A 54,160-nucleotide genomic window follows, 5' to 3' on the forward strand; every position below is an offset into this window, starting at 1 on the left:
ACGGGCCGCCCTGGCGCCGTTGAGCGCGGCCCGCACGTTGTCGCGCTTGCCCAGGCTCACCTGCGCGGGCTTGAGGGTTCCGGCGTCCTTGAGCTGGGCCAGGCGCCAGGCCAGCAGCAAGCCCTTGGTGTGGTCGGCGGCCATGCGCACCAGTTTTTCCTGTACCAGCTGGCGGCTGGCGATGGGGGCCCCAAAGGTGCTGCGGCTCCTGGCGAACTCGAGCGCCTCGGTGTACACCGCCTCCAGCGCCCCCAGCGCCCCCCAGGCAATGCCAAAGCGGGCTTGCGTGAGGCAGGAGAGCGGCCCCTTGAGGCCCTTGACCCCCGGCAGCATGGCGCTGGCCGGCACGCGCACGTCCTCCAGCACCAGCTCGCTGGTAACCGAGGCCCTTAGCGAAGCTTTGTGCTGAATCTTGTTGGCCCTGAAGCCCTTGGTATCGGTGGGCACGATAAAGCCGCGCACCACGCCCTCGTCGTCCTTGGCCCAGATGATGGCGATGTGGGCCAGGTTGCCGTTGGTAATCCACATCTTGGAGCCGTTTAGCACGTAATCGCCGCCGTCACGCCGAGCGCGGGTTTTCATGTTGGCGTCGGGGTCGCTGCCGCCGTCGGCCTCGGTCAGGCCAAAGCAGCCCACGTACTCGCCGGTGGCCAGCTTGGGCAGGTATTCGCGCTTCTGCTCCTCGGAGCCATAGGCCCAGATGGGGTACATCACCAGGCTGCTCTGCACGCTGCAAAAGCTGCGCAGGCCGGAGTCGATGCGCTCGAGCTCGTAGCCAATTACCCCGTAGGCAGCGGCGCTGGCCCCCATCCCGCCGTACTCGGTGGGGATGGTGGTGCCCAGAAAGCCCATCTCGCCGAACTTTCGGATCAGGTGCACCGGAAACTCGGCGTTCTCCCACCACTCGGCAATGTGGGGCAGAGCCTCGGCCTCGAGGAACTTTCGGGCGGCTTTTTGAATCTCGCGCTCTTCGGGGGTGAGCAGCTCGGCTACCTGGTAAAAGTCGAACATACGGAGACCTCGAGGGCCAATTCTACCGCAACCACAGCGTGGTATTGTGGGGTGTCTTGATGAAATCTCCAGATTCGCCTGCATCGAGGGAACTGCATGATCAAGTACATCGGCTCAAAACGGGCTTTGCTTCCCTGGATTATCGGCACCATACAGTCCATTCACCACCAGGCGCCCATCCGCACGGTGGTGGATCTGTTTTCGGGTAGCGCTCGAGTAGGCCACGCACTAAAGTCCAAAGGGTTTTATGTGACCAGCAACGACCTGATGAACTATGCCCACGTGCTGGCCCAGGCGCTGGTCGAGGCCGACGCGCGCACCTACAGCCGGGAGCGCGTTCAGCCCATGCTGGACAGGCTGCAATCCCTGCCCCCGCGCCAGGGCTGGTTTACCCAGGACTACTGCGAGAAGGCCCGCTATTTTCAGCCCAAAAACGGCGCGCGCATCGAGGCCATCCGCGAGGGGCTCGAGGCCGAGGCCGGGGGCGACCCCCTGCTGCGGGCCATCCTGCTCACCAGCCTGATGCTGGCCGCCGACAAGGTAGACTCCACCACCGGCATACAGATGGCCTACCTGAAGCGATGGGCCCCCCGCGCCCACAACGACCTGCGCCTGGACTACCCCCCCTTGCTAAACGGCCCCGGTCAGGCCCTGCAGGGGGATGCGCTCGAGGTGGCCGCCCACCTGGAAGCCGACCTCTTCTACCTCGACCCCCCCTACAACCAGCACTCGTACCTGGGCAACTACCACGTGTGGGAGACCCTGGTGCGCTGGGACAAACCCCAGACCTACGGCGTAGCCAACAAGCGCAAAGACGTACAGGAACGCAAAAGCCCCTTCAATTCCAGGCGCGAGGCCCGGGAAGCCATGCAAACCCTGCTAGGGCGCATCCAAGCCCAGCATCTGGTGGTCTCGTTCAACAACGAGGGGTTCTTTGCCGCCGAGGAAATTGAGGAGATGCTCCGGCACTGGGGCTTCGTGCGCCGCCTCACCCGCCCCCACGCCCGCTATGTGGGGGCCCGCATCGGCATCTACAACCCCCAGGGCGAAAAGGTGGGCCAGGTCTCGCACACCGAAAACCACGAGCACCTGTTCGTGGCGACCCACAGCCGGAGGGTGTACAACGCCCTATCCGACCACACCGAGGCCGCCGAGGCCCTTCAGCTATCGCTTTTCTGAGACTGGATTAGAGCCCCAAGATTCAGGGCAGGTACATCTGCCGGAGTTCGATTATCTCCCGCTTGGCCTCGTTGACCCTGATGTAAAACGGGGTGTACTTATCGAACGACCAGCCGAAGTTCCGGCCCCCCAGCCCCTGGATGAGCTGCTGGGGGGTGGCCTGGAAGTACTCCCCTGCGCTTTTGAGCAGGAATATTTTGGTGCTGGGGGTAAAGCGGAAGGTACGGAGGAGGGGGTTCTGGTTGGAAATCTCGAGGCCTGCTGGACAGTCGTCGCGGTTGCAGTCCCTCACCTCGACATAATCGAGCTTAATGATCCAGACCCCCTGCACCTGCCGGAAGTCGGTAATGAGGGCCTCGCGGTTTTGCCACTGGGCCAGGCCCAGGCCAGCCAGCAGCAGTATAGAAAACCAGACTATACGCATATTTTCACCTTTCGCCCATTCGACGATAGCCGAACCATAACGCCAGCACAAGGGGAACCAGGGTCGCGGCTACCACAATCAACAACCACAGGGGGCCTTCCCCACTGGCCAGGTAGTTGGTCTGACCCTGGGTGATGGCCAGGTAGACCGGGCGGCTGGCCAGCAGCACCAGAAACCCGGCGTGCAGGAGCATGAAGCCCATGTACAAAAACCCGCCCATCCCGATGGGCACCTCGGCGGGGTTGGCGGCGTCGAACTTGGGGAAAGCAGCCCCCAGCCCCACCCCCAAAGCCGCCGCCGTCAAGGCCGAGGCCAGGCCCAGCACCACCGATATCTGGGTGAGGTTGTCGTCCAGGCCAATCACCCGCGGCGAGAAGTAGCCCAGGGCCAGGCCCAGCGGCAGCAGGAAGAAGAGGGCCAGCCCAAAGCGGGTGAGCAGGATGGTGTGTTTGGCGACCGGGCCGGTTTGCAGCATCCAGTAGCCGGGGCCCTCGAGGCTCAGGAGCGGGTAGGCCAGCCGCACCCCCACCCCGCCAATCACGAAGCCCTGGAAGGCCAGGTGCATGAAGCCGGCCACCACCTGAAAGCGGGTATCCCCCAGGGGCAGGTACTGCAGGCTGGTGGTATACAGGAGCACCAGCACCCCCACCAGGATGAGCTGGGAGGCCTGGTTGGCATCGCGGAAGAAGAGCCGCAGGTCACGGGCCCACAGCGCACCGGCCAGGCTGGCCATTGTCCAGCGATCCAGCAGGCCGGGGCGCACCAGACCGCGCTCGCGCACCGTGCCCTCCAGGGCACGTACCCAGCCTTGCTGGTAGGCATAGCCCGCGACCAGCCCCGCCAGGAGCAGCAGCCCCCCCGACAGGGCCAGCAACAGCCAGAACTGTGCTTCAATCTCGCCCCGCACCAACCCTTTGAGGGCCTGCTGGGCCAGGGCCGAGGGCAGGAAGGGGGCGGTGGGGTCGCGGAAGGTCTGGAGGAAGCGGTCGAGCTCCTCGGGGTTGGCGAAGTTGGTCTGCAGCAACACCTCGGGGCGCAGAGCCCGCAACAGGAAGATGAGCAGCCCGCCCAGCACCGCACCCAGCGCCGCAGCCCACTCCCGCGCCCGACCTGCCGGGGCGAAGCGCACCAGCGGCAGGGCCAGCCCTACCCCCAGCACCACCGGAAAGGCGAACAGGGCCAGCATCAGCAGTGCAGCTCCAAGGAAGAAGATGGGCGGTGCGCCGTAGTGTGCGCCATAGGCGAAGAGCACCGGCAGCACCAGCAGCATGGGCAAGAGGGCGGTGGTGACGAACACCTCGCCCACCTTGAACAAAAACACCCGGCTGGCTTTTTGCGGCAGGGTGAGGTGCAGGGGCAGGTCTTCCGAGGTGTAGAGGACGGCCACCGCGTTGGGCAGCGCCGAGAGCACCACCGAGCTCGAGAGCACCAGAAGCAGGCTGCCCAGGATGCGATCTACCAATACGTCGCGGGTGAAGGCCGCAGCCAGCCGGTTCACAAAGGTTCCACTGCCAAACAGCTCGTTGGAGATGAAGTTCAGAAACCAGCTCGTGCCCCACCAGGCCCCGTACGCCAGCACAGCCCCCAGCAGCAACCCCACCAGGGCCGAGGCCGGAGCCTGGCGGAAGCCGTTCCACACAAGCCGTATACGCAGGGTCAGCATCCGTCCACAGTGTAGACCACCTGCGCCCAGTGCTTGGTGCGTTTGTACCGAATAGGGCGAACAATCCCCCCCATGACCCCCATCTAAAGCGTTCTGCTCGGTGCTGTAAGGCGTTCATGCTCTGCACAGAGACAAATACCCCTAGCTACCCCGCCTGGCTTTTGCATTAGACTTAGGTAAATGTTGATCAAAGACGTAATGCACAGTCCGGTGCTGACGGTAGACGTTGGGGTAACGCTCGAGGCGGCCTACCACATCATGCTGCAGCGCAACATCCGGCACATTCCCGTAACCCAGGAAGGCCGCCTGGTGGGGATGATCACCGACCGCGATATCCGGCTGGCCACCAGTCCTTTTGCGGTGGGGGGCGCCAAGCCCACCGATACCCCGGTCGGGCAGGTGATGGCCCAGCCGGTGATAACGGGCGACCCCCTCGACCCGGTCGAGGAGGCCGCGCGGGTCATGCGCCAGCGCAAGATTGGGGCCCTGCCCATCCTGGAGGGCGAGGCCCTGGTGGGCATCGTGACCGGAATTGACCTGCTGGATGCGCTCCTGCGGCTGACCGGGGTGGAAAAACCCAGTGGGCGGCTCGAGGTCTGCCTCGACGACCGGCCCGGCGAGCTGGCCCGCCTGAGCGGCGAACTGGCCCAGCAGCATATCAACATCCACTCCCTGCTGACCTACCCCTGCGGCGAGGGCACCGTGACCACCGTGGTGCGGGTGGGCACCCTGGACACCCGCAGGATTGCTCGAGAGTTGCGCCAAAAAGGATTTGTGGTACAGTGGCCCCCCGAAATCCCCAGCAAGCGCTTATGAGTGTTCCGGTCATCTACAGCCCCCAGTACCAGCTCTACAACTTTGGGCCCCAGCACCCCTTCAGTCCGCTGCGCCTGGAGATGCTTCTGGACTTGCTGGAACACCTGGGCCACCCGCTTCAGTTTGTCGAGCCAGCGCAGGCCACCCGCGAGGAGGTGCGCAGCGTGCACCTGGAGTCGTTTGTGCGCCGGGTCGAGGCTGCCGGAAGGGGCGAGTATTCACCGGACTTCGACCACTACGGCCTCGGAACTGCCGATACCCCCATCTTTCCCGGTATGGACGAGGCGGCCCGCTGGCTGGTAGGGGGCACGCTCACCGCGGCCCGGATGGTCTCGAGCGGGGCTGCCAGGGAAGTCTTGCAGCTTGGGGGCGGGCTGCACCATGCGCAAAAGGATCTGGCCTCGGGGTTTTGTGTCTACAACGACCTTTCGGTGGCGATTCGCCACCTGACCGAGCAGGGGCTGCGGGTGGCCTACATTGACATAGACGTACACCACGGCGATGGGGTGCAGTGGATTCACTACGACGAGCCCCATGTGCTCACCTTCTCGATTCACGAGTCGGGGCGCTACCTCTACCCCGGCACCGGCCATACCCACGAGATCGGCAAGGCCCTGGGCACCGGACGCAAGCTGAACATACCCCTGGAGCCCTTTACCGAGGACGATTCTTACCTCGAGGTTCTGCAGATGGGCCTCGAGCCCGCCCTGCACTGGTTCCGCCCGGACGTGCTGGTGGTGCAGTGCGGCGCCGATGCTCATTTTCAGGATCCGCTGGCCGAAATTCTGCTGACCACCCAGGCCTACGCCAAAATTTTCCCCCTGCTGCGACAGTACGCCGCGGCCTTTGCGGGAGGGCGGGCGGTCTACACCCTGGGGGGCGGCTACAGCCTGGATGCAACCAGCCGCATCTGGGCCCTGCTCTACCTCACGTTGCAAGGCCTGCCCCTGCCCGATCACCTCCCCGAACCCTGGCTTCGGCGCTGGGGAACCCAGCTTGGGCACTTCCTGACCCATACCCTCTTCGACCCCGAAGGCGCCTACCCCGAGATTCCCCGCAAAGCCGAGATCGAGCGCCGCAACCGCCAGGTAACCGAGCGGATGCTCGAGTCGGTGCGGCCATACTGGAGCTGATACCAGATTGGGTTAGGTCGCTGCCGCACCCCGACGACCCAACCCGACTAACGGGATCCCTTTTTTCGCCGATCCTAGCGGGGGGAGTGCTCCAGGATTCAACAAGATTGCCTCTTAAGGTTTTTTTTCGCTGATTATCTTTTTTAATCCGCTATGAACCTAGCCCCGCAGCCGCGGTTTGTGCAAAGATGTCTGGGAGATACTTCAGGCCAGTGAGGTGGGAGGATGCATCTGCAACCGGGGCTGTACCAACACTACAAGGGCAAGTACTACTGGGTGCACGGTTTGGCCCGCCACTCCGAAACCGAGGAGTGGTTCGTGGTATACGAAACCCGCTATGGCGTCGAGCCTGAAACCCTGTGGGTGCGCCCGCTGGCGATGTTTTTGGAAGATGTGGAGGTAGACGGTAAGCAGGTGCCCCGCTTCTGCTATGTGGGGGAAAACGAACCTTGACCCTTTACCTTCGGCATCTAAACCGATACCCTTACTCCCGTGCAGCGGATTTTTTGGCTGGCCTGGCGCGACCTGGTGCTGGAGTTTCGGGGGCGTACGGGCCTTTTGTCGGCGGTGTTTTTCCTGGCGGTGATGCTGTTTATTCTGGCCATGGCCTTTGGCCCCAACCCCCAGGATCTGCGAAAAGCGGCCCCAGGGGTGCTGTGGGTGGCCCTGGCTTTTGCGGGCAGCTTGCTGGCGGGGCGGGCTTTTGGCCTCGAGGTCGAGGACGGCACCCTGGACGATTTGCTCCTGACCCCCGGTAGCCGGGAGTGGATCTACTTCGGCAAGCTGCTGTTTCAGTTTGCCCTGCTGATGTTGGTAGGGCTGGTGTTAATGTTCCTGACGGCGGGGCTTTTCTACCTGCCTTTGCAGCACTGGGGCTGGTTCATGGCAGCGTTGCTGCTGGGCTCGCTGGGCTATGCCGCCATCTCCACCTTTTACGCCGGTATGCTGGCCCGCCTGCGGGGGCGCGAGGTGCTTCTGCCGCTGCTGCTCTTCCCCCTGGTGATTCCGGTGGTGCTCGCTGCGGTACGCTTTACCCAGGGGCTGGCCCAGGGTGTTCCGGTGGCCGAGCTTTTGGACTGGCTGCGGTTACTTCTGGTCTTCGATGTGATTTACGTGACGGTGTGTGCGATGGTGTTTCCGTACATGCTCGAGGGCTAGGTTATGACCGCTATTACCGCAAGTAAAATTTGTCCGTTGCCCCACCGGGGTAATCTAGAGGACGCGACTTACGAAGGTTCATGGCCCCTTTAGATGTAACGTGGTTTACGCCAAGTTAATCTATTTCGGGCCAGAATACATACATAAAGGAGAGGACTAGGATGCAGCTCGCTCGCTCCAATCAAACCAACCGCTTGGATGGCTTGACCCTCGGCCTGCTGGCTTTGGGGGGGGTGGGTGCGGTGGTGGGGCTCGTCATGGCCCTGAGCGCACCGCCCGACCAGAGCCAGGGCTTTGTGGCCCGCATTTTCCATGTGCACGTTCCCACAGCCTGGATGGCCTATCTGGCTAGCTTTGGCGCGCTAGGCTACTCGGTGGCCTATCTGGTGCGGCGCAAAGCCCACCACGACCGGGTGGCCGCCGCCGTGGTGGAGGTAGGCCTCATCTTCATGGCCCTGGCGCTGCTTACGGGCATGCTCTGGGCCCGGCCCACCTGGGGGGTGTACTGGGACTGGGAGCCCCGGCTGACCACCACCGCCATCCTGTTTGCCATCTACGTGGGGTACGTGGTGGTGCGAGGTGCCATCGAAGACCCCGAGCTCAGGGCCAAGGCCGCGGCGGGGGTGGCGATACTGGGGGCCATTAATGTGCCCATCAGCTACATGTCGGTCAAGTGGTGGCGCAGCCTGCACCAGACCCAGTCCATTGACCTTACCACCGGAAAAATTAACGTGGACGCGGCCATCCTGATCCCCATGCTGGTCAACCTGGCGGCGTTTACCCTGCTGTTTATTGGGCTGGTGCGGCTCCGCAGCATTATTGCCGCCCGCGAGGCGGCCCGGGAGGAGGCCTGAGATGACCGATAACCCCCTATGGAACCCGGCCAACCCCTTCGTGGTCTGGACTTTCGTAGCGGTGTATGGCCTGGTGTTTGGTTACCTGGGTTACTTGCTCTGGCGTTACCAGAGAAATCGGTAGGGAAGGTGTAGATGAAACCAAAATATATCGTGGGACTGGTGGTGGTGGCCGGTGCCCTGGCCTATCTCATCTTTGGAGGTCTGGGCCAGAACCTGGTCTACTTCATCACCCCCAGCGAATACTTTCAGCAGGTAGAACGCTACCAGAACCGCGCCGTGCGCTTAGGTGGGCTGGTTAAGCCGGGTACGCTCGAGTACAACCCCCAGACCCTCGAGCTGCGCTTTGTGGTTACCGATGGGGTCAAGGAGATTCCCATCCGCTCCTCGGGCACCACCCCCCCGGCCCTCTTTGGCGAGAACCGGGGGGTGGTGGTGGAGGGCCGCTTCGAGGGCGAGACCTTTGTGAGCCAGAACCTGCTGGTCAAGCACTCCGAGACCTACCAGGCCCCCAAGGAGGGCTGGACGCCCGAGCAGGTGCGCAAGCTGATCGAGGAGACCCAGTGATGAAGAGGAGGTTCCCTTGACACCGGGTCTACTGGGTGGGGTCTCCCTTGTCGCCGCCCTGATTCTTTCGGCGCTGGGCCTGGTGCTGGCGGTGCTGGCCTACAGCCTGCGGGATGGGCGCTACCTCGAGGCCGCCAAGCGCCTCTCGCTCCTCACCCTGCTGGCCGCCGCAACCAGTTTTGGGGCGCTCGAGTGGGCCATCCTTACCGACGACTTTAGCGTCTCCTACGTAGCCAACCACAGCTCGGCCAGCAACCCCCTGTGGGTCAAGCTGGTCACGCCCTGGGCGGCGCTGGAAGGTTCCATTCTGCTGTGGGCCCTGCTCCAGACCGCCTACACCTGGCTGGTGGGCCTGCGGGCCGGCCAGAGCCTGGACGTCTGGCGGGCCCCGGTGGCGCTGGGCACGCTCTTTGCTGTGCAGGTGTTCTTCTTCGCGGTGATGGTCTTCGTGGCCCACCCCTTCGACGCCGTGCCCAACCCGCCCCCGGACGGTCTGGGCACCAACCCCCTCCTGCAAAACCACTGGATGATGGCGGTGCACCCGGTCTTGATGTACCTGGGTTTTGTGGGGCTCTCGGTGCCGTTTGCCTATGCGGTGGCGGCCATGGTGGCCCGGCGCTACCAGAGCTGGATTTTCGAGACCCGCTGGTGGACGCTGGTGGCCTGGGGCTTCCTGACCGCGGCCATCTTCACCGGCAAGTGGTGGAGCTACGAAATTCTGGGCTGGGGCGGCTACTGGGCCTGGGATCCGGTCGAGAACGCCTCCATCATCCCCTGGCTGCTGGCCACGGCCTTCCTCCACACCGCCCAGGTGCAGGAGCGCAAAGGGCTCTTCAAGGGCTGGAACTTCGCCTTCATCACCCTGGCTTTCGCGGCGACGGTCTTTGGCACCTTCCTGACCCGCTCGGGGGTGATTCAGTCGGTGCATGCCTTCGCCAGCGGGCCGGTAGGGGCCTGGTTCCTGGTGTTTTTGCTGGGGGTGATGGCGGTGGGGCTGGGGCTTCTGGCCCGGGTTTCCTCCGAAATTCGCGAGGCCGGCGAGGTGCGCTGGAAAAGCCGCGAGGGGGCTTTGCTAGCCGGGGCGCTGTTCTTCGGCACCTTTGCTTTTGTGGTGGTACTGGGTACCCTGTGGCCGCTGGTGGTGGAGGTGGTGAGCGGGGCCAAGGTCTCGGTGGGAGCCCCCTTCTTCAACCAGGTTTCGGTGCCACTAGGCATCTTCATGCTGCTTCTGATGGGCATCGGGCCGGTGCTGCCCTGGCGCAACACCCAGGCCGAGGTGGTGCGCAACCTGGCGGCCATGCTGGTGGCGCTGGGGGTGGGCACCCTGCTGGGCTTGGCGCTGGGCCTGAGCCTGGGGGTCTCGCTGGCGATTGGGCTTTTTGCCTACAACCTGACCGCCATCTGGCTGATGGTGGCCCAGGGGGTGCGGGCGCGCTCGAGGTCGCTGGGCATCCCGGCGGGGCAGGCCCTGTGGGAACTGGCAGCCAGCCACAAGCGCCGTTTTGGCTCGCACATTGTGCACTTTGGGGTGGCGCTGGCCGCCCTGACCATCGCCTTCAGCCAGACCTACCGGGTGACCGAGCAGAAGACCCTCCAGGTAGGGGAGACCTGGCAGACCCGGGGCCTGGAGATTCGCCTGCTTTCCATCGGCGCACGGGAGGAGTCCAACCGCTTTGCAGCCATTGCCCCCATCGAGGTGCGCTCCACCAGCCGCGAGGGCTGGGGGGCCGATGGGCGCTACGAGACCCGGCTCAACTTCTACCCGCAGATGGGCTCGCCGCTGGCCACACCGGTGGTCAGGTACTCGCTGTACAACGACTACTACTTTGTTTTGATGCAGTTCGACCAGGAAAAGGGCCAGTGGGCGACCATCAAGCTAATCGTTACCCCCATGGTCTGGTGGCTGTGGGTGGCTGGTTTAATCATCGTGCTGGGTACGCTCTATATCCTCTGGCCGGCAGGGGCCCGGGTAACCAGCCGGCAGGTGTCCCCGGTGGCGGGGGACTGATATCGTTGCGAGAAGAGGAGGGCTGTGCTTAGATTCTGGCCTGTTTGGGTATTGCTGCTGGGGGGGTTGTTCTACTGGGGCTTGCAACGTCCCAACAAGGACGAACTGCAGTCGGTCTTGGTGGGGAAGCCTGCGCCCAGCTTTAGCCTGCCGCTTTTAGCGCCCTACCGGGCCCAGTACGGGGCCGAGATGGGGATTCAGGAGGGCCTTGGCAAGCCGGTTTTGCTCAACATCTGGGCCAGTTGGTGCATCCCCTGCCGCACCGAGGCCCCGCTTCTGGAGCGCTTTCACCAGCAGTACAAAGACCAGGTGCTCATTCTGGGGGTTAATGTGCAGGACAGCGAGGCCGAGGCCCTGAAGTTCATCCAGCAGTATGGCCTGACCTTCCCCAGCGTGTACGACGGGCGTGGGCGCATTGGCATCGAGTACGGCTATTACGGGGTGCCCGAGACCTTCGTGATTGACCGCAAGGGCACCGTGCTGGCCCGGCATGCCGGCGAGCTGAGCGAGGCGCAGTTGCGGGGCTATATCGAGCAGGTGTTGCGATGAGGCGAGCGAGTACCTGGTGGCTAGGCGGGCTTTTGCTGCTGGCCTTGGCCCTGGCCCAGCCCAGCCCCAACACCCCACCCCCGGATTTTTCGCCGGAGGTGTTCAAAATTGCCGGCCAGTTGCGCTGCCCGGTCTGCCAGGGGGAGTCGGCGGCGGAGTCCAATGCCGGCATTGCCGTGGAGATGCGGCGCATCATCGCCGAGCAACTGGCCCAGGGCAAAAGCGAGGCCGAGATACGGGCCTTTTTTGTGCAGCGCTACGGCGACTGGATTCTCTACGAGCCGCCCGTCCGCGGCCTCACCCTGTGGGTCTGGCTTTCGCCCCTCCTTGGGCTGGGCCTGCTGGGCTTCGGCCTGTGGCGCTACCTGGCCCGGGTGCGGGCTCGAGCCCTGACCACCGCCTCCGACGTCTCCGAGGAAGAAATTGCCCGCCTCGAGACCGAGCTGCAATCCCCCGAGCGACAACCATGATGTTTGCCTACCTGATTCTTGCTTTGTTGTTTGTGCTGGCCCTGGCCTATGCCCTGCGGCCTTTTTTCCGCACCGCGGCTCAGCCTTTTCCCGAGAGCCCCCGGCCCGAGGAGCTGCGGGCCGAGCTCGAGGTGCTCAAATCGCTGGCCCGGGAGGCCGAAGGGGAGGAGCGCAAGCGCCTCCTGGCCCAGGCGGTGCGCCTCGAGCGCCAACTGGCCGAGCTAGGCCACGAAATCCCCACCCCGCGCCGCCTGAGCCCGCTCACGCTGGGGGCGGTGACCCTGGGTCTGGTGGCCCTGGGGGTGGGCCTGTGGGCCTACACGGTGCCGCGCCTGCCGGGCGAGACTATTATCACCAGCCGCAACGAGGCCCGTGAACTGGGCAGCCTGCAACGCCGGGCCGAGCAAAGCGGCCAGGCTGCCGACTGGCTGGCCTACGCCAACAAAGCCTACGAGCTGCAGGACTTCGAGCGGGCCGTGCAGGGCTACCTCAAGGTGATCGAGCTCGAGCCCCGCAACGCCAATGCCGTGCGCCGGATTGGCATCCTGCTCTTCATGAGCGGTCGGCCCGAGGAGGGAGCCCAGGCCCTCGAGCTCGCGGTGCGGGCCGAGCCCAACGTGCCCGAGGGCTGGCTGTTTCTGGGGAACGCCTACTTTCAACTGGGCCGGCCTGCCGAGGCCATCGTGGCCTGGGAGGGCTACCTGAAGGCCGGCGGCGAGGCCCGGGCGCAGGTGCAGAACCTGATTCAAACCGCTAAAAACCAGCTCAACGCCACCTCCCAGGGCCAGCAGGTCTACCTGGCCCGCTGCGCGGCCTGCCACGGGGCCCAGGCCCAGGGTGGTTCGGGCCCACGTTTGCAGGGCAACCCCATCAGCAAGGTGCCGGAGGCGGTGCGGGAGATTGTCCTCAAGGGCCGGGGCCAGATGCCGGCGGTGGCCCTGACCGACGCCGAGATGCAGGCTCTGTTGCAGTACCTGGGGGGGTTGTAGAGGGTCTATGGACAAGCCCAACCCGCAAAACCTGCGCCGCATCAACCGGCGGGATTTGCTCTGGATTGTTCCGAGCGCCATCACCACCGGCTTTTTTGGCTGGCTGGCCTGGCGTACCTACGTCATCCACTTCACCAAAGCCGGTGTGAGCGAACCCATCTGGCGCGAAGGCCCCCGGCGGCCCGCGGCGACCCTGGACGAACTGGCCGCGCACTGGCACTTCAAGTACTTCGATTACGAGTACAGCGGCAGCCCCCTCAAGGCTGTGGTGTTCCGGCTTTCGCAACCGGTGGTGGGGGGTCTCACGGTAGGGGAGGCCCACTTTCTGGCCCTGTCGCGCATCTGCACCCACCAGGGCTGTGTGGTCAACTACGTGGACAACCCCGAGCTGGGCTCCATCGCCTACAACTACCGCACCGACCACCCCTTCCTGGGCTGCCCCTGCCACTTTGGGGCCTACGAGCCTTTGCAAGGGGGCAAGGCGGTCTACGGCCCGCCCCGCTTCCCGTTGCCCCGCCTGCGCCTCGAGGAGCAAAACGGGGTGCTCTATGCCACCGGCTACGAGACCCCGTTCCGCCCGCTCGAGCCGGGTTAGCCCGGCACCACCCGCACAAACTTATCCTTGCCGCGTTGCAGCACCACAGGCCTGTCGAAGGCCACCTCCAGCTTGGGGTCGGTGAGTACCTCGCCATCGAGCCGCAGGCCTTTTTGCTCGATCAGCCGCCGGGCCTCGCCGTTGGAGGCGGTCAGGCCGGCCAGGGTGAACAGCTTTACAACGGCAATTCTGCCCTCGAGCAGCTCGCCGGGGGGCAGGGTCACTTCGGGCATCTGCTCGGGGATGCCCCCGTGGGCGATCTCGTAGTAGCGGGCCTCGGCCTGCTGTACCACCGGCGCGCCGCCCTGGTCGTGCCCGTGGGCTTCCCAGCTATACCCCAGCGACTCGTACAGGGCTTTGTCCAGGCGGGCGGGAATTAGCGGCTGGGCATAGGCCCCGGTGAGCAGCCGGGCCAGCACCCGGTGGGCGCCTACCGGCCCGCCCTGCTCCAGCACCTCTTTAATTTCTTCCGGTGCAAGGTCGGTGCAGAGCTCGAAGTAGGTCTGTAGGTACTGGTCTTCCACCTTCATCAGCTTGCGGAAGATCTCGCTGGGCTCCTCGGTGATGCCGATGTAGTTGTCGTAGCTTTTGGACATCTTCTGTCCGTCGCCCCCCACCAGAAGCGGCATGATGAAGGCCACCTGCTTTTCCAGGCCGTAGGCCGCCTGTACCTCGCGCCCTACCAGCAGGTTGAACTTCTGGTCGGTGCCGCCCATCTCCACATCGCAGGCGATGGGCACCGAGTCGTACCCCTGGGCAAAGGGATACAGGAACTCGTGAATGGAGATGGGAATCCCCTCGGTGTAGCGCTTTTTGAAGTCTTCGCGCTCGAGCATCTGGGCTACGGTTAGAAGCGAGGTGAGCCGGATGACCTCTTTGAAGTTCAGGTTTTCCAGCCACTCCGAGTTGTAGCGCAGCTCGAAGCGCTCCTTATCGCCCGTGAGAAGGATTTTCTCCACCTGCTCCACGTAGCTTTGGGCGTTGGCGCGGGTTTCTTCTAAGGTGAGGGGTGGGCGGGTTTTGCTGCGGCCCGAGGGGTCGCCGATCATGGCGGTAAAGTCGCCGATAATCAGAACCACCTTGTGGCCCAGCTCCTGGAACTGCCGCATCTTGCGCAGCACCACGGCATGGCCGATGTGAATGTCGGGCCGGGTGGGGTCGAGGCCCAGCTTAACCGTCAGCTTTTTCCCCGATTGTAGTTTTTTGAGCAAGTCTTCCTGGGGGATGATCTCCACCGCCCCCGTTCGTAGCAGGCTAAACGCTTCCTCCGCCGTCATGCCCCCAAGTATACCGATTTGAGTGAGCCCCTCCAGCCTTGACTTATACTTGAACTGTGCGAACGCTTCTTATTCTGGCACTCATTGCGGGCGGGGTGTACTTTTACGCAGAGCGGTTCGGCCTTGCGGTGGGCTATGCCCCTTTTACCCCGGTTTTTTACTGGAACTACAGCGGCGAAGTCCGTAACCAGGTTCGGGCCACGGGCATCCGGGCGTTTGTAAAGGTAGTGGTGAGCGGCGACTTGCGGCAAGGGAGTTTTGAGGTGGAAATTCGTCGCTCGGGCCAGAGCCGTCCGGGCCTGGTCAAGCGCTACGAGGGTCGCTTCTCGGATGAAATACGCTACCCGGCGGAGGCCAACCTGTACGATGTTTATTTCCGCATCAAGGATGCACGGGGTCAGGTACGGATGGACTGGGTGGCGGCCCGCAACGAGTTTTAGGGTCTAGGCAGGGGGGCCAGCCTTGTGCTAGACTTGTGAGCGGTTTGCCTCGAGGCTGCCCTTGCGCCGCAGCCCCCAACCGGCAATTTTTGGAGAACTATGGCACAGAAAAAGACAGCACGTAATCCCTCGGCCATGAAACGCCACCGGCAGTCGCTGAAGCGCCGGGCCCGCAACAAGTCCAAGATGTCGGCCATCAAGACCGTCAGCAAGAAAGCGGTGATCCTGGCTAAAGAAGGCAACACCGACGAGGCGGTGCGGGTCATGCGCTATGCCGAAAGCCTGATTGACAAGGCCGCCAAGGGCTCGACCCTGCACAAGAACGCGGCCAGCCGGCGTAAGTCCCGCCTGATGGGCAAAGTAAACCAGCTTTTGAGCGGAGCTAAAGCCTAGGAGCATAGCATGGGCAAAGGTGACCGTCGTACCCGTCGTGGCAAAATTTTCCGGGGTTCTTACGGCAAGTACCGTCCCCGCAAGAAGTAACCCTTAACCTAGAGCCTATCCGGAGGACACACCTCCGGTTTTTTGTTGGGCCTTGATCCAGGCTTGCTGGGCGGCCTCGAGGGCCTCCTGTAGCTGGGCCTCGAGCCGGCGCACATAGGCCGCGGGCAGCCGGCCCCCATCGGCCTGGTAGGCCGATAGGTAGCGCAGGGTGAAGCTCAGGTCGCCCACCTCCCCAAACACCGCCTGCATCTCCTTGGCGGTCTGGCTGTCCTGCTCCAGCCACTCCTGGGCATAGCGCAGGCGGCGCAGGGCCCGGCGCAGGGCGTGCAGGTGCTCGATGCTTCCTTCCTGCTGCCATTCTTCGGCCTTGCGCTCAACCTGGCGGACAAAGCGCTTGAGCCGGGTCTGGGCCGGTGCTTCGTCCAGCGGGGGCAGGTTGGCGAGGGCCTGCAGCAGGCCGGCCAGCCGGGGGCTGTCCAGAAGCGGTACGAAGGCGGCTCGAGCCGCCTTTAGCCTGGATACGGCCCACGTCCGGAAGGCCCTGGGCAGATCGGGGCGCTGTAGCAACACCTCGAGGTCGCGCACCTCACCTGCTGCCCGCACCAGCCAGGCCAGGTCGTCTTCCAGCACCCGCATCCCGGCCAGCCGCAGCCATACCCTGAGCCGCCGTACGGCGACCCGCACCTGATGCACGCCCTCGGGGTCGTGGCCCTGGCGGGCGATGGGCAGGTGTTCCACAAGGTGTTGGAGCCAGCGCTCCAGGCCAATGGCCGGCATGAAACTAGCCTAGCATCGGGCTGGTTTGTCGGGCATGATCTTGCATGACATTTGTGCTCGTGCTTCTTGCAATTCGTGGGAAACGCCCTGGATGGGTCATACGCACTCCGGTCGTATCGATCACTTTTGAAAGGCTAAACGATACTGCCGGAATGCACTCCTACCCCCTTCGGTCGGCTTGAACTCCTCCCCTTTGATTACACCCAAAGGTGAAGGGTTCAAGCGGAACCGGTATCAGTCCTTGAGGTCGTCAAATAGCCTGGACAACTCGGCGCCGAGCTTGGTCTGGGGCTTGGTCTGGTGGCCGCAGTCCACCTCGTTGAGGTTGGCCCCGCAGACCGGGCACAGGCCCTTGCAGTCTTCTTTGCAGAGGGTGGTGAAGGGTAGCTCGAGGGCAAAGGCCTCGCTCAGCAGAGGTTCCAGGTCGAGGTCGGGGTGGCCAAAGAGCAGGATTTCCTCTTGGTCTTCTTCGATGGCCTCGAGGTGCTGCAAGCCCGGCTGGTAGCGAAGCAGGTACTGAAAATGGGCGCGTATGGGTGTTGGGGTAGGGGTCAGGCAGCGGCGGCACTCCATGAGGGCGTTGCCAGCGACTTCACCCGAAAGCCAGAACTCCACGCCCCCCTCGCCCTCCAGGCGGGTGACATTAACCTTCCAGACAGCCTTTCCTTCCAGAGGAATGCGCTCGTTGTGCAGGGCAATGTAGTCCCAGATCTCGTCCCGCGCGCTGGTGCTGCCACCCTCGCGCATGAGCTGTGAGAGATTGATGCTTTGTAAAGGTCGTGGTTTCATTGTTCCCGGTGCTTGCTCAGTAAGCGTAGCTCTTTATGTTAGCGCCGAAACGCCTTCAGGTCAATGGGCGGTAAACTGTACGGGTATGAAGCACATTGGTATCTTAGGCGTTCCGATGGATCTGGGTCAGGGTCGGCGGGGGGTGGATATGGGGCCCAGCGCCATGCGCTATGGGCGCTTGCAGGAGGTGCTCGAGGGCCTGGGCCACCGGGTGCACGACTACGGCGATGTGCGGGTGCCGGTGGTCGAGAGCCTACGCCATGCCCAGCACGAACTTGGTGGAATAGGCTACCTCGAGGCCATTCGCACGGTCTGTTTGGACACCATAGCCGCCATCGATCAGATGCCTGCCGAGGTGTTTCCAATTGTGCTGGGTGGCGACCATTCCATCGCGATGGGTTCGGTCACGGGGGCCAGTCGGGGTGAGCGCGTTGGGGTGATCTGGGTGGATGCCCACGCCGACTTTAATACCCCCGAGACCAGCCCCAGCGGCAACATTCACGGGATGCCCCTGGCCCACCTGTGCGGCCTGGGCGACCCGCGTCTGGTGCACCTGGGCCGCCCTGGGGCCAAAGTACGGCCCGAGGATGTGGTGCTGATTGGTATTCGTAGTCTGGATCCGGGTGAGGTTCAACTGTTACGCGAGCGTGGGGTAACGGTATTCACCATGAAGGAGGTAGACGTACAGGGCATTCCGGCCATTGCCCGGCAGGTGGCGGAAAAATTCGCGAATTTTTCCAAAGTCCATGTCTCGCTAGATGCCGATGTGCTCGATCCAGAAATCGCGCCGGGGGTTGGAACCCCGGTGCCCGGCGGACTGACCTACCGCGAGGCGCATCTGCTGATGGAGCTGCTGGCTGATGCCAAAATTGTCACCAGCCTCGATATGGTCGAGGTGAACCCCATCCTCGATATCGCCAACCGCACCGCCAAGATAATGGTCGAGCTCGCCAGCAGCCTGCTGGGGAAGAAAATTTACTGGTAGCCCTGGTACAATCCCCAAATGTTGGTTATTCCTGCGGTAGATATCCAGTCTGGGCGGGCGGTTCGCTTGTTTGAGGGCGACCCTCGCCAGGAGACCGTTTATTACGAAAACCCAGTGGAAGCCGCCTTGCACTGGCAAAAGCAAGGGGCCCAGATGCTACACCTGGTAGATCTGGATGCGGCTACCGGCCGAGGGGAAAACCGGGCGGTGTTACGTGCAGTGGCCGAATCAATTACCGTCCCGCTTGAAGTTGGGGGCGGTATACGCAGCCTGGGGGCGGCCCGGGAAATCCTGGCTTTGGGGGCCAGCCGGGTGGTGGTGGGTACGGTGGCCGTGAAGGCTCCAGAAGTCCTGGGCCAGATGCTTCGGGAGTTTGGACCTGAGCGGGTGGTGGTAAGCCTGGATGCCCGGGGCCTGGAGGTGGTAGTCTCGGGCTGGGCTGAGGGAACCGCGCTTAGGGTGCAGGATATAAGCCAGCGCATATGGGAGATGGGCGTTCGAACCCTTATCTACACCGATGTACGCCGGGACGGAACCCTGGCCGGACTCGACCTCGAGGTTGTGCGGGAGGTGCGCGCAGCCTGGCCTGGCTTTCTAATTGCCGGGGGTGGTATTGCCTCGGATGCCGACTTGGAGGGCCTGCAAACCCTGGGTGTGGAGGGGGCCATTACCGGGAAAGCGATTTACGAGGGCCGTATCGACCTTAGGAAATGGGTTTAGGGCGTGCTTCGAATGGGCTGTTGGGCTGTCCTAAGAACCCAACAACACTGCTATCTAATGCCTGGGAAGCGTGCGGGGTCTGGGGTAAACTTCTGACATGAAAGTCCTGAGCGCGCTGGCCTTTGTGATTGTGCTGGGGGTGGTTGCCCTGACCTGGGCCCTGTATGTTTTTGAGCCTGGACTCGTGATTGGGACGCCCTGGGGCCTGGTACACCTGAGCGTACTGCTGGCGGTTGCTTTTGGGCTGGGCCTGGGTGTAATGGGCCTGTATGTCCTTACCGGCTGGTTGAACGCCCAGGCTGCCCTGCGCCAACGGAACCGCGAACTGCGCCAGATTAAGAGCGAGCTCGAGGCTCTTAGAAAGCAGCACCCCGAAGAAACCCCGGTCATCCCAGACCGGCAACCCTGAGCGAAACAAGGTCTGCGAATCCCATGGGTAGCCTGATTGGATGCGGAAATAGCCGCTGGGCTCATCTCGACTGCATAAGAGTTGGACAGCTTGGCTGTGTCGGCCTAGATTTCTTTCGGCCTACAATCTTGGACGCGCTGGGCTTGCGAGGGTTGTGATTTAGATGAAGTGGAAATTTAGAGAATGGCCCCATGTCGCCGAACTGCGTCCGTTGGTAGAGCAGTTGGGTATCCCACCCCTGGCGGCTGCGGTGCTCTGGAATCGAGGGTTTCGGCGCAAGGAAGACCTCGAGCCCCCCCTCACGCTCCTCCCCATCGAGGGCCTCAAACCAGCAGCTTTGCGCATCGTTGAGGCCCTGGACAAACGGGAGCGAATCCGGGTTCACGGCGACTACGACGCCGATGGTCTTACCGGCACGGCCATCTTGCTCAATGGCTTGGGAAAGCTGGGGGCCGATATCCACCCGTTTATCCCCCACCGCCTGAGCGAGGGCTACGGGGTGCTGATGGATCGGGTACCGGAGCACCTCGAGGCCTGCGACCTCTTCATCACTGTAGACTGCGGCATTACCAACCATGCCGAGCTAAAAGAGCTGGTCGAGAACGGGGTTTCGGTACTGGTGACCGACCACCACTCGCCGGGGGCAAGCACCCCGCCAGGCCTGATTGTGCACCCGGCCCTCTCACCGGGGCTGCAAGGCCAGCCACACCCCACTGGTTCGGGGGTAGCTTTCTTGTTGCTGTGGCAGGTATACGAGCTTTTGGGTCGAGATCCGCCCCTGGAGTATGCCGACCTCGCGGCCATCGGTACGGTGGCCGACGTGGCTCCCTTGCAGGGTTTCAACCGTGCGCTGGTTAAGGAGGGGCTGCGCCGCCTGCGTGACTCGGCTAACCTGGGCCTGAAGGTGCTGGCCGCCGAGCATTGCAGAGAGTTCAGCGCCAGCGAGATTGCTTTTCGCATTGCCCCGCGCATCAATGCCGCATCCCGCCTGGGTCAGGCCGAAGTGGCCCTGCAACTCCTGACCACCCAGGATCTTCTCCAGGCCCGCCCGCTGGCCGAATACCTCACTCAACTCAACGTCCGGCGACAGCGCATCGAGGAGGAGATGCTGGGGCGCATTTGGCCTACCATTGATCCTACCCATCCGGCGCTGATCATCCACGATACCCAGGGTCATCCAGGGGTGATGGGCATTGTGGCCAGCCGGGTGCTGGAACGCTACTACAAGCCGGTGTTCATCATTGCCGATGGCAAGGGCTCGGTGCGCTCGACACCCGGCATTAGCGCGGTGGGGGCCTTGCAGTCGGCCAGGGCCTACCTCAAACGCTTTGGCGGCCACGCCCAGGCAGCAGGCTTTGCTATTCAAGAAGAGCAGATTCCCGCCTTTACCGAGGCCATCCACCGCTATGCGGCCCAGTTCCCGGTGCCGGAGCCCGAACTGGTTCTGGATGGCTGGCTGGATGGGGAAGATTTAGATGAGTTGCACCGGGCTTTGCAATTGCTAGAACCCCTGGGTGAGGGCAACCCCGAACCGTTGTTTTATACCCAAGGCAGGCCGGAATATGTGCGCACTATGGGCGAGGGCCGACACCTATCGTTTCGCCTGAATGGCGTGCGCGTCGTCAAGTGGCGGGATAATGGCGAGTTTTTACCGGATACCCTCGAGCTGGCTGCGGGGCTGGTGGTAAATGAGTGGAATGGAGAGCGAAGCGTTGAGTTAAGAGCCCAGGCCTATCGCCCAAGTCCCGCAACCCTGCCGATGGGATGGGTTATGCCGGTTCCGTTTTCTGAGGCTGTTCGCCAGGCGGTAGCCCAGGCTGCCAAGGTCTATGTGCACCCCGAGGGGGCTGCCTGGTTTACCGATAGGGGGGCTCAGGTAGTGAAACCCGAGGAGGCCTGTTACTGGTTCAGCCTGCCGCCTGTACCGATCCGTCCTCCCAGAGTAAAGATTGCCCTCTCCGAGAAGGCCCTTCGAGACCTGGAGGCCAGCTCCGATCCCCTGGTGCGCGCCCTGGGCAGACGGGTCGTGGCGGCCTACCGGCTGGGGCTGGCGGTACAGTTAGGAGAGAGCCTCGAGCGTTACTGGCAGGCTTTGCAAGCTTACCCTTCCGAAGTACGCTGAACGAGCGTACGCAGCTCACGCTGTAAGTTTTCGCGGGCGGGCTGCTCGAGCTGGGCAAACCCCGGGGTCTGGTAGATGCGCTCACACGACAGAAACTGTTGGATAACCCAGGCGCGCCGCTCCCGGAACAAGGCCTCTGGCACCCAGGCGTACTCGTGTCGTATAGCCTGGGCATAGGCGGTATAGGTTTTGGGGTTGGCGCCTAGGATGGAACGGTCGGCGTCCAGGAACAAAGCCGCCTCGGGGTCGTCCGACCTGTGGTTTTGCGTGGCCAGGATAATTGCCGTCACCACCTGTGTAAGCAGTGGCTCTACCCCCAGACGCTTAAGGCTTTGTTCTGCCAGCAGTGCGCTCTGGGCCTCGTTGTCGGTGCGGGTGGGGTCGTAGACGGCATCGTGAAACCAGATGGCGAACTCGAGGTGGGGTTGTGCAGGCAGCAGCGTGAACAGGTGCTCGAGGTGGGCGAGGTTGTGATAGTACCGCTGGGGCTCGGCATGACGGGTGAGTAGGTCATCCAGTACGGCAAAATGCTCATTTGGATCAATGCCAAGTGAGATGAGCAAAGCATTCCAGCGGGCAATTAGCCGCTTGCGGCCTCCCTGGGACAACTTGAATTCGTGTCTCATACCGTTTCCGCTTGAATCCTTTACCGTTGGCCGTAGTCAGAGGTGAAGGATTCAAGCCGACCGAAGGGAGTAGAAAAGCATTTCTGTAGTATCGTTCACTTTGACAAGCCTAAACGATACTAATAATATCTTTTTGAATCCGGCGTCACGCTATCCAAAATCTGAGCACCCCGACCCGGGCCAATCACGACTTCAGCGAGACGCCCAGGGCTTTGGCCTCATACATGCGGTTATCCGCTGTAATGAGCAACCTATCGGGGGTCAGGCCGTCTTCGGGATAGGCGGCCAGCCCGATGCGTACCCCCAAGCGGTGCTTGTCAAAGCGTATGGACTCCACAACCTGGGCATAGCGGGTGGCCACTGCGATGGCCTCGGTCTTTTCGGTGTGTGGAAAAATGGCCGCAAACTCGTCGCCCCCCCAGCGGAACAGATGATCCCCCGCACGACGCTCTTTTTCCAGCAACTGAGCGACTTGAGATAAGGCCCTATCCCCGGTGGCGTGACCCAGACTGTCGTTGACGGCCTTAAATCCCTTTAAGTCCATCACCGCCAGGGCCAAAGGATAGCCATACCGAACGGCCCGCTCGAGCTCTTCCGCAAGCACTTTGTCGAAAGCCCGCCGGTTGGGCAGCTTGGTGAGGGCGTCGGTGAGGGCCGCCTCCTCCAGCAAGCGGTGGGTTCGAATGTCGTGCAATAGCGTAGCCAGCGGTGCTGCAAAAAATTGTGCGGCGCGCAGGCTATCTTCGCCAAAGGCCTGTGGATCGTGCAGGTTATCCAGGTTGAGGTAAGCCAGCACCTCACCCCGGTAGGCAATGGGCAGGCACAGGTTGGCCTGAATCTCGTGCACCCTGCCGGCCGTATCCATAATGTCCGCCGACGCGGTTCGATAACTGTACTCGGGGATGACGGTCGTTTCCGAGCTGATGACTCGAGGCATTCCCAGGTGAGCAGACTCTTCGCCCAGGCCATACCACCGGAGCATATCGGCTGGGCTGCTGGGTGCGGCGTGGAGACCTACTAGATCGTAGCCCACGGCGGCCTTGTAGCAATACAGCCCCCCATCGAGCACCAGCAGGCTACCCGCCTCGCTACCCGGCACCTGCTCGATGGCTTCTACCAGCATCATGTGATAGAGGTTCTCGGAGGGTTCCTCCAATAGTTCTTGCATCAGGTGGCCCACGCATTCGTGCCGGTTTTTTTCTATCAGGCGGTCGAAGCCAATTCCCAGGGTGCGGCAGAACAACAGCAGCAATTCCTGCTCGGCCTTGCGCCAGGTTCTTTCATGCAGCGTGCCGATAACCAGCACGTACCGGCTGCGCTGGGCCCCATGGGTGGGAACGGGATGTGCCACAAAAGTGCGCCAGCCCAAGGCCTGCAAAGCCTGTACCCCCCCCTGCTCTTCTGCGTAGCGTTGGGTGAAGAACGGATTTCCTGATACGTATACATCCCAGGCCAAGCCCTGACCATAGGGCAGGCCTTCCCGCAGAACCTCCAGCAGGGAGGGTTCGTTTACGCCTGTATAGGCCAGCGCTTGCATCCGGGCTCCTCGAACCTCCCACACCACCCCTGCCTCGAGGGAAAGACCCCTCGAGAGGAGGGTAAGGGCCATTTGCGCGGCTTCCTGTAAAGAACTTACTTTTTGTAGCTCCACCGAGAGATCGGAAAGCAGGCGGCGGGCCTCGAGGTCGGCCAGTCGGTCGAGCTGCAGGCTAACGGCCTTGGCAAAGCGAATAAACCCATCCACTTCTTCGGGTAAAAAGGGCCGATCCTTTTCCAGATTGAACACCGCGACCACCTCGCCCCGCTCGAACAGGGGAAGAGCCAATTCGGCCACGGTAGCCAGGCCGGGTGTTGCAACGAAATGAGGTTCCTGGCGCACATCGGGCACGTACTGGGGCTGGCCTTCACGAAAAGCCCGGCCCACTACACTCTGGGTGGAAAGCTCTCGGATACCGATATCGGGGCTGCTGGCGAGCAGCCGAAGGCTGTGCTCCTGGGACACCCATACACTGGCGTGGCCCCCGGTTACAAAATCGGTGAGCCGTTTGGGCAGGCTTGCCAGCAGTGCGTGGCGGCTGTCCAGCGCGGGTAAAACCTCCAGGGCTTCCGCTATTAGTTGGTGGCTTCGGGCCAGCGCTTTGGCGTGGCGATGGGCTGTGCGCAGACTACCGCCCACGCCGTTGGCGATCACCACCGAGAGGAGCAGCAATACCCCATCCATGGCCTGAACCCTACTCATAAGGGCCAGGAGCAAAGCCGATGCCCCAGCCGCTGAAAATCCCCAGGTGAGGCCATAGATGCTGGCGGTGGTGGCCGTAAAAATCATGAGGAAGGGCAGCTTATAGCTGTGATTTGGATACAGGAAATCCGACAACAGCACGCAAGCAAAGGCACACAAGGTGATTGAGCCATACAATAGGCTGCTCATTGGCCGACTGAATGCTCGGTTCATCAGCTTTCCCCCCGCAGAGCTTGTAGCTGCGCATCGGATGTTATAGCCGCAGGTCGCCCCAGCAGATAGCCCTGGCCCAGCCTAAAACCCTCGGCTACCAAAAAGCGATACTGGGCCTCGGTTTCGATACCCTCTACGATAACCTGAAGTTCCAGGCTGCGACCCAGGGCCTGCACGGCCCGCATGAGACGGGCCTCGGAAGTATTGGAAGAGGGATTGGGGCCTAAGTTTTTGACAAATCCCTGGCCCAGCTTAATGGCAGAGAGGGGTAAGGCAGTAATGCGCTCCAGAGAGGAAAACCCGGTGCCAAAATCGTCGAGGTGCAGTGGGTGCCCCTGAAGAGCCAGATTTTGCAGCACCGAAAGATTAATTTCGTCCAGCGCAGCCTGTTCGGTGACCTCGAGGATGAGCTGCTGGGGGGGCAGATTATGGTAGGCCAGGTGGGCAGCAATACGCCTGGGTAGACTTGGTTCGAGCTGGCTTCCGGCCAGGTTGACCGCGACCGGAATCCCCCAGGCCGCAGCATGTGCTACAGCCTCACCAATAATCCAGTCGCCCAGCTCTCCCATCCAGCCCTCTTCTTCGACGACAGGTAAGAACCTTGCTGGAGAAATCATACCCCGTTCGGCATGCAGCCAGCGTACGAGGGCCTCGAGGTGGTATAGCATCCCATTGTCCAGGGCTCGGATGGGCTGGTAGTATAGGTGGAAACCCAGGGGTGCTCCCCCAGATTTGAGTGGACGCAGGGCCTGCCCCAGGGCCTGGCGCAGCCAATAGTTCTCGAGGGTGCTATGTGCCAGCGATGGCTCATAAACATGAACCTGCCCAGGCCGGGCGTGCTGCAGGGCCATCTCGGCAGCCTGGGGAAGCTCGAGCAAATTGGTGCCCGGCTGGGCAAAGGCCACCCCCACATGGGGGCTGAAGTCGAGCTGTGACCAGCTGTTTACCAGCCTGCCGTGCACGCTATCTTTTAGTCTGGCCAGCACTGCCTGCAGATCTGATAGATTATCAACCCCTTCCAAAAGCAGCCAAAAAGTGTCTTTTTCGTAGGCTAAACGGTCGGCAGTGCGCAACTCGGCCTGTATTGCCTGGGCGATGGTCTGCACTGCAGCCGCCCAGATGCCCTCGCCCTCCAGGCGTCGGATTCGCTCGAGCGAGCGGCAGTGCAGGGCCAGCAAGGCTCGAGGGGCTGGCGGGAGGTGGGCCAGCGTTTCTTTTAGACCATGCAGGTTGGTCAGCCCGGTTTGTGGATCGTGATAACGATGATAGTGGGCCTCGCTGCGCAGCTCATCGTCGTACAGAAGCCAGGCTACATGGTGGGCCAGCCCCTCCAGATGGTGTAGATCAACTTCGTCGAAGGCATCGGCGCGTTCGAAGTGGTCGAGGTACAGATAGGCTCTGGCCTGATCCCTGACCACCACCGGGGTGGCCAGCATGGCCTGAATCGCGCTGGCACGTCCCGGCCCCTCAATGATGCCCCGCCGTTCGGGGTCGAGCCGCTGGTTGAAGCGAGCGATCTCGGTCTGGGTAAAGACCCGGGCCTGGATGTGCTGGCTCAACGAAAGGGGCTCCTGTGGGTGCAGATGAACTTTTCGCAGGGCTTCCAGGTCGTAGCCATGGGCGGCCACAAAGCGGAAGTGGCCATCCGGGTAGAGGAGGGTTGCACTGCCAGCCTGGGCTACCGGTACAACCTTGAAGGCTTCTTCGAGGATCCTTTGCAGAATGGCTTCGGGTGAAAGCAGCTCTTTCAGGCCGGAGGATAAAAGCGCCAGTGAAGCCTCCTGAAAGCGGGCCTGTCGGTAGGCGTCGCTGATGTCATAGCCCATGCACTGCACACCTACGGGCTGGGCCTGTCTATCTAGCAAAGCCATAAACTCCCAACGGCTGCGGTTCCAGGGCTTCTTGAGCGGCTTGCTAAACTCTACCCAAAAGGTCTGGCCGGGATTGCTCAGGGCTTGCTTTACGGTATACATGACCACCGGCAGGTCGCCGGGACTTATGTGCTGCAACGCACTGGCTCCTGTGGGTAAGCTTTGCAGTCCTATATACGCCAGATAGGCCCGGTTGGCGTAGACAAAACGCCCCTCGAGGTCGGTCTGAACGATCATGATCCCCTGCGACAGATTCAGCGGATCGAGATCCGGAGTGCTCGAGTTCGCGAGGCTTGTGGGCTCCGACATCTTCACTCCTGCAACGGAATATATAACCCCTTGCTACTCCAAACGGTAGCAAAAACCAGAGTTGAGCGATGGGTTATTTGAACAAACCAAAAAAGTGGCTGCAGTGCGAGATTTTTCTGACGCTGGCTTTTTATGCCAGATGAGAATGCATACCCAAACTTGATACTGTTGAGCTGGGTTAGCGGATATTGGGTACCGTTAGACTTGAACCTGGAGGGTGCAACCAACGTGCACCGGGTATGAAGCTGAGGATTTGTGTAATCGGCAAACCCCGACTGCCCTACGCCAAAGCGGGTCTGGCGGAGTACGCCGGGCGGCTGGAACGGTATACGCGGCTCGAGCTCCTCTACCTCAAGGAAGGCTCCCAGGCCCAGGAGGGGCAGCGCCTGCTGGAAGCCTCCGAGGGTTACCGTCGGGTGGTGCTGGACGAGCGGGGGCAGATGGTGGACACCCTGGCCCTCAAGGCGCGCCTCGAGGGCTGGGCCATGCAGGCCGAAAAAGGGGTGGCCTTCTTAATCGGGGGTGCCGAGGGCCACGCCCAGATGGTGCGTGACCAGGCCGACTGGGTTCTGGCCCTGTCCAGGCTCACCTTGCAGCACGAGCTGGCCCTGGTGGTTTTGCTCGAGCAGCTTTACCGCGTCGAAACCCTCAAGCGGGGGGAGCCTTACCACCGCTAACGGGCCGGGTAGCCCATCTGCCGCAGCCACTTCTCGCGGGTGAGGGTGGTGGAAAGGATGGGCTCGAGGACAATATCAATGTTGCTGGCATCGGGCATCACATGGGCGATATTGCCGTTCGTCCGGTACCACCCGAACAAATCGCCCTCATCCTGGATACCGTTGTTGTTGACATCCTTCCAGGCCGAGACGCGGTAGCCCACCAGCCCGCTGGTCGAGAGGCCGGTGCGGGTATAGGGGGCCTGGGTGCCAGTCTGGGTGATGGCGATGGGGTTGAAATCGAGCAGCAGGCTGAGCGTGGGGGTCTCGCGCAGCACTGCGTCAAAGTAGATACGGGTGTTCTGGATGTTCTGGGCGGGTGGAGGGGTGGTCGGGGGCTGCTGCACGCTGAGGGTGATGCGGGTCTCAGCTTCAACGGTCTGCCCGCCCACGCTGGCGCTGCCCCGCACCACCAGGGTGTAGGTGCCGGGGGTGCTGCCAGCCGGGATGGTCAGGGTGGTGCTGTTGCCTGCAACCGGGCTGGGCGGATTAAAGCTCGGGGTGGTGCCGGCGGGCTGCCCGGTTACGCTGAGGGCAACCGCCTCTGTAAAGTTGGTGCGGGCAATGCTCAGGGTGACCTGGGCGCTCTGGCCGGTGTTCAGGCTCAGGGCGTTGGGGCTGGCTGAGAGCACCAGCGAACGCGGGGGTGGGGTGTTGAGTCGCTCCAGGGCTGCTCTGGCATCCAGCAGGCCAGCGCCGCACTCGCTGCCGCTGGGCTGGTTGCACTGAGTAGCATCCAGGGGCTTGGCGGTCTCCTTCAGCAGGCTAATGGCCTCGGCGGCGGTGAGGGTGGGCTTCTTGCTTTTCATAAGGGCCAGCACCCCCGCCACGTGAGGGGCGGCCATGGAGGTGCCGGCTTTGCCACCGTACTGGCCGCTCGCCAGGGTGCTCACCACCTGCTGCCCGTCCGGCTCTCCTCCAGGGGCCATCAGGTCGATGCGGCTGCCGTAGTTGGAGTACGAGGCCCGGCTGCCGGCAGCATTGGTTGCTCCCACCGTAACCACCCCGCTGCACCCCGCAGGGCTGAAGGTGCTGGCGTCCACATTGGAGTTGCCCGCCGCCACCACGATGATGGCCCCCGCGTTGCTGGCCTCGTTGATGGCCTGCTGGAGGGCCGGGGCGTTGGTGCAGGCTACGGGCCCCCCCAGCGACATATTGATGACCTTGGCCGGGTTGGGGTTGGCAGGAACCCCGGCCACGCTCAGACCGGCGGCCCAGCGCAGGGCGTCGGCCACGTCGGCCAGGGTGCCGCTGCCCCCGCTCAGGGCGCGCACCGGAAGCAGCCGGGCGCCCCAGGCGACCCCCGCCACCCCCAAGTTATTGTTGGTCGCCGCCGCCACCGTGCCGGTGACGTGGTTGCCGTGGTAGTCGCTGCCGGGCGCGGTGTCTTCGGGGTTGCTGTCCCGCCCATCGCCGTCGCCCGAGCTGGCAGCATCGGAGTAAAAATCGTAGCCGGGTAGCAGTTTTCCGGCCAGGTCGGGGTGGCCGGCCACCACCCCCCCGTCAATCACCGCCACCGTGACCGGGTTGGAGCTGCCGGTCTCGAGATCCCAGGCCTGGGGCAGCCGGATGGCCTCGTAGTGCCAGCGCTGGTCGGCGTACAAGGGGTCGTTGGGCGTGGCCTGGCCGAAAAGGCGGTAGTTGGGGTGGGCAAAGGCCACATCGTTGCGGCGTTGCAGCTCGGCCAGCACGGCCAGGGTCTCGGCCCGGCTCAGGCCGGCCCGGTACAGGAAGGTACGCTCGAGGCTCAGCGGCCTGACCTGCTCAAGCTCCACCCCCGCGGCCGAAAGCCTGCCCAGCGATTGTAGGCTCACCTGTGGCTTGAACTGTACGATCAGCTCTCCTTCCACAAAAGGCGCCGATAGGTCGGCAGGTGGAAGCGTGGTTTGCAGACTGATGCGCACGGTTCCACTGATCACGCCGTTGCCAGGTGGTGGGGGTGCGGGGGGCTGGTTCGTGCAGGCGGTGAGTACGAGCGCAAGCAGGCCAATCCAGAGAATACGCAGCATGGGTTTAGCATATCGGTCGGTCTTGCACAGGCTATGAAAACAGATTAAAGGGCGCTTTTCCTTTGCCCCAGAGCCAAGGGTATATATCCAACAATCGCCAGGGCGATAAGGGTCGCCCAGACGAGCAAAGCGGTGCTGTACTCGCTCAGGCCCAGCACCACCCCCATCCCCCACTGGAGCAGAAACACCCCCATGAACCCCATAAAGTTGATGGCCGTAACGGCCCGTCCGGTGAGTGCGGTGGGGAAAGCCAGGCGGGCCTGGGCCAGGCTCAGGATATTAAAGGCGCCGGTGAAGCCCATCAGCCCGTAGGTCAGGTAAAGGCCCCAGGCGGGCATCTGGGGCCACAGGGCCAGCAGCAGAGGCCCCAGGGTAAACCCAAGACTGGCCGAGAGCAACACCCGCGGCAGACCCCAGCGGTCGGCCAGGGGGCCACACAGCAAAAAGCCCAGCAGCGCGGCCAGTGAGAAGGTGAAGAGCACGCTGCCGACCTCGAGGCTCCCCAGCCCCCGCACCTTGAACAAAAAGTCGCCGCCCCACAGGGTCTGCCAGGCCAGAAACCCGCCCCCCACCATAAAGTTGAGCCAGCCCATGCGCCAGAACTGGCTGCTTCGCCAAATTAGGCTGGCGTTGCCGGCCTGGGTGCTCCGGGGCAGCGCCATGCCCTTGGGGGCGTTGCGTACCCCCAGGGCCACCACCAGCGCCACCAGCACAATCACCAGGGCCCCCCACTCGAACACCCCGCGCCAGCCGATCTGCTCCTTGAGCCAGGCCAGGGGGCTCGAGGCCGCAATGGCCCCCGAGGCCCCCAGGGCCACATACAGGCTGCTGATGCTGGCGTAGCGGTGAGCAGGGAACCACAGCGAAAACGCCTTCAAAGCGCCCATCAGGGCCGCCGCAAAGCCAATCCCCAGCAGCGCCCGTCCCGCCGAAAGGGTCAGAAAGTCCTGGGCCGAGGCAAAAATCAGGGCCCCTATGGCCCCCAACAGCATGAGGGCCGGGTGCACGAAGCGCGGGCCAAAGCGATCCAGGAGCGCGCCTAAGGGCAACTGCGCAATGGCAAAGGTCAGGTAAAACAGGCTGGTCATCAGGCCTAGCTCGGCCGAGGTGAGGCCCAGGTCGCGCCGCAGGTCGGGCGAGATGACCGCGTTGGTCGCGCGGAAAAAGTAGGAGAGGAAGTAGGCCAAAAGCAGGATGATGAAAACCCGAAGGGCCGCCGACATGTTCTGTATCCTACCCCTATGAACGCCAATGTGTCCTCTGCCCTGTGGCTCGAGCTTCTGGGCGGGCTGCTGGTGGTGCTGGGAGCGCTGCTCGCCGGGCTGGCCTTCACCCTGGCCGGCCAGACCATTGACCCCAGCCTCGAGAAGAACCTGCTGCGCATCCGGCTCGACCTGCCGGGTTTTCTGGATGGGCTGGCCCGTCACCTCGCCACTGCCGGGGCCTGGATGGCTGGGGTGGGCGCGCTGCTCTTTTTTGGGGCCGCCTACCTGGTGCGGCTCTTCCGGCTGCTGCTGGGCCTGGCGGCCTTGTTTGCGGTGGGGGTGTGGGTCTGGCTAGCGCTTAAGGCTTAGGAGTTCGACAGTTACCCCTTCAGATTGAGTTTTGACCAACCCCACCCCCTGGGCATACCACGTGGTGGTTTTCACCTCGAGGTTCATCGGCATGCTCTGTCCCGCCGACCTCATGCTCCCGCGGATGGACATGGTGCTTTCGACCTTGTAGGCACTAAAGCGGCCTGCCGGCACGCCAACGCTCTCCTGGCCCACCACCTTGCTAACCACGTTCATAGTTTGATCGACCTGCAGGGTCATGTTCGGCTGTTTGGCCTCGCCCGCCACTTCGTAGCCGTAGCTCCAGGTGGTTCCAACCCGCATTCCCTGGGGAATTACCACCCCACTCACTTTGCGGGTTTTAAGGTTCATCTGCATTCCCTGGCTGCCTGGCGGCTGGAGGTACTCGAGCTGGGTGAGGCCTTTAGCGCCGCAAGCCCAGCGGATATCGAAACTAAAGTCTCTGAAGGCTAGACGCTGGACAAAACCCTTGTCGCTCACCTTGATGATGCTGGCCGTGTGGGTCGAGTTATCTGGGCTCGAGCGGTAGCTCCAGACCCAGCCCTCGTGCACCGGAAAAAAGGGATGGTTGCACTGGGCCCAGGCTAAAGAGGCCAGTACCAGTATCGAGGCCGCAAGCAATTGGCGCATACGCTGCTCCTTTTTACGAGGATATTCTGCCGGGTGTTATATCAGCGTTATTTTGCGACACTTCGCTTATACCCTCAACACATCCGATCACGGGCCTGAAATGAACCCTCTGCCCTAAACTTTCAGACGCCAATGGGCTACCCTGATTACATGGCTATCGTTACGCCGCAAACCCTTCGCCAGGACTTTCCACTGCTCGTGCACCATCCCGAGCTGGTCTACCTCAACTCGGCGGCCACCAGCCAGAAGCCCGAAGCGGTCATCGAGGCGGTATCCCGCTACTACCGGAAACTCAACGCCAGCGTGCACCGGGGGGCCTACACCCTCTCGGCGCAGGCCAGCGAGGCCTACGAGCAGGCCCGCCGCACCCTGGCCCGCTTTATTGGGGCCGAGGAGCGCGAGATTATCTTCGTGCGCAACACCACCGAGGCCCTCAACCTGGTGGCCTATGCCTGGGGGCTGCGCAACCTGCGGCCCGGCGACGAAATTCTCCTGACCGAGATGGAGCACCACGCCAACCTGGTGCCCTGGCACCTGGTCTGCGAGCGCACGGGGGCCAGGATCAAAGCCATACCGCTTGGGGATGATGGGCGCTTGCAACTGGAGCACCTCAGCACCCTCCTCACCGAGCGGGTCAGGTTGGTGAGCGTGATGCACGTCTCCAATGTGCTGGGCACCGTTAACCCTGTGGCCCAGATCGCCCAGGCGGCCAGGGCCGTGGGGGCCTTGGTGGTGGTGGATGGGGCCCAGTCGGCCCCCCACATGCCCGTGGATGTCCGGGCCCTGGGAGCCGATTTCTATGCGTTTTCCGGGCACAAGATGCTGGGGCCTACCGGCATCGGGGTGCTCTGGGGGCGCTACGAGGTGCTGGAAACCCTGGCCCCTTTTTTGGGGGGCGGCAGCATGATCCGCGAAGTTTACCTAGATCGCTCCACCTATGCCCAGCCCCCTCAGCGTTTCGAGGCCGGAACCCCGGCGGTGGCCGAGGCCATTGGGCTGGCGGCGGCGGTGGAATACCTCGAGCGTCTGGGTATGGCGAACGTATGGCAACACGAGCTCGAGCTCGCCGCCTACGCCCTGAAGCGCCTCGACGAAGAACTCCCCGAGGTGCGCACCTTTGGCCCCCGCGGCCCCGACCGGAGCGGGGTGATTCCCTTTGTGCTGGGCGGCATCCACGCCCACGACGTGGCCACCGCCCTCGACCAGTACGGTATCGCGGTGCGGGCCGGGCACCACTGCGCCCAGCCCCTGCACCGCAAGCTGGGGGTGGCGGCCACGGTGCGGGCCAGCTTTTACGTCTACACCACTAAAGAAGACGTGGATCGCTTCATCGAGGCCCTGAAGAAGGTGCGCGACTTTTTCAAAGACTGGCTATAGCACGGGGGACTTACAATAGACCGTATGAGCCTCCTGGAGGAGCTGTACAAGGAAATCATCCTGCGCCACTACAAGTCGCCCCACAACTACGGCTCGCTGGAATCAGCCAACGTGCGGGTCATGGGGGACAACCCCTCCTGTGGCGATCAGATCGAGCTATTGGTCGAGACCGATGGCGAGCAGATTGCTGACCTGCGCTTCCGTGGGCAGGGCTGCGCCATCTCGCAGGCCTCGGCTTCCTTGATGACCGACCTGGTCAAGGGCAAGACCTGGGCCGAGGCCCTCGAGCTCGAGCGCAAGTTCAAGTCCATGATTCTGGACGGTACGCCGCCCGCGCCTGAGCTGGGTGATCTGGCGGCCCTGTCGGGGGTGCACAAGCTGGCGGCCCGGGTCAAGTGCGCTACGCTGGCCTGGAACGCCCTCGAGCAAGCGGCCCAGGAAGCCAGAACCAAGGCCCAGGGCACCTAGCACAGGAGGGTGCTGAAGTCGTTGAAATCGGCGCGGAAGCCGCCGGGTACGCCTTTAGCAATGACCGAGACCGCGTCGTGGGAGTGCAGGCTCTCGAGGTGCGAGCAGGCCACCTGGAAGTCGTGGATGCGCCGGTCGGCAATGAGCTGCTCGTAGAGCAGCCGGGCGGCGTCCTCCACAAACTTCACATAGGCCCCGTTCAGCTCGGCAAAGGCCTGTTCGTCCTCGCGCTTGACCATCACCTGGGTCTCGGTTTTGAGGGCCGCGCGGGCGTGATGGATCAGGTCTTCCAGGTGCAGCGAGGTGTCCGGGGCGACCTCTACCTTGATGCGGGCCTTGGAGCGCTGGCTGTGGGGGATGGCATACGCCCCCCGGACATCGCGGGCGTGTTCGGCTAACTCGGCGGAGCAGGGGCAGGCCGAGGAGTAAACGAAGTCGAGCTCGACAAAGCGCCGCAGAGTACCGTTTTCTTCCAGAACGGCCTCGTAGCTGCCGCTGTAGTACTGGTAGCCCTCGAGGCCGGAGCGCAGGGCCGAGACCAGCATGGGGTAGTTGAAGGCCACCTTGACCCGTGCGCTCATACTATCGAGGTCGCGGCGGTAGTTCTGCACCACCTGGGCCAGGGTATCCAGGCTAAAAACCTCATCTTTGTGGGCATAAAAGGTGCGGATGATCCGGCTCATGTTGATGCCCTTGAGGTTGGCCTGGAGCGATACCGTGCCGGTGACACGGGCCTCGAGGGTCAGGGCCTCGCCGGCTGAGGTGGCGAACCTGAGCGGGAGCCGGAAGCCCGAGATGCCCACCTGCTGGATGGCGACATTGGCCCCTTCCACCGAGTCCACGGTCTCGGTCATATCGGGCAGGCTGGCCTTGTAGGCCGCGTCGGGCTGGAACTGGTGGTCGTAGTGGCGGGTGATGACGGGTTCCGCGCCGTCGGTGTTGCGGAACAGGTAGGCTTTTTTGCCACCGTTTTTATCGAGTTTGAGGGGGGGTGTATCGAGGATTTGCTTATTGTCGTAGCTAAGCAAGGGTGTCTCCTTTTTCGTCAGCAACCTCGAGCAGTCTGACGGGTGCATATGCGAAGGGAATCTATTGTGTGGTGTCCTGGGCTGCTTCCCTTCACACGAGCCCGGGCACCAATTGCAGTCTAGTCCAACTGCACCTACATAGCATGCCACCTTATACACAAACTGAACGTAACCTAGACGCTAGTTTTCTTGAAACGGGCATACATCCGTGGATACCTCCAACATCAGCCTAGCGTCTCGACGGGCCTATCTGTGTAAAAGCCATTACCAGGGCTTTTTCTGACCAATGGCTTGGTTTGTTTGCTGCTACAGATTCCATCCCCCTGAAACCTCCATGACCTGTCCGGTAATGTAGCTGCTCTGCTCATCCACAAAGAACAGCACCGCTCGAGCCAGCTCTTCCAGATGTGCCAGCCGACCCATGGGAATCTCTTTCAGAGGTTTGGAGACGGAGTTCTCGGCCACCCCCGGTGCGACCACATTCACCGTGATACCCCTGGGGGCCAGGCGCTGGGCCAGGGCCTTGCTGTACAGAATCAGGCCGGTTTTGGCGATTACGTAGGGGGTAATTTCCGGGCGGGCCAGCAGGTTTTGCGCGCCGGCGAACCCGATATTGACCACCCGTCCATAGCCGGTCTGGCCCAGGTAGGGGAGGGCGGCCTGGGTCAGGTAAAAAGGCGCATTCAGGTTGGAGTCCAGCATGGCCTGCCATTCCTCGGGGGTGGTTGCTTCGATGGGCTTCTTGAGGTAGTTGCCCACGTTGTTGACCAGTACCTGCAAGCCCCCAAGCTGCCCGGCCACCTCCTCGATGAGTCCCTGGGCTTCCTTGACCTGTGTGACATCGGCCTGCACCCGGATGGCCCGCACCCCGTGCTGAAGGGCCTCCTGGCGGGTTTGTTCGGCCTCGAGGGCGCTCTGGTGGTAGTGCACCGCCACATCGAACCCCTGCCGGGCCAGCGCCAGCACAATGGCCCGCCCGATGCCCCTGGCCGAGCCGGTGACCAGGGCCACCCGGCTCATACCGCCCCCCTTCCCATGTAGGCCTCCAGCAGGGTACGGGTGATGTTGTTCAGGGGATACTGGAGCGCTTCCTGGGGACTGACCCAGGCCCACTCGAGGATTTCCTGGTTGGGGCGGACGGTCTCATCCGGGCTTTCGGCAAAGTAGTTGATGAACAGAAAGTGCAGGGGTTTGTAAAACTGGGGGTCGAACACCCCCTCCAGCAGCAGGGCAAAGCGGATGTTGGCGAGCTCGAGGCCCACCTCTTCGCGAAACTCCCTCTGCAAAGCGGCCTCGAGGGGTTCGCCCCATTCAACCTTGCCCCCCGGCACTCCCCACCAGCCCTGCCACTTGCCGGTCTTGACGATTAGCACCCGGCCCGAAGGCCCTTTCACCAAAGCGCCCACGGTGGGAATCGGATATTTTGCCTCCATACCGGGCTTTAGGCTACGCTGCCAGGCCACTACAGAAGGTGCCGAAGGTTAACATGGCTGGCTCCAGTTGGGGCTAATTCTGCAATACCCTGTACACCGCATAGACCCGCCCATTTTTGGGATAGGCCTCGAGGCTGTACAGCACCTCGTGATTGGGTAAGCGCGCGGTGGTCTTTTGCGGCAGGTCGGTTTCAAAGGCTACCACCAGGGGGTCCTCGCGGCGAAAGCCTGCCCCGCGGCTCACCCAGCCCACAACCTGCGGGTGCTTGGCGCTGAAATAAACCCGCAGGGGTTTGCTACCGGCCATCAGCACGATGGAAGGAACCGGGCCCCGCTCGGCCAGAGCGATAATAGCCACTTCCTCCGAAACCTGGTGCAGCTCGGCCAGCTCGGGTATCAGCCGGGGGGTCTGGCCTTTTCTGGCGATGGCTGCCTCCACCGCCTGGCCGGGCAGCAGCATCTCAGCGGCCCCCAGGTTGCAGAGGGCCTCGAGCTCCTTTTCCAGCTCCTGACCCGCGTACGCTTCGTGCAGCTCGGAGAGCAGGTCGTCGTCCTGCTGGATTAGCACGTGCATCACCTCGTGGGCCAGGGTAAACCGCTGGCGTTTGGGCGGGGAATCCTGGTCAATCAGGATGTGATTTTTCTCTGGCACCAGCGCCCCAAACTTGCCATCGGGCAACCGGCCATACGATAGACCGGCCCCGATACCCCCGGCCAGCCGCTCGGGCGTGAGAGGGGCGTGGGTCTTACGGTATTCCTGGGCCAGCTCGATGACCCGGTGTCTGAGCTCCATCGCCATCCTCCCGCCAGGCTACTGTATGGCCACGAAAACCGAAACCCGCTGGGTGTTTTCGTAGACTTCGTAATCGAAGGTGAAGGCCCGCTTGGGCGCGCCGGGCTGCTGGAAATAGGCCCGGATTTGCTGCCAGGCCTCTTTTACCGATTCCGGTCTGGCACTCGGCACACTAAACATCAGATACCGGCCCCCAGGGACATTCAGGCCGCTCAGGCCGGATGGAACGTCGTCCTGCCCCCGCACCTGGTAGCCCAGCAGCACCGAGAAAGGGCCCTGCTCGCTTTCGTAGTGGAAATAGACCACAAAAGGTTTGCCCTTAGCCAGACGCTTGGGGATGAGCAGCTCGAGCGCCCCGCTTTCTATCTTTTGCCAGAGCGGAGGAATCCGGGCGGTCTGGGGGTCTTGCTCCAGGGCCAGGCTGGTGCGCACCTCGTACCCCGCGACAAAAAAGCCGGACTCGAGGGTGCGAACGGGGCGTTCCATAGTCTTATTATGGCCGATTAGAAGCACCTTCCTGCAAAACTCCGTACAAATGCGCTTCTCTGGGGCTTTGTATAAAAAAGATGATGACCAGCGGTCACCATCTTTGAGGTTTTAGAGAAATATCCTAGCCTTCCAGCACCCGCTTGAGGTGCAGGAAGATCTCGTACCAGTCGCGCTTGGACTCCGGGCGCTTGCCCCGCAACTCGATGCGGGCCAGGGTGCGCTGCCACTCGGGGGTGATCTCGGCCCCCAGGGTGGGGTCGGCGATGAGTTCGGCCAGACCCTTGGGCAGCGAGGCTTCGGTGCGCTCGCCGTAGAAGTCTACCGGGGCCAGCAGGTCGTTGACCGATAGGCTGTAGGAGGTCGCCAGGGTTTGCAGGGTGTCGAGGGAGGGGTTGGTGCGGCCCCGCTCGAGGTCGGAGAGGTAGGGTACCGAGAGCCCGCTTTTTTCGGATAGGTCTTTAAGGCGCCAACCCTGCTGGGTGCGCAGTTCGCGGAGACGTTCGGCTAGTGTCATGGTTCTGACGGTAGCATAAAACGTTTCTACGGTCAAGACGTAATGTCCCGTATCCGCTATTGCGTTATGCAGATAGATTATGCTATTATCATAACGGGAGGCGGACATATGAACATCAGCGAAATCGTCTGGAAGTCCGTGGGGCGTGGTGCAGCACACCCCAGCGAGGTTCTCAATGCCCTTATCGAGCTGGATAACCGCAAAGGCCAGATAGGGCTGTGGGCTCTGGAGAACGAACTGCGCGCCAAAATGCCCCTGCTTCGCCCTGCGGCCCGGCCTCTGGCCCAGGCCTGGCTCGAGGCCACCGTCCTCTACCGCACCACTTACTACCCCGAAGGCCGCCTATCCAGGCTGTTTCACCGTTTCGTTCAGCCCGAACAACTGCCCCTTCCCTTCGCAAGCTAGCCCCGCGGGGTGACCATGTTTTCTACGCTTTTTGCAGAAATAGAAGCCCGGTATCGGCACGAGCGTTTGCTCGAGGAAACCCTGGGGGTTGGCCCCAGCGTTCACAAAGCAGTACAGGAGGCCCGCATGATGCAACTCGCCCAGCAGACCCAGGCTTCGGTTGCGGAGAATATCCGTCGTGTGTCCGCGTATGTGTTTGTTTCGTGTGCCCAACCCAAGCGTATCGTGCAGGCCCTGAGCCGCCTGCCAGGGGTGATCAAGGCCGATGCCTTGCTGGGGGCCTCCGAGGCCGTGCTGGTGGTGGAGCGGCACAATTTTGAGGCCTTGCAGTCGCTTCTGACAGAAGTACAATCCACCCCAGGTGTTCGTAAGATTTCGGTCAAACTCGCGGCCTGAAGGGTAATTGCGTCCTGTGGGCGCACCAGGAGGTGCTGAATGTTCAAGATCGTGCCCAATCTCTGGTTTGACAAAGAGGCCGAGGAGGCCGCTCGGTTTTATTGCGATGCAATTCCGGGTTCCAGGATAAATAGTTTGGTTGTTTTGCGCGATACGCCTTCGGGTGACTGCGACCTGGTCTCGTTTGAGCTGGCCGGCCAGCCCTTCATGGCCATCAGCGCGGGGCCGTTTTTCAAGCTCAATCCCTCCACCTCGTTTATTCTCAGCTTCAACCCCTCCCAGGGGCGTACCCAGGCCGACCTCGAGGCCCTCTGGAACAAGTTGCTGCCAGGGGGTAGCGTGCTGATGCCATTACAGGCCTATCCCTTTGCGCCCCTCTACGGCTGGATTCAAGACCGCTACGGCCTTTCCTGGCAGCTTATCCTCTCCGACCCCGGTGGCGAGGCGCGTCCTTTTATAACGCCCGCGCTATTGTTTGTGGGCGAGGTATGCGGCAAGGCCGAGGAGGCCCAGGACTTCTATACCTCGGTGTTCCCCAACGCTCGACGGGGAGCGACGATGCGCTATCCGGCGGGCATGGCGCCCGAGCGCGAAGGTACCTTGATGTACAGCGAGTTCATGCTGGAGGGCCAGTGGTTTGCCGCCATGGACAGCGCCTACCCGCACAACTTCGCTTTCAACGAGGCCATCTCGTTCATGATTTACTGCGACACCCAGGCCGAAATTGACCATTACTGGACGAAGCTCTCAGCGGTACCGGAGGCCGAGCAGTGTGGCTGGCTCAAAGACAGGTATGGTCTGAGCTGGCAGGTAGTGCCCCGGGCGTTGGAGCAGATGCTGCAAGACCCCGACCCAGAACGGGTCAACCGGGTTAACCAGGCGGTGCTTCAGATGAAAAAGCTTGACCTGGCCGAGTTGCAAAAGGCCTATGCCTGAACGGTTGTGGAAGCAACTTCGAGGTAGATTATGACGATAAAAGTATCGGCGTGTATACCGGTGATACCCAGCCGCGATGTGCAGGCCTCGCTCCTGTTTTATCAGACCCACCTGGGTTTCCAGGATCCTTTTACCTGGGGCGAGAACCCGGTGGAGTACGGCGGGGTGAGCCGGGATGGGCTACGGCTGCACTTCTACCTCGAGCCCAACCCCGAAATCAGCCGTAACTATGCCTTCCGGCTCGAGGTGGACGAGGTAGACCTGCTCTATGTGGCCTGCGAGGCTGCCGGCATCGTGCATCCCAACGGCAGGCTGGAAAACAAGCCCTGGGCCACCCGCGAGTTCACCATCCTCGACCCCTCCGGGGTGGCTATACGGGTTTACCAGGAACTTATGGGATAATCCGCTCTCTGGGCGCCTGTAGCAAGGCCTTGCCCAAAGCCTCGCCGGGCTTGCCGTCGCCCCGGTAGGCCTCGGGTTCTTTCTCGATCCAGGCGTAGCCCTTGTGGTGGAACTGCAGGCTGCGGAAGCCCTGGGCAAAGGCCGCCTCGATGAGCTGGCCCAGCGAGCCGGCCTCGAGGCCCTTTTCTTTTAGTGCCTCGAGCAGTTCGGCTGGCAGATCGGGCTCGAAGCCCTGCTGGGCAGAAAGCTGCTGGTAGGCGGGCTCGCGCTCTTCCATGGTGCCGCCCTGGGCGAAGTAGCGCTCCAGAACCCTGTACCAGTCGCCGCTTTTGGTGATGGGGGCCATGGCGGCATAGGCCTGCTCGAGCGCCTCGGGGCCGTAGTCGTGGTACTGGTTTTCGTGCACCACCAGCGCCCGCGGCAGGCGGGGGCGGGGGGCCGGGCTTTCGTCCGGCACCCCCACGCACAGACCGGCCACCGGCACCACCCCCTGCGGCAGTCCGCACAGCGCCTTAATTTCCTTTATGCCGTTCAGCACCCCGCCAATCCACACGATGCCATAGCCCAGGCTCTCGGCCATGGTAGCCAGGGCGCTCCCGGCCAGCACCGCGTCGGTGATAGCAAAGTGCAAAGCGGTGCGGGGCCAGTGCCCAAACACCCCGCCCCGGTGCTCCACCAGCCTTCGCAGGCGGTACACGTCGGCCAGAATCAGGAAGAACTCGGCGCAGGTCTCGATGTGGGGGTTGTGGCCGGAGTGACTTGAAACCTTGCGGCGTAGTTCGGGGTCGCTGACGCGCAGCAGGCTGTACATCTGCGCGGTGGCGTCGGTGGGGGCCCGCTGGGCCGCAAAGAGAATCTTTTCCAGGTCGCCTTCGCGCAGGGGCTCGGGTTTGAACTTGCGTACGCTAGCGCGACGCTGGTATAGCGGGTAAAGGTCGTTCACAGGGGTAGCCTAACGCCGGGCGGCGTGTCCAGACTGTGGCCTTACTCGTCTAGCCTCTTCTCCATGCAAAGGCTCACGGGGTCTTCAAAGTAGGGGCCAAACGGCGGGATGCGCCGGAAGCCGAAGCTCTGGTATAGGCCAATGGCCTCGGTCTGGAAGACCCCGGTCTCGAGCCGGAGCACCCGCAGGCCCCGCTCATAGGCATGGGCTTGCAGGTGGGTCAAAAGCTGCTTCCCCACACCCTGCCCACGAAACGCAGGCCGCACGTACATCCGCTTGAGCTCGGCGTACTCGTCGCCAAATAGCTGCACCCCACCACAGCCCACCGGCTGGCCGTTCAGGTAGGCCACAAAGAAAGCGACCTCCTGCTGGATGAGTTTTTCTACGCTATACCCGTGGCGGCTTTTCGGGGGGTACAGCGGCTCCAAGACCGCATCAAGTTCGGCGATCAGGGCCCTGGCTACTGGGCTGTCCGGGGGTTCGGCCTGGATGTGTAGGGGCATGCCCTAGCTTAGCACCTCTATGCCGGGCAGGGTGCCGAGTTCCAGGAGCTCGAGGCTGGCCCCGCCGCCCGTGGACACATGGCTAAACTTATCGGCCATGCCCAGTTTGTTGGCCGCCGCCACCGAGTCGCCCCCGCCAATCACGGTAAAGGCGCCCTCGAGCCGAGCGATGGCCTCACCCACGGCCAGGGTACCCTTGGCAAAGTCATCTATCTCAAAGACCCCCATAGGGCCGTTCCAGAGCACCGTCTTTGCACCTCGCAGCGCCCCGGCGAAGGTTTGGGCGCTCTCGGGCCCGATATCCAGCCCCATCCAGCCGTCCTCGATGGCGTTTGCAGGCATGATTCGGGTGGGCGCCCCGGCCTCAATTTTTTGTGCCGCCACCACATCGGTAGGCAGCAGCAACTTAACCCCCAGGTCGGACGCCTTTTTGAGCAGGTCGCGGGCCAGATCCAGCTTGTCGTCTTCCACCAGGCTCTTGCCCACCTGCCCTCCCTGGGCCTTGATGAAGGTGAAGGCCATGGCCCCCCCAATCACCATCCCGGTCACTTTGGGCAGCAGGTTCTCGATCACCCCAATCTTGTCCGAGACCTTGGCCCCGCCCAGCACCACCCAGTAGGGCTTTTCGGGGTTGTGCAGCACCTTGCCGATGCTTTCAACCTCCTTTTCCATCAGGAAGCCTGCATAGCTGGGCAGGTATTTGGCTACCCCGGTTACCGAGGCATGGGCCCGGTGGGCTGAACCAAAAGCGTCGAGCACAAAGGCATCGCCGAGTCGCGCAAACTTCTTCGCCAATGCTTCGTCGTTCTTTTCCTCACCCGGCTCGAAGCGCACGTTGTCCAGCAAAATGACCGAGCCGGGGGGCGCGGCCTGAACGCGCTCTAGGGTGGCCTCGCTGGCCGGGGTCAACTCCGGCGAGCCCCCGATGAAAATCACCGGCTTGCCCAGGTGTTTTTCCAGAACCGGGGCCACGGGTGCCAGGCTGCTGGCCTCCTCGTAGCCGCCCTTGGGACGCCCTAGGTGCGAGAACAACACCAGCGTAGCCCCCTGATCCAGCAGGTGCTTTAGCGTGGGGATGGCCGCTGCCACCCGGGTCTCGTCCTTGACTTTGCCATCCTTGATGGGCACGTTGAAGTCTACCCGTACCAGTACACGTTTGCCGGCAGCGTTGAAGTCTCTGAGTGTTCGCATGGTGGATCTCCTAGACAAATGCCCTCTCCCGCTGGGAGAGGGGTTGGGGTGAGGGGCGGGGTAAAGGTGAAACTGCTCACCCCGTGCGCCCCCTCCAAAGGTGCGGGCTTATAGCTTTTTACCGATGTACTCAGCCAGGTCGGCCACGCGGCAGCTATAGCCCCACTCGTTGTCGTACCAGCTCACCACCTTGACCAGGTTGCCTACCACCAGGGTATCCAGGGCGCTAAAGATGGAGGAGTGGGGGTCGCCCTTGAGGTCGCTGCTCACCAGGGGCTCCTCGGTATAGGCCAGGATGCCTTTCATGGGGCCCTCGGCAGCCGCTTTCATGGCGGCGTTGATCTCTTCCTTGCTGGCTTCCCTGCTCAGGATGGCCGTGAAGTCCACCACCGAGACGGTGCTGGTCGGGACGCGGAAGGCCATGCCGCCAAACTTGCCCTTGAGCTCGGGAATCACCAGGCCAACCGCCTTGGCCGCGCCGGTTTCGCTGGGCACGATGTTGAGGGCTGCCGCCCGGGCGTCGCGGGGGTCGTCCTTGACAGCGTCCACCAGGCTCTGGCTGGCGGTGTAGGCGTGCACAGTGGTCAGGAGGCCCTTTTCGATGCCGAAGTGGTCGTTGAGCACCTTGGCTACGGGGGCCAGGCCGTTGGTGGTGCAGCTCGCGTTGGAGATGACGTGGTGCTTGGCCGGGTCGTACATGTGCTCGTTTACGCCCATCACCACCGTGAGCATATCGCCCTTGCCCGGCGCGCTGATGATGACCTTCTTGGCCCCGGCTTTGAGGTGGGCTTCGGCGGCCTCGAGCTTGGTAAAGCGCCCTGTAGACTCAATGACGATATCGGCTCCAATCTCACCCCAGGGTAGGTTGGCCGGGTCTTTTTCCTCGTAGACCCGGATGGTCTTGCCGTTTACGGTGATGTTTTTTTCGTCGTAGCTGACGGTTCCGGGAAAGCGGCCATAGTTGGAGTCGTATTTGAAGAGATGGGCCAGGATGGCGTTGTCCGACAGGTCGTTGATGCCGACCACTTCCACCCCGCGCTCCTGCAAAATCCGGAACACCTGGCGGCCAATGCGTCCAAAACCGTTGATGCCTACTTTCATATAGTCCTCCTGTTGGGCTTAAACGCCGGATATCCTCCGCGTTTCGCTGGACACTATAACGCTTGAACCAAGAGAAGCCTAGACACAAGGATACCCATACAACGATGCATACAGCGAGAAAAGAGTCGCGACGATTCCTATTCCAAAGGCTTTTTGCTCAATTTTTCACGAAACCTACTTATAACCTGCACTGATTGCTGCAATAATCAGAAATTATCACTCCTGATTGGGTACAGCAGATGTTAGTTGTGCCCTACCACTGATTTTCCCTCATCCTGGAGCCCCACGAGAAGCACAGGTACGCTGGTTGCTGTGACGGGCCAAGGAGCAAAGCTTCTTAATCTGGGTACTTTTTATGACAACCCAATATAGCTCAAGTACCATTGCACGATGGCCTCTCCATAGAACAACGCAACCAGCCCCCCAATGGCCAGATAAGGCCCAAAGGGAATCTGGTTTTCACCGCCAAACCGCCGCATGATCAGGCCGATGATGGCACCGGCGAAGACCGCTATAAAAATTCCCACCAAAAGTTGGGCGAAGCCCAGCCAGACCCCTAGAAATCCGGCCAGCACGACATCGCCATAGCCCATCACGGTCACATAGCCGCTGGAGTTTTCGGCCTCGACCTCGAGCTCGACCCTATCGGAGGGGTTACGAAACCACCAGTACAGCATACCAGCCAGCGCCATACCGCCGGCGCTGACCAGCATTCCACGCAGGCTCTCCAGCGGTGGTAGGCCAAGCAACCAGGCTGCAATTGGAGCCAGCGCGGCGAGGCCGAGGGTGAGGCTGTCGTGGAGGGCAAACACTTTACCTGTGCGAGCGTTGAGCGAGGCATTGAACAAGCCCACCAGGATACCCAGGCTGCCCAGCCAAACGCCTCCCACCGTGCCAAACATCCCACCCCAGGCTCCCACCATTGCAGCCAGGTGTACCAGGTGCAGTCCAAAGGGGCCTTCGCGGGGGCCATCTTTAAACCGGTTGTATACCCACCCGCCAAAACCTGCAAACAGAGCCACCAAACCGGCCCCCATCAACCCGCCGTCCAAGGCAGTCTGGAAGGTCTGGGGGAAACCCAGTAGGCCAGCCCCCACTAAGCCCAAGAAGACTCCTGCGAAGTTGAGCGAGTTGGGCAGGGTTTTGGTGTCGATATCTATGAACGATAATGCTATCAGCAAAGCAATAAAAGCCCAAATAAAAACCAGATCTGGGAAAAAAGGATGCAGAAGGGTGGCCAGGCTAAACAAAGCAGCCGTTAGCCCCTCCACTACCGGATACCGTACCGGGATTGGTGTCTTGCAGTTTCTGCATTTTCCGCCTTGAATAACCCATGAGGCAATGGGTACCAGCTCAACAGGGGAGAGCTCGTGCTCGCAATGGGGGCAACGCGAGCGGGGCCATACCACCGAGATACCGGCGGGAACTCGATAAATCACCACATTAAGAAACGAACCAATTAGACTCCCGAGCAGAAAGGCAAAAACAGCAAGAAGGGGCAAGGGTAGCAGCTCCACCCCGTTATTGTAGGCGCTGGGCTGGGGATGTTTTGTGACGTATACGTTGGCTTTGCTAGTGGATTTTGTTAGCGCGACTTATGCTCGAGCCCAGAAGAGACCCTGCTTATAGCTTGGGCAATGCTGGAACCAATAGCAAATAGATGATCTAGACAGTATGTTTATTGCTATACCCGGCTGAGCCGGGCCAGCGTCGAAAAATGAATCAGCCCATTTGTTTCCTTACGAGCCCGTTGCTGGAGGTACCCCACGGCTTCACGACCCGCCAGGGGGGTGTATCGCCTGCTCCCTACGATAGCCTCAACCTGGGCCTGTCTACCGCCGATAGCCCAGAGCATGTGATCGAGAACCGTAAGCGGGTACTGGCTGCTTTTGGTGATCCGCCGACAATCGCGCTAAATCAAGTGCATGGCAATCAGGTGCATGTGGTTGAGACAGCTGGAACATGGGAGGGGGATGGAGTGCTGACCGCCAGGCCTGGGTTGTTGCTGCGGGTTACTGTGGCCGACTGCTATCCCATCCTGCTCCACGACCCTGTTAAGCATGTGGTGGGGGCCTTGCACGCGGGCTGGCGGGGGGTGGTCTCGGGCATTTTGCCGCGGGCCCTGGAACTGATGCAGTCCCGGTATGGCTCGAGCCCGGATACCATCCGCGTAGCAGTAGGCCCTGGCATCAGCGGCCCCAACTTCCAGGTGGGTTCCGAGGTGCTGGAGCAATTCGAGCGGGTGGGTCTGGCCTTTGCCTGGTCCGATCCCCAGCACCCGGGCCGATACCGGCTCGACCTCGAGCAGGCCATACGCAACCAGGCCTTACGCGGCGGGGTTGCTCCCCAGAACTACTGGGCGCTGGGACGCTGCACCTATGCCGACCCACAATTCTTTTCCCACCGGCGAGATAGGGGCCAGACTGGACGAATGTGGGCCTTGATTATGCTTCCCAACCGGTAGATGCATTCTTTAGTCTTGCAAAAGTTTTCGTTAGACTGGGGACGTGCTCAAGCCTAGGGCCCAACTCCACTCGGTTACTAAGATCACCCCAGGGTGGCTTCGGAAACGGGGCTTGAAGGCGGTTTTGCTCGACCTGGATAATACCCTGGTGCCCTATAGAACTTACGGTGAGGTGCCTGAGGGCTTGCTAGAATGGCTAAAGACCCTAAAGCAGGCGGGTATCCCGGTGATGCTTGTCTCCAACGCAACCCCCCGACGCGTGCGCTATTGGTGTGAGAAACTGGGCGTACCTGGTTTTGGCCCTGCTGGCAAACCCTGGTTTGGGTTTCGCAAGGCCCTGCGACGGCTGGCACTGCCCGCCCACGAAGTGGCGGTGGTGGGTGATCAGCTTTTTACCGATGTGTTAGGCGGCAACTTGGTGGGGATGTACACCGTGCTGGTTCCACCGCTTGCCCCACAGGAGTTGGGATATACCCGACTGGTGCGAAAACTCGAGCGTTGGGTGCTGCAAAATTCCAAGTATGGACGCACTGTAGAGACCAATGAGGAATTTGACCCAAAAGATTTGCACCAAAACCCCACAATGAGCAAAGACTAGGAGGAAGCGAAGTGATGCCCTGTGTAAATCCGCAGCATGGCCCAATAATTTCGTCAATTAAATGCTTTATTGCCGCAGCAGGCATCAACTGCTTCGAGTAGGAGGACAGGTCGAATGGCGAACGTCTTGACCATTGGAGACAAAAGGCTTGGTGCAGCCCTTCTGGACATGGGTTTGTTGGGCGATGAGGAGCTTCAGCGTGCCCTCGAGCAGCACCGCGAAGTGGGGGGAAATCTCTCAGACATCATTGTCGAGCTGGGGTTACTCTCCGAGCGCCGCATTGCCCAGGCCATTGAGGAAGCCTTTGGTGTTCCATTGGTGGAACTGGTAGGGATGGAGATTTCACCCGAGGCCAAGTCGCTTGTTCCGGCCGAGCGAGCGCGCGATCTGGGGGCTATTCCTTTTAGCCTGGAAGGCGGCACCCTGCGGGTGGCCTTGCTTAACCCGCTGGACAACCTGGTGCTCGAGGAGCTCGAAGACCTCACCAACCAAATTATTGAGCCCTACCTTACGACGCCGTCCTCTTTTCGCTACGCCCTTGCCCTGCACTACCCCGAGCTGGGCTTGCCGGTGCCCCCGCCCCCTACGGCAGTTTCGCCAGGGGAGATGCAGCTTGGCGAAATTTTGATCAACAAGGGTTGGTTGAGCCGGGAGGATCTCGAGGCTGCTCTGGTCGAGCAAGAGAAGACTGGTGAGCTACTGGGTCGGCTGCTTGTCCACAAATTTGGCTTGACCGAGGAAAGGCTTTTCCAAGCCCTGGCCGAGCAAGCCAATATTGAGTTTAGAACGGAGCTGGATGACCTCGAGCTTCAGCCAGAGGTTTCGGCTTACCTGTTGCGTCCCGACGCCCTGCGGTACCAAGCAGTGCCGGTTCGACAGGATGGACAACAGGTACTTGTGGTACTGGCCGATCCTCGCCACCGTCACGCCGTAGCCCAGCTTATCGATCGTCCGACCAAGTTCATCCTAACCCTGCCCAAGGTTTGGGAAACCCTCTTCAGTAAGGCCTACCCCGAAAAGAGTCGTCTGGGTGAGGCCCTGGTACAAGAGGGCAAACTGAACCGCGCCGCCCTGCAGGATGCCCTTTCGGTGCAGCGCCGTATGGGTAAAACCCGGCCCCTGGGCGAGGTTCTGGTAGAGCTGGGTTACGTGAGCGCCCAGGACGTAGAAGAGGCCCTGGCCAAGCAGCGGCAGGGCGGGGGGCGTTTGGAAGATACCTTGGTGCAGTCGGGAAAAATCAAGCCGGAGATGCTGGCCAAGAGTCTGGCAACTCAACTTGGCTACTCTTATATTGACCCCAACGACTTCCCCCCCGACCCCTCGGTGCTCACGATGGTGCCTGAATCTACTGTTCGGCGCTACACCATCTTTCCCCACCACCTCGAGGGCAACACCCTGGTGGTGCTGATGAAAGACCCTCGCAATATCCTGGCCATTGACGATCTGCGCATGATTACCCGACGCGACATCATGCCAGCAGTTTCGGCAGAGGCGGCCATTACCAAACTCATCGAGCGGTTTTATGGCAGTACCACCGGTGTAGAGGAGCTGGCCCGTGAGTTCGAGGGCAAAAAGAAAGAGGAAGATAATGTCGATACCAGCGCCCTTGACGACAACGCGGTAGTTAAGCTGGTCAACAGTATTATTCGAGAGGCTTATCTACAAGAGGCGTCGGATATTCACATCGAACCCCGCCAGTCCGACATTCTGGTACGTATCCGCATCGACGGTAGCCTGCGGGAGTATATGCGCCTGCCCAAGGGGGCTGGGCCGGCCATTGCCTCACGCGTTAAGATCATGTCCAACCTCGACATTGCCGAGCGCCGCCTGCCCCAGGACGGGCGGGTGCGCTATCGCGACCGCTCCATAGATCTGGATCTGCGCCTTTCCACCCTTCCCACCGTCTACGGCGAGAAAATCGTAATGCGCCTTCTGCGAAAAGCCGCCGACATTCCCGAAATTGAACAACTTGGCTTCGCTCCCGACGTGTTCCAGCGCTTCGAGGATGTGATATCCAAGCCCTACGGCATCTTTTTGATTACCGGGCCTACTGGGTCGGGCAAGTCTTTTACCACCTTCAGCATTCTGAAGCGCATTGCTACACCTGACAAGAACACTACCACCATTGAAGACCCCGTGGAGTACGAGATTCCTGGAATCAACCAAACCCAGGTGAACCCTGTGGCAGGCCTGACTTTCGCAAAAGCCTTGCGGAGCTTCTTGCGCCAAGACCCCGACATTATCATGGTCGGTGAGATTCGTGACTCCGAGACCGCCAAAATTGCCACCGAGGCGGCCCTGACCGGCCACCTGGTGATTGCCACCCTGCACACTAACGACGCAGCAGGTGCCGTCACCCGCCTCGATGAGATGGGAGTGGAGCTCTTCAACATCTCGGCGGCCCTGGTGGGGGTGCTGGCCCAGCGCCTGGTGCGCAAAATTTGTGAGCACTGCAAAATTCAAGTCGAGCCCGATCCAAGCGTGCTGCGCCGGCTAGGAATGACCAAAGAAGATGTGCGGGGTAAGAGTCTGTACAAGGGCACTGGCTGTGACAAGTGCAACGGTACTGGCTACAAAGGTCGGGCGGCTATCCACGAGCTGATGGTGCTGGATGATGAAATTCGGCGAGCCATCGTGGAGGGGCAGTCGGCCACCCAGATCAAGGAGATCGCCCGCAAGAGCGGCATGAAAACCTTGCGTGAGGATGGTATCCAGAAGGCCTTTGCGGGTCTGACCACCCTGGAAGAGGTGATGGCCCGCACCAACGAGTAGCATCGCTGCCCTTTCGCCTTGGCTGAGAGGAGCCCAGCAAAGCGTACTGCTTCGTGAAGGGCTTTCCAGTGCCTCTATCTGGCTTAGCCTTCGAGCGGATCCCAATATGGAGCCCAAAGCAGTAGAATCGCTTTGCTATGAGCTGGCCCGATTACCTAAATGAACACCAAGCGGCTCACCTCGAGGACTTCCGCGCTTTTTTAGCCATCCCCAGCATCTCGGCCCAGCCTGCCCACAGCCAGGATGTGCAGCGGGCCGCGCAATGGTTGGCAGCCCGCTTCAAACAAGCTGGGTTTTTGCAAGCCGAGGTACTGCCCACCGCCGGACATCCGGTGGTGCTGGCCGAGTACTGTCCCTACCCCGACCGGCCCACGGTACTTTTCTATGGCCATTACGACGTGCAGCCCGCCGACAACCCCGAGCGCTGGAACTCCCCGCCTTTTGAGCCCACCGTGGTAGATGGGCGCATTGTGGCCCGTGGGGCCTCCGATATGAAAGGCCAGGTGATGGCTTTTCTGCTGGCTGCCGAGGCCCTAATCGCTACTGGAAACCTCAACCTCAACGTGAAGGCCCTCATCGAGGGGGAGGAGGAGATCAGCAGCCCCAGCCTGCCTGCATTTATCGAGAAGAATCGAGAACGGCTGCGCTGCGACATGATCATCAACGGGGACAGCGGCCAGCTTTCCGAGACCACCCCGCTCTTGAGCCTGGGCGCGCGGGGTATATGCGGCCTCGAGTTCGACCTGATTGGTCCCAGCCACGACCTGCACTCCGGCTCCTGGGGAGGACAGGTGCAAAACCCCTTGCACGCCATGGCCGAGCTGATTGCCTCGTTGCACAACCCCGACGGCAGTGTAGCGGTCAAGGGCTTTTATGACGATGTAGAACCCCTGAGCCCCGAATTGCGCGAGTGGTACAAGCAGATTCCCTGGAACGAAGCAGAGATGAGGCAGAAACTGGGGGTGCCTGAGTTTTACGGCGAGGCGGGTTACACCCCCTGGGAACGCATCACCGGACGGCCTACCCTCGAGGTCAACGGGATGTGGGGTGGTTACATGGGGCCGGGGGGCATGACGGTGATTCCTTCCACTGCGCACGCCAAAATTACCTGCCGCCTGGTGCCTCACCAGGATCCGGAGAAGATCGTGGCCCTGGTTAGAGCACACCTCGAGGCGCATTTACCCAAGGGCGTACGCCTGGAGGTGCGGGTTAAGGAGTCGGGAGCCCCAGCTTTTCGTATGCGGGCCGACCATCCGGTGGCCCAGGTGGCCCGAGAAGTCCTCACCGAACTGTACGGTGTGCCGCCGGTCGAGACTATGTTCGGCGGCTCGGTGCCCATTCTGAGCACCCTAAAACAGCTACTAGGCCACGATCCGGTCAGCTTTGGCTTTGGCCTCGAGGACGAACTGATTCATTCCCCTAACGAGTTTTTCAGGCTTTCCAGTTTCGAGAAAGGCAAGCAGGGCTACGCCCGGCTGCTCATGCGATTGGCCTGATAGTCAAGATACCGTCAGCTGCCCGGCCAGCGTTGTTGTGCGTACTTTGGAATTGCTCTATTGAGCGAGCGCGCTGATAAAGATTTGCTCAACGACAAGGTTAACATCGGCTGAATGGGTTCTCATTACGGCCAGACTCTGTATTCTACTCTGGGGGTGGAGGAGGCCATACATGAAGCGAATCTTCTCAACAACTCTAGGACTCTTGCTAGCTGGCTCTGCCCTGGCCGCGCCGGAACTGAGCCCCCAGGGCATCATCATCAACCCGGTGCCCACCGACCTACAGGTGCGGGTGTGGGTCAACAAAGACCCCGGCAAGACCGGCAACCCTGTTTACCAGATTGGCGAACGCATCCAGGTCTCGGTGCAGGTCAACCAGGATGCCTACGTCTACATTTTCAGCGTCAAGTCTACGGGCGAGATTGGTCTGATTCTGCCCAATGCCTTCGACCAGAACAATCTGTTGCGCGCGGGTGAGATCCGCACCTTCCCGCCAGCCACCGGCGCACGCTACGCGCTCGAGGTGGCCGGCCCCGAAGGGCAGGATCGGGTGCTGGCCGTAGCTAGCCGCCAGCCCCTATCGCTGGCCCAGATTGCCGACATTCAGACTGGGCGGGTGAACGTGCAGGGCGCAGACAACCTGGCCCGGGCCCTCTCGATTGTGGTAACCCCGCTGCCCCAGCAGGACTGGGTTTCCAACGTGGCGTTTTTCACCGTGGGGCGGGCGGCTGTAACCCCCGTACAGCCCGTGCAACCGGGCACCGGCACCCTTAGCGTGAACTCGAGCCCCGCGGGGGCCCAGGTGCTGGTGGAAGGCCGGGTGGTGGGGAGCACCCCCCTCAACCTGGTGCTGCGTCCGGGGCGGGTGGATATCGAGCTGCGCCTGGGGGGCTACCAGACCTTCCGCACCACCGCCCAGATCCGGCCCGGTGAGACTACGGTGGTCAACGCCAACCTGGTGCCGGTGGTGCAAAACGGGCTGCTGCAAATCAACTCCAACCCCCAGGGGGCCCAGGTGGTGCTCAACGGCCGGGTGGTGGGGAATACCCCCCTCAACCTAACCGTACAGCCGGGCCGCTACGACCTCGAGCTGCGCCTGGGCGGCTACCAGAGCTTCCGGGCCAGCGTGACCGTGGGCAACGGCCAGACCGTTCCGGTGAACGCAACCCTGCAAGCCCTGCGGGGGACGCTCGAGGTCTACACCAATGTGGAGGCTCGCATCTTCCTGGATGGCCGCGAGGTAGGTCAGACCCGGGGTGGCTTCCTGCGCCTGGGGGAGCTGGAGAGCGGGGTTGTCCAGGTGGTGGCGCTGGCCCCTGGCTACCGGGTGGTGTTCCAGGATGTCCGCATCGAGCCGGGGCGGGCCCTGCAGGTGCGGCTCGACCTGATGCGGGCTCGCTAGCCAAACCCGCGCTCTGCCCGTCCAACCCTCCCCCTGTCAGACAGGGGGAGGGTTCTTTTTCCCCAAGAGCCCCGGCCGGTCTAGAGAATTTCCAGGAGGGCAAACTTCAAGTACTGCGTCTCGGGCACGTTCAGCAGCACCGGATGATCCCAGCCCTGGCCGCGCTTTTCCACCACCCGCACGGTGCGGTGGGCATCGCTGGCGGCCTCGGCGAGCATCTGATAAAACAGGGGTTCGCTCAGGTGATGGCTGCAGGAGGCGGTGGCCAGAAGGCCCCCGCTGGGTAACAGCTTCATGGCCCGCAGGTTAATCTCTTTGTAAGCGGCATAGGCCCGCTCTATGTCGCGCCGGCCCTTGGCAAAGGCCGGAGGGTCGAGCACAATCAGGTCGTACTGGGCTTTGCGCCGCTCTTCCTCACGCAAGAACTCAAATGCGTTGGCCTCGCGGAAGGTGATGTTGGATAGGCCGTTGGCCTGGGCATTTTCCCCGGCCCTCTGCAGGGCGGCAGCTGAGCTGTCCACTGCCGTGACCTGTTTGAAATTGCGGGCCAGGTGCAGGGCAAAGGAGCCGTGGTAGCTGAACACGTCCAGGGCGGTTTCGCCCCTGTAGGCCTGCAACCGGATGCGGTTGTCGCGCTGGTCAATAAAGGCCCCGGTTTTCTGGCCCCCCATCAGGTCAACGCGGTACACAATGCTGCCTTCTCGCACCATCACCGTGTCGGGCACAGGGCCCAGCAGGGGTTTGACCTCGAGCGGGAGGCCCTCGAGGCTGCGGGTTTTCTGTTCGTTCTTAGCCAGCAGACTTTGGAGGGGGATTTCGGCCCGAATGACCTGTACCAGCTCTGGGGTGAGGGGCTCCAGGGCCGCCGAGCCCACCTGCATCACGCCGTGACCCGCGTAATAGTCGAGTATCAGGGCCGGCACCAGGTCACCTTCGGCGTGTACCAGCCGGAAGGCCCCCTGGGGTTCTTGGGCAATGGCTTCTTTGCGCCGGCGAAGGGCTTGGCGCAGGTTCTCGAGCAAAACTTCCTGGGGCCGACCTGCGTCCTTGAAGCTAAAGACCCGTACGCTGATTTCAGAGTTGGGGTTGTACAAAGCCAGCCCCATTACCCCTCTGGAAGACACAACCGGATAAAGGCCGGGCTGATCGGGGCCTTCCAGCACATCGCTGCGGTAGACCCAGGGGTGATGGGCGAGGAGCCGGGTGGCCCCTTTAGACGAAACGCGAACACGCACCTCGAGAGTCTAGCATTCCCCAAGAAATGTGTGCCTAATTTCAAAGCCGGGAGACACCCCTTTGTTGTATGCTATCTCGCGTTGACATGAATCCTGAGTAATCGCTATGATTCTGAGGGTTCACTTTGAGCAAGTTTTCACTTGCTCACTTTTCCGCTGTGCAGACCCAATACGATGGTGATAGGAAAGGAGGGAACGTGGCTGGATCAGGACTCATAAAAAGCCTTGCGGAGCGCGAGCAGGCCCTGGTAAGACAGCTTGAAGAGGCCAGGCGGGCTGCTGCGGCTAAAGTCCAGGAGGCCGAGGCCAAGGCTGCCCAGATAGCGGCAGAAGCGGAGCAGGCCGTGCGGGACTTGGAAGCGCAGTTTCGCGCCCGCACCGCTGAGGCGGTGGCCAAAATTGAAAGCGAAGCCAAGGCCAAGGCCGAGGCAGAAGCCAAGGCCATCAGCGAGGCGGCAACTTCAAAGGTGGCCGAGGCGGTTCAGGCGGTGCTTAAGGAGGTACTGCCTTGATCGCTCCCATGGAGAAGCTGATTGTGGCCGGCCCCAAACGGCTGGCCCGGGAGCTTTTGGCTGAGCTGCAAAAGGCTGGGGTGGTACACATTGACCCCCTGCGCCCAGACGAACTGGGCGAATACCGGCTATCCCC

59 protein-coding genes (2 of these 59 running past the window's edge) are annotated in these 54,160 nt (G+C 61.9%); 35 read left to right on the forward strand and 24 right to left on the reverse strand.

All coding sequences use genetic code 11. The annotated features are described in order from the left end of the window. Positions 1-1,011, reverse strand: the 5' portion of a protein-coding gene (locus tag Q0X18_RS02875; RefSeq protein ID WP_297558279.1) for an acyl-CoA dehydrogenase family protein. Its footprint begins 183 nt before the window's first position; the window shows 1,011 of its 1,194 coding nt (coding positions 1-1,011); its start codon is at positions 1,009-1,011; its stop codon lies beyond the left edge, outside the window. 96 nt (positions 1,012-1,107) lie between these two features. Here Q0X18_RS02875 and Q0X18_RS02880 point away from each other — a divergent pair, with 96 nt between their 5' ends. Continuing rightward, positions 1,108-2,190 (forward strand): DNA adenine methylase, encoded by a 1,083-nt coding sequence (locus tag Q0X18_RS02880; protein ID WP_297558281.1) that lies wholly within the window; start codon positions 1,108-1,110, stop codon positions 2,188-2,190. A gap of 22 nt (positions 2,191-2,212) precedes the next feature. Here Q0X18_RS02880 and Q0X18_RS02885 read toward each other — a convergent pair whose 3' ends face one another. Together Q0X18_RS02885 and Q0X18_RS02890 are read right to left on the reverse strand one after the other, a co-directional pair. Next, positions 2,213-2,614 (reverse strand): hypothetical protein, encoded by a 402-nt coding sequence (locus tag Q0X18_RS02885; protein ID WP_297558283.1) that lies wholly within the window; start codon positions 2,612-2,614, stop codon positions 2,213-2,215. A gap of 4 nt (positions 2,615-2,618) precedes the next feature. Continuing rightward, positions 2,619-4,277: a hypothetical protein gene (locus Q0X18_RS02890; protein ID WP_297558286.1), complete on the reverse strand. Its 1,659-nt coding sequence runs from the start codon at positions 4,275-4,277 to the stop codon at positions 2,619-2,621. A 180-nt stretch (positions 4,278-4,457) separates the two neighbouring features. Between Q0X18_RS02890 and Q0X18_RS02895 the strand changes: the two genes are divergently transcribed. From Q0X18_RS02895 to Q0X18_RS02950, 12 genes are all read left to right on the forward strand, one after another. After that, a complete protein-coding gene (locus Q0X18_RS02895) occupies positions 4,458-5,093 on the forward strand; it encodes a CBS and ACT domain-containing protein (RefSeq protein ID WP_297558289.1) in 636 nt (211 codons plus the stop codon). Next, positions 5,090-6,226: an acetoin utilization protein AcuC gene (locus tag Q0X18_RS02900; RefSeq protein ID WP_297558291.1), complete on the forward strand. Its 1,137-nt coding sequence runs from the start codon at positions 5,090-5,092 to the stop codon at positions 6,224-6,226. Before Q0X18_RS02895 ends, Q0X18_RS02900 begins: the two co-directional genes overlap by 4 nt. Positions 6,227-6,451: 225 nt before the next feature. Further along, positions 6,452-6,679 (forward strand): DUF1653 domain-containing protein, encoded by a 228-nt coding sequence (locus Q0X18_RS02905; protein WP_297558294.1) that lies wholly within the window; start codon positions 6,452-6,454, stop codon positions 6,677-6,679. 39 nt (positions 6,680-6,718) lie between these two features. Continuing rightward, entirely contained in the window at positions 6,719-7,384 is a 666-nt protein-coding gene (locus Q0X18_RS02910; protein ID WP_297558297.1) for a heme exporter protein CcmB, read from the forward strand. Positions 7,385-7,545: 161 nt separating this feature from the next. Next, positions 7,546-8,238, forward strand: a complete 693-nt coding sequence (ccsA, locus tag Q0X18_RS02915; RefSeq protein ID WP_297558300.1) for a cytochrome c biogenesis protein CcsA — start codon at positions 7,546-7,548, stop codon at positions 8,236-8,238. Between the two features lies 1 nt (position 8,239). Beyond that, complete coding sequence (locus Q0X18_RS02920) at positions 8,240-8,362, forward strand: hypothetical protein (protein ID WP_297558303.1); 123 nt, start codon at positions 8,240-8,242, stop codon at positions 8,360-8,362. An 11-nt stretch (positions 8,363-8,373) separates the two neighbouring features. Beyond that, on the forward strand, positions 8,374-8,805 hold the full coding sequence (ccmE, locus tag Q0X18_RS02925; RefSeq protein WP_297558306.1) for a cytochrome c maturation protein CcmE: 432 nt from the start codon (positions 8,374-8,376) through the stop codon (positions 8,803-8,805). Positions 8,806-8,821: 16 nt separating this feature from the next. Then, on the forward strand, positions 8,822-10,813 hold the full coding sequence (locus tag Q0X18_RS02930; RefSeq protein WP_297558308.1) for a heme lyase CcmF/NrfE family subunit: 1,992 nt from the start codon (positions 8,822-8,824) through the stop codon (positions 10,811-10,813). A gap of 24 nt (positions 10,814-10,837) precedes the next feature. Continuing rightward, on the forward strand, positions 10,838-11,362 hold the full coding sequence (locus Q0X18_RS02935; protein ID WP_297558311.1) for a TlpA disulfide reductase family protein: 525 nt from the start codon (positions 10,838-10,840) through the stop codon (positions 11,360-11,362). Then, positions 11,359-11,832, forward strand: a complete 474-nt coding sequence (locus Q0X18_RS02940) for a cytochrome c-type biogenesis protein (protein WP_297558314.1) — start codon at positions 11,359-11,361, stop codon at positions 11,830-11,832. Before Q0X18_RS02935 ends, Q0X18_RS02940 begins: the two co-directional genes overlap by 4 nt. Continuing rightward, the gene (locus tag Q0X18_RS02945; RefSeq protein ID WP_374707520.1) at positions 11,832-12,821 is read left to right on the forward strand and encodes a c-type cytochrome; all 990 of its coding nucleotides are present in this window, start codon (positions 11,832-11,834) and stop codon (positions 12,819-12,821) included. Before Q0X18_RS02940 ends, Q0X18_RS02945 begins: the two co-directional genes overlap by 1 nt. A 7-nt stretch (positions 12,822-12,828) precedes the next feature. Next, on the forward strand, positions 12,829-13,416 hold the full coding sequence (locus Q0X18_RS02950; RefSeq protein WP_297558319.1) for a Rieske 2Fe-2S domain-containing protein: 588 nt from the start codon (positions 12,829-12,831) through the stop codon (positions 13,414-13,416). Here Q0X18_RS02950 and tyrS read toward each other — a convergent pair. Beyond that, positions 13,413-14,693, reverse strand: coding sequence for a tyrosine--tRNA ligase (gene tyrS / locus Q0X18_RS02955; RefSeq protein WP_297558321.1), 1,281 nt, complete (start codon positions 14,691-14,693; stop codon positions 13,413-13,415). The two genes, Q0X18_RS02950 and tyrS, sit on opposite strands and share 4 nt — an antisense overlap. 56 nt (positions 14,694-14,749) lie before the next feature. On the opposite strand from tyrS, the gene Q0X18_RS02960 reads away from it, so the two are divergent. The 3 genes from Q0X18_RS02960 (at position 14,750) to Q0X18_RS02970 (ending at position 15,616) form a co-directional block, all read left to right on the forward strand. Next, entirely contained in the window at positions 14,750-15,133 is a 384-nt protein-coding gene (locus Q0X18_RS02960) for a hypothetical protein (protein ID WP_297558324.1), read from the forward strand. A 99-nt stretch (positions 15,134-15,232) separates the two neighbouring features. Then, the gene (gene rpsT, locus Q0X18_RS02965; RefSeq protein WP_297558326.1) at positions 15,233-15,526 is read left to right on the forward strand and encodes a 30S ribosomal protein S20; all 294 of its coding nucleotides are present in this window, start codon (positions 15,233-15,235) and stop codon (positions 15,524-15,526) included. A 9-nt stretch (positions 15,527-15,535) separates the two neighbouring features. Beyond that, positions 15,536-15,616 carry a 30S ribosomal protein THX gene (locus Q0X18_RS02970; RefSeq protein WP_114799484.1) on the forward strand — a complete coding sequence of 27 codons (81 nt, stop codon included), beginning with the start codon at positions 15,536-15,538 and terminating at the stop codon, positions 15,614-15,616. A 15-nt stretch (positions 15,617-15,631) separates the two neighbouring features. Here Q0X18_RS02970 and Q0X18_RS02975 read toward each other — a convergent pair whose 3' ends face one another. Continuing rightward, positions 15,632-16,354 carry a CHAD domain-containing protein gene (locus tag Q0X18_RS02975; RefSeq protein WP_297558328.1) on the reverse strand — a complete coding sequence of 241 codons (723 nt, stop codon included), beginning with the start codon at positions 16,352-16,354 and terminating at the stop codon, positions 15,632-15,634. A gap of 234 nt (positions 16,355-16,588) precedes the next feature. Next, a complete protein-coding gene (locus Q0X18_RS02980) occupies positions 16,589-17,143 on the reverse strand; it encodes a DUF177 domain-containing protein (RefSeq protein WP_297558331.1) in 555 nt (184 codons plus the stop codon). Between the two features lie 85 nt (positions 17,144-17,228). Here Q0X18_RS02980 and rocF point away from each other — a divergent pair, with 85 nt between their 5' ends. From rocF to Q0X18_RS03000, 4 genes are all read left to right on the forward strand, one after another. Further along, the gene (gene rocF, locus Q0X18_RS02985) at positions 17,229-18,128 is read left to right on the forward strand and encodes an arginase (RefSeq protein ID WP_297558334.1); all 900 of its coding nucleotides are present in this window, start codon (positions 17,229-17,231) and stop codon (positions 18,126-18,128) included. Positions 18,129-18,146: 18 nt separating this feature from the next. Beyond that, a complete protein-coding gene (gene hisA, locus Q0X18_RS02990; protein WP_297558336.1) occupies positions 18,147-18,848 on the forward strand; it encodes a 1-(5-phosphoribosyl)-5-[(5-phosphoribosylamino)methylideneamino]imidazole-4-carboxamide isomerase in 702 nt (233 codons plus the stop codon). A 97-nt stretch (positions 18,849-18,945) separates the two neighbouring features. Beyond that, positions 18,946-19,257, forward strand: coding sequence for a LapA family protein (locus tag Q0X18_RS02995; RefSeq protein WP_297558338.1), 312 nt, complete (start codon positions 18,946-18,948; stop codon positions 19,255-19,257). A gap of 163 nt (positions 19,258-19,420) precedes the next feature. After that, complete coding sequence (locus Q0X18_RS03000) at positions 19,421-21,379, forward strand: DHH family phosphoesterase (protein WP_297558342.1); 1,959 nt, start codon at positions 19,421-19,423, stop codon at positions 21,377-21,379. On the opposite strand, the gene Q0X18_RS03005 is transcribed toward Q0X18_RS03000, so the two are convergent. From Q0X18_RS03005 to Q0X18_RS03015, 3 genes are all read right to left on the reverse strand, one after another. Next, on the reverse strand, positions 21,358-22,005 hold the full coding sequence (locus Q0X18_RS03005) for a hypothetical protein (RefSeq protein WP_297558344.1): 648 nt from the start codon (positions 22,003-22,005) through the stop codon (positions 21,358-21,360). The genes Q0X18_RS03000 and Q0X18_RS03005 overlap by 22 nt on opposite strands. Before the next feature lie 184 nt (positions 22,006-22,189). Next, the gene (locus Q0X18_RS03010) at positions 22,190-24,457 is read right to left on the reverse strand and encodes a diguanylate cyclase (protein WP_374707496.1); all 2,268 of its coding nucleotides are present in this window, start codon (positions 24,455-24,457) and stop codon (positions 22,190-22,192) included. After that, positions 24,457-26,565 (reverse strand): EAL domain-containing protein, encoded by a 2,109-nt coding sequence (locus Q0X18_RS03015; RefSeq protein WP_297558349.1) that lies wholly within the window; start codon positions 26,563-26,565, stop codon positions 24,457-24,459. The genes Q0X18_RS03010 and Q0X18_RS03015 overlap by 1 nt, the downstream gene beginning before the upstream one ends. 311 nt (positions 26,566-26,876) lie before the next feature. Here Q0X18_RS03015 and Q0X18_RS03020 point away from each other — a divergent pair, with 311 nt between their 5' ends. After that, on the forward strand, positions 26,877-27,314 hold the full coding sequence (locus Q0X18_RS03020) for a 23S rRNA (pseudouridine(1915)-N(3))-methyltransferase RlmH (protein ID WP_297558351.1): 438 nt from the start codon (positions 26,877-26,879) through the stop codon (positions 27,312-27,314). On the opposite strand, the gene Q0X18_RS03025 is transcribed toward Q0X18_RS03020, so the two are convergent. Then, positions 27,311-29,362: a S8 family peptidase gene (locus Q0X18_RS03025; RefSeq protein WP_297558354.1), complete on the reverse strand. Its 2,052-nt coding sequence runs from the start codon at positions 29,360-29,362 to the stop codon at positions 27,311-27,313. The two genes, Q0X18_RS03020 and Q0X18_RS03025, sit on opposite strands and share 4 nt — an antisense overlap. 44 nt (positions 29,363-29,406) lie before the next feature. After that, positions 29,407-30,585 carry a nitrate/nitrite transporter gene (locus Q0X18_RS03030; RefSeq protein ID WP_297558356.1) on the reverse strand — a complete coding sequence of 393 codons (1,179 nt, stop codon included), beginning with the start codon at positions 30,583-30,585 and terminating at the stop codon, positions 29,407-29,409. 18 nt (positions 30,586-30,603) lie between these two features. On the opposite strand from Q0X18_RS03030, the gene Q0X18_RS03035 reads away from it, so the two are divergent. Continuing rightward, complete coding sequence (locus tag Q0X18_RS03035; protein WP_297558359.1) at positions 30,604-30,936, forward strand: hypothetical protein; 333 nt, start codon at positions 30,604-30,606, stop codon at positions 30,934-30,936. On the opposite strand, the gene Q0X18_RS03040 is transcribed toward Q0X18_RS03035, so the two are convergent. Next, the gene (locus tag Q0X18_RS03040) at positions 30,919-31,566 is read right to left on the reverse strand and encodes a hypothetical protein (RefSeq protein ID WP_297558361.1); all 648 of its coding nucleotides are present in this window, start codon (positions 31,564-31,566) and stop codon (positions 30,919-30,921) included. The two genes, Q0X18_RS03035 and Q0X18_RS03040, sit on opposite strands and share 18 nt — an antisense overlap. Positions 31,567-31,716: 150 nt before the next feature. On the opposite strand from Q0X18_RS03040, the gene Q0X18_RS03045 reads away from it, so the two are divergent. Then, complete coding sequence (locus Q0X18_RS03045) at positions 31,717-32,943, forward strand: cysteine desulfurase (RefSeq protein ID WP_297562936.1); 1,227 nt, start codon at positions 31,717-31,719, stop codon at positions 32,941-32,943. A 24-nt stretch (positions 32,944-32,967) separates the two neighbouring features. Next, the gene (sufU, locus tag Q0X18_RS03050) at positions 32,968-33,411 is read left to right on the forward strand and encodes a Fe-S cluster assembly sulfur transfer protein SufU (protein ID WP_297558364.1); all 444 of its coding nucleotides are present in this window, start codon (positions 32,968-32,970) and stop codon (positions 33,409-33,411) included. On the opposite strand, the gene folE2 is transcribed toward sufU, so the two are convergent. The 6 genes from folE2 to Q0X18_RS03080 form a co-directional block, all read right to left on the reverse strand. Continuing rightward, on the reverse strand, positions 33,408-34,439 hold the full coding sequence (gene folE2, locus Q0X18_RS03055) for a GTP cyclohydrolase FolE2 (RefSeq protein ID WP_297558367.1): 1,032 nt from the start codon (positions 34,437-34,439) through the stop codon (positions 33,408-33,410). The two genes, sufU and folE2, sit on opposite strands and share 4 nt — an antisense overlap. 306 nt (positions 34,440-34,745) lie before the next feature. Further along, the gene (tmpR, locus tag Q0X18_RS03060; RefSeq protein WP_297558369.1) at positions 34,746-35,459 is read right to left on the reverse strand and encodes a bifunctional dihydropteridine reductase/dihydrofolate reductase TmpR; all 714 of its coding nucleotides are present in this window, start codon (positions 35,457-35,459) and stop codon (positions 34,746-34,748) included. Then, on the reverse strand, positions 35,456-35,872 hold the full coding sequence (locus tag Q0X18_RS03065) for an NUDIX domain-containing protein (protein WP_297558371.1): 417 nt from the start codon (positions 35,870-35,872) through the stop codon (positions 35,456-35,458). Before Q0X18_RS03065 ends, tmpR begins: the two co-directional genes overlap by 4 nt. Before the next feature lie 73 nt (positions 35,873-35,945). Further along, on the reverse strand, positions 35,946-36,665 hold the full coding sequence (locus Q0X18_RS03070) for an ImmA/IrrE family metallo-endopeptidase (RefSeq protein ID WP_297558374.1): 720 nt from the start codon (positions 36,663-36,665) through the stop codon (positions 35,946-35,948). A gap of 18 nt (positions 36,666-36,683) precedes the next feature. Beyond that, a complete protein-coding gene (locus Q0X18_RS03075) occupies positions 36,684-37,151 on the reverse strand; it encodes a GyrI-like domain-containing protein (RefSeq protein ID WP_297558376.1) in 468 nt (155 codons plus the stop codon). A 124-nt stretch (positions 37,152-37,275) separates the two neighbouring features. Then, positions 37,276-37,668 (reverse strand): helix-turn-helix domain-containing protein, encoded by a 393-nt coding sequence (locus Q0X18_RS03080; RefSeq protein ID WP_297558378.1) that lies wholly within the window; start codon positions 37,666-37,668, stop codon positions 37,276-37,278. A 108-nt stretch (positions 37,669-37,776) separates the two neighbouring features. On the opposite strand from Q0X18_RS03080, the gene Q0X18_RS03085 reads away from it, so the two are divergent. From Q0X18_RS03085 to Q0X18_RS03100, 4 genes are read left to right on the forward strand one after another with little or no spacing between them, the layout of a single operon-like run. Next, entirely contained in the window at positions 37,777-38,073 is a 297-nt protein-coding gene (locus Q0X18_RS03085) for a hypothetical protein (protein ID WP_297558380.1), read from the forward strand. Between the two features lie 15 nt (positions 38,074-38,088). Further along, positions 38,089-38,469, forward strand: a complete 381-nt coding sequence (locus tag Q0X18_RS03090; RefSeq protein WP_297558382.1) for an Lrp/AsnC ligand binding domain-containing protein — start codon at positions 38,089-38,091, stop codon at positions 38,467-38,469. Between the two features lie 39 nt (positions 38,470-38,508). Continuing rightward, positions 38,509-39,405, forward strand: coding sequence for a VOC family protein (locus tag Q0X18_RS03095; RefSeq protein ID WP_297558385.1), 897 nt, complete (start codon positions 38,509-38,511; stop codon positions 39,403-39,405). Positions 39,406-39,435: 30 nt separating this feature from the next. Further along, a complete protein-coding gene (locus Q0X18_RS03100) occupies positions 39,436-39,807 on the forward strand; it encodes a VOC family protein (RefSeq protein WP_297558388.1) in 372 nt (123 codons plus the stop codon). Here Q0X18_RS03100 and Q0X18_RS03105 read toward each other — a convergent pair. The 5 genes from Q0X18_RS03105 to Q0X18_RS03125 form a co-directional block, all read right to left on the reverse strand. Further along, entirely contained in the window at positions 39,797-40,750 is a 954-nt protein-coding gene (locus Q0X18_RS03105; RefSeq protein ID WP_297558390.1) for a nitroreductase family protein, read from the reverse strand. The two genes, Q0X18_RS03100 and Q0X18_RS03105, sit on opposite strands and share 11 nt — an antisense overlap. Before the next feature lie 41 nt (positions 40,751-40,791). Next, positions 40,792-41,253 (reverse strand): GNAT family N-acetyltransferase, encoded by a 462-nt coding sequence (locus Q0X18_RS03110; protein ID WP_297558392.1) that lies wholly within the window; start codon positions 41,251-41,253, stop codon positions 40,792-40,794. A 3-nt stretch (positions 41,254-41,256) separates the two neighbouring features. Next, positions 41,257-42,444: a phosphoglycerate kinase gene (gene pgk / locus Q0X18_RS03115; RefSeq protein WP_297558394.1), complete on the reverse strand. Its 1,188-nt coding sequence runs from the start codon at positions 42,442-42,444 to the stop codon at positions 41,257-41,259. Positions 42,445-42,552: 108 nt separating this feature from the next. After that, positions 42,553-43,545, reverse strand: coding sequence for a type I glyceraldehyde-3-phosphate dehydrogenase (gene gap / locus Q0X18_RS03120; RefSeq protein WP_297558396.1), 993 nt, complete (start codon positions 43,543-43,545; stop codon positions 42,553-42,555). Positions 43,546-43,898: 353 nt separating this feature from the next. After that, positions 43,899-45,062 carry an A24 family peptidase gene (locus Q0X18_RS03125; RefSeq protein ID WP_374707497.1) on the reverse strand — a complete coding sequence of 388 codons (1,164 nt, stop codon included), beginning with the start codon at positions 45,060-45,062 and terminating at the stop codon, positions 43,899-43,901. A 212-nt stretch (positions 45,063-45,274) separates the two neighbouring features. Between Q0X18_RS03125 and pgeF the strand changes: the two genes are divergently transcribed. The 5 genes from pgeF (at position 45,275) to Q0X18_RS03155 (ending at position 52,277) form a co-directional block, all read left to right on the forward strand. Beyond that, positions 45,275-46,009: a peptidoglycan editing factor PgeF gene (gene pgeF / locus Q0X18_RS03135; protein WP_297562942.1), complete on the forward strand. Its 735-nt coding sequence runs from the start codon at positions 45,275-45,277 to the stop codon at positions 46,007-46,009. A 43-nt stretch (positions 46,010-46,052) separates the two neighbouring features. Continuing rightward, complete coding sequence (locus Q0X18_RS03140) at positions 46,053-46,607, forward strand: YqeG family HAD IIIA-type phosphatase (protein ID WP_297558398.1); 555 nt, start codon at positions 46,053-46,055, stop codon at positions 46,605-46,607. Between the two features lie 114 nt (positions 46,608-46,721). Then, on the forward strand, positions 46,722-49,379 hold the full coding sequence (locus Q0X18_RS03145; protein ID WP_297558401.1) for an ATPase, T2SS/T4P/T4SS family: 2,658 nt from the start codon (positions 46,722-46,724) through the stop codon (positions 49,377-49,379). Between the two features lie 137 nt (positions 49,380-49,516). Further along, a complete protein-coding gene (locus Q0X18_RS03150) occupies positions 49,517-50,875 on the forward strand; it encodes a dipeptidase (protein ID WP_297558403.1) in 1,359 nt (452 codons plus the stop codon). Positions 50,876-51,047: 172 nt separating this feature from the next. Further along, positions 51,048-52,277, forward strand: coding sequence for a PEGA domain-containing protein (locus Q0X18_RS03155; protein ID WP_297558406.1), 1,230 nt, complete (start codon positions 51,048-51,050; stop codon positions 52,275-52,277). A gap of 80 nt (positions 52,278-52,357) precedes the next feature. Here Q0X18_RS03155 and Q0X18_RS03160 read toward each other — a convergent pair whose 3' ends face one another. Beyond that, on the reverse strand, positions 52,358-53,512 hold the full coding sequence (locus Q0X18_RS03160) for a class I SAM-dependent rRNA methyltransferase (RefSeq protein ID WP_297558409.1): 1,155 nt from the start codon (positions 53,510-53,512) through the stop codon (positions 52,358-52,360). 197 nt (positions 53,513-53,709) lie between these two features. Here Q0X18_RS03160 and Q0X18_RS03165 point away from each other — a divergent pair, with 197 nt between their 5' ends. Together Q0X18_RS03165 and Q0X18_RS03170 are read left to right on the forward strand one after the other, a co-directional pair. Next, positions 53,710-54,024 carry a V-type ATPase subunit subunit G family protein gene (locus Q0X18_RS03165; RefSeq protein ID WP_297558412.1) on the forward strand — a complete coding sequence of 105 codons (315 nt, stop codon included), beginning with the start codon at positions 53,710-53,712 and terminating at the stop codon, positions 54,022-54,024. A gap of 8 nt (positions 54,025-54,032) precedes the next feature. After that, a protein-coding gene (locus Q0X18_RS03170) for a V-type ATP synthase subunit I (protein ID WP_297562947.1) crosses the window boundary here: on the forward strand, positions 54,033-54,160 show its beginning. The gene runs 1,879 nt beyond the window's last position; 128 of the gene's 2,007 nt are visible here — the first part of the coding sequence; its start codon is at positions 54,033-54,035; the stop codon falls past the right edge of the window.

The sequence above is a fragment of the Meiothermus sp. genome (assembly GCF_026004075.1).
GTDB lineage: Bacteria > Deinococcota > Deinococci > Deinococcales > Thermaceae > Meiothermus.

Excerpts from the sequence above, each read along its gene's own strand:
- Q0X18_RS03155 (WP_297558406.1), top strand. The coding sequence starts at position 51,048 with ATGAAGCGAATCTTCTCAACAACTCTAGGACTCTTGCTAGCTGGCTCT.
- Q0X18_RS02895 (WP_297558289.1), top strand. The coding sequence starts at position 4,458 with ATGTTGATCAAAGACGTAATGCACAGTCCGGTGCTGACGGTAGACGTT.
- Q0X18_RS03075 (WP_297558376.1), bottom strand. The coding sequence starts at position 37,151 with ATGGAACGCCCCGTTCGCACCCTCGAGTCCGGCTTTTTTGTCGCGGGG.
- ccsA (WP_297558300.1), top strand. The coding sequence starts at position 7,546 with ATGCAGCTCGCTCGCTCCAATCAAACCAACCGCTTGGATGGCTTGACC.
- Q0X18_RS02945 (WP_374707520.1), top strand. The coding sequence starts at position 11,832 with ATGTTTGCCTACCTGATTCTTGCTTTGTTGTTTGTGCTGGCCCTGGCC.
- Q0X18_RS03040 (WP_297558361.1), bottom strand. The coding sequence starts at position 31,566 with ATGCGCCAATTGCTTGCGGCCTCGATACTGGTACTGGCCTCTTTAGCC.
- Q0X18_RS03080 (WP_297558378.1), bottom strand. The coding sequence starts at position 37,668 with ATGACACTAGCCGAACGTCTCCGCGAACTGCGCACCCAGCAGGGTTGG.
- Q0X18_RS02980 (WP_297558331.1), bottom strand. The coding sequence starts at position 17,143 with ATGAAACCACGACCTTTACAAAGCATCAATCTCTCACAGCTCATGCGC.
- Q0X18_RS02920 (WP_297558303.1), top strand. The coding sequence starts at position 8,240 with ATGACCGATAACCCCCTATGGAACCCGGCCAACCCCTTCGTGGTCTGG.
- Q0X18_RS02885 (WP_297558283.1), bottom strand. The coding sequence starts at position 2,614 with ATGCGTATAGTCTGGTTTTCTATACTGCTGCTGGCTGGCCTGGGCCTG.
- Q0X18_RS02890 (WP_297558286.1), bottom strand. The coding sequence starts at position 4,277 with ATGCTGACCCTGCGTATACGGCTTGTGTGGAACGGCTTCCGCCAGGCT.
- Q0X18_RS03095 (WP_297558385.1), top strand. The coding sequence starts at position 38,509 with ATGTTCAAGATCGTGCCCAATCTCTGGTTTGACAAAGAGGCCGAGGAG.
- rpsT (WP_297558326.1), top strand. The coding sequence starts at position 15,233 with ATGGCACAGAAAAAGACAGCACGTAATCCCTCGGCCATGAAACGCCAC.
- Q0X18_RS03110 (WP_297558392.1), bottom strand. The coding sequence starts at position 41,253 with ATGCCCCTACACATCCAGGCCGAACCCCCGGACAGCCCAGTAGCCAGG.
- Q0X18_RS02905 (WP_297558294.1), top strand. The coding sequence starts at position 6,452 with ATGCATCTGCAACCGGGGCTGTACCAACACTACAAGGGCAAGTACTAC.
- Q0X18_RS03070 (WP_297558374.1), bottom strand. The coding sequence starts at position 36,665 with ATGGAGCTCAGACACCGGGTCATCGAGCTGGCCCAGGAATACCGTAAG.
- Q0X18_RS02900 (WP_297558291.1), top strand. The coding sequence starts at position 5,090 with ATGAGTGTTCCGGTCATCTACAGCCCCCAGTACCAGCTCTACAACTTT.
- pgk (WP_297558394.1), bottom strand. The coding sequence starts at position 42,444 with ATGCGAACACTCAGAGACTTCAACGCTGCCGGCAAACGTGTACTGGTA.
- Q0X18_RS02970 (WP_114799484.1), top strand. The coding sequence starts at position 15,536 with ATGGGCAAAGGTGACCGTCGTACCCGTCGTGGCAAAATTTTCCGGGGT.
- gap (WP_297558396.1), bottom strand. The coding sequence starts at position 43,545 with ATGAAAGTAGGCATCAACGGTTTTGGACGCATTGGCCGCCAGGTGTTC.
- Q0X18_RS03045 (WP_297562936.1), top strand. The coding sequence starts at position 31,717 with ATGGCTATCGTTACGCCGCAAACCCTTCGCCAGGACTTTCCACTGCTC.
- Q0X18_RS03150 (WP_297558403.1), top strand. The coding sequence starts at position 49,517 with ATGAGCTGGCCCGATTACCTAAATGAACACCAAGCGGCTCACCTCGAG.
- Q0X18_RS03100 (WP_297558388.1), top strand. The coding sequence starts at position 39,436 with ATGACGATAAAAGTATCGGCGTGTATACCGGTGATACCCAGCCGCGAT.
- Q0X18_RS03010 (WP_374707496.1), bottom strand. The coding sequence starts at position 24,457 with ATGAACCGAGCATTCAGTCGGCCAATGAGCAGCCTATTGTATGGCTCA.
- Q0X18_RS03145 (WP_297558401.1), top strand. The coding sequence starts at position 46,722 with ATGGCGAACGTCTTGACCATTGGAGACAAAAGGCTTGGTGCAGCCCTT.
- Q0X18_RS02880 (WP_297558281.1), top strand. The coding sequence starts at position 1,108 with ATGATCAAGTACATCGGCTCAAAACGGGCTTTGCTTCCCTGGATTATC.
- Q0X18_RS03005 (WP_297558344.1), bottom strand. The coding sequence starts at position 22,005 with ATGAGACACGAATTCAAGTTGTCCCAGGGAGGCCGCAAGCGGCTAATT.
- rocF (WP_297558334.1), top strand. The coding sequence starts at position 17,229 with ATGAAGCACATTGGTATCTTAGGCGTTCCGATGGATCTGGGTCAGGGT.
- Q0X18_RS03020 (WP_297558351.1), top strand. The coding sequence starts at position 26,877 with ATGAAGCTGAGGATTTGTGTAATCGGCAAACCCCGACTGCCCTACGCC.
- Q0X18_RS02975 (WP_297558328.1), bottom strand. The coding sequence starts at position 16,354 with ATGCCGGCCATTGGCCTGGAGCGCTGGCTCCAACACCTTGTGGAACAC.
- Q0X18_RS03015 (WP_297558349.1), bottom strand. The coding sequence starts at position 26,565 with ATGATCGTTCAGACCGACCTCGAGGGGCGTTTTGTCTACGCCAACCGG.
- tmpR (WP_297558369.1), bottom strand. The coding sequence starts at position 35,459 with ATGAGCCGGGTGGCCCTGGTCACCGGCTCGGCCAGGGGCATCGGGCGG.
- Q0X18_RS02995 (WP_297558338.1), top strand. The coding sequence starts at position 18,946 with ATGAAAGTCCTGAGCGCGCTGGCCTTTGTGATTGTGCTGGGGGTGGTT.
- sufU (WP_297558364.1), top strand. The coding sequence starts at position 32,968 with ATGAGCCTCCTGGAGGAGCTGTACAAGGAAATCATCCTGCGCCACTAC.
- Q0X18_RS03065 (WP_297558371.1), bottom strand. The coding sequence starts at position 35,872 with ATGGAGGCAAAATATCCGATTCCCACCGTGGGCGCTTTGGTGAAAGGG.
- Q0X18_RS02950 (WP_297558319.1), top strand. The coding sequence starts at position 12,829 with ATGGACAAGCCCAACCCGCAAAACCTGCGCCGCATCAACCGGCGGGAT.
- Q0X18_RS03085 (WP_297558380.1), top strand. The coding sequence starts at position 37,777 with ATGAACATCAGCGAAATCGTCTGGAAGTCCGTGGGGCGTGGTGCAGCA.
- hisA (WP_297558336.1), top strand. The coding sequence starts at position 18,147 with ATGTTGGTTATTCCTGCGGTAGATATCCAGTCTGGGCGGGCGGTTCGC.
- Q0X18_RS03030 (WP_297558356.1), bottom strand. The coding sequence starts at position 30,585 with ATGTCGGCGGCCCTTCGGGTTTTCATCATCCTGCTTTTGGCCTACTTC.
- tyrS (WP_297558321.1), bottom strand. The coding sequence starts at position 14,693 with ATGACGGCGGAGGAAGCGTTTAGCCTGCTACGAACGGGGGCGGTGGAG.
- Q0X18_RS03090 (WP_297558382.1), top strand. The coding sequence starts at position 38,089 with ATGTTTTCTACGCTTTTTGCAGAAATAGAAGCCCGGTATCGGCACGAG.
- Q0X18_RS03035 (WP_297558359.1), top strand. The coding sequence starts at position 30,604 with ATGAACGCCAATGTGTCCTCTGCCCTGTGGCTCGAGCTTCTGGGCGGG.
- Q0X18_RS03025 (WP_297558354.1), bottom strand. The coding sequence starts at position 29,362 with ATGCTGCGTATTCTCTGGATTGGCCTGCTTGCGCTCGTACTCACCGCC.
- Q0X18_RS02940 (WP_297558314.1), top strand. The coding sequence starts at position 11,359 with ATGAGGCGAGCGAGTACCTGGTGGCTAGGCGGGCTTTTGCTGCTGGCC.
- ccmE (WP_297558306.1), top strand. The coding sequence starts at position 8,374 with ATGAAACCAAAATATATCGTGGGACTGGTGGTGGTGGCCGGTGCCCTG.
- Q0X18_RS03000 (WP_297558342.1), top strand. The coding sequence starts at position 19,421 with ATGAAGTGGAAATTTAGAGAATGGCCCCATGTCGCCGAACTGCGTCCG.